Source organism: Actinomadura roseirufa (genome assembly GCF_900659635.1).
GTDB classification, from domain to species: domain Bacteria; phylum Actinomycetota; class Actinomycetes; order Streptosporangiales; family Streptosporangiaceae; genus Spirillospora; species Spirillospora roseirufa.
Window position 1 is genome coordinate 1 of sequence record NZ_CAACVB010000016.1, and the last position, 56,189, is coordinate 56,189.

The following is a 56,189-nucleotide window of genomic DNA, read 5'->3' on the forward strand; positions in this document are numbered from 1 at the left end:
CACCGGGCAGGATCTCCGCGGTCGCCTCGCGCTGGACGACCTCATACCGGTCGATGCCACCCGAGGTGCCGACCGGCCGCGTACTCCAGCGCGCCGTCCGCCGCCGGCATCGCGGGCGGCGGCGGCGTCGACGCCGGCCAGTTCGAGGACGGTGCCGGTGTCCTGTCCGGTGCCGGCCGTCAGGCCGGCGGCCAGGTCGACCGAGCGGGTGAACGCGCCGCCGAGGCCGGTCCGCCGCAGCGGGGTCGCCGTCATGGCCTGGGGCGGGACGAGCAGGGCGCGATCGTCGCCGTCCAGCACGAGGAGGTACGGCGACTCCGCGGCGGCGTCGATCCGGTCGACCGACCCGGCGAGCACGCCGTCCCGCCAGGAGAGCCGGACGCGGGCCGTGCCGGCGTCGACGACCGCCACCGCCGCCCGCGCCTCGTGCAGCGACGCGACGAGATCGGAGGCGCGCCCGTCACCGGAGAGCAGGTCGACGGCGGCGTGGGCTTGGACGGCGGCCCACCCGAGGGCGGGCCAGCTTCGGCCGAGACGTTCGAGGGCCACGGCGGTGGTGATCCGGTCGGCGCCTCCGCCGCCGGACGCCTCCGAGGTTCCGAGGGTCCACACGCCCAGGTCCGCCAGCTCGGCCGTGAGCCCGGCGACGATCGCGGGATCGGGATCGCCGCCGTCGAGTACGGTGCCGCGACCGGCGGCGAGGGCGTCCAGCATCGACGCCAGATCGCGCTGGTCGTCGTCGAGAACAGGGCCGAGCCAGCTCATGACCAGAAGCTCTCCGTCTTGGGCGGGCGCCGTTCGCCGAAGGCGGCCCCCACTTCGTGCGCCTCGTTCGTCCGCAGGTAGAGGCTCAGCTGCTGGTCGTGGGCCATCCGCGCCTGGCCGGAGACCCCGTTGTGGCGCGCGGAGAAGGCGCCCTTGAGGGCGCCGATGGCCAGCGGGCTGCGGTCGGCGATCTCGCGGGCGACCTCGGTGGCCCGCCCGAGCAGTTCCTCGGCCGGGACGACCTCGTTGACCAGCCCCATCTCCAGGGCCTGCGCGGCGGTGTACTTCCTGTTGAGGTACCACATCTCCTTGGCCCGCTTCCGGCCGATGGCGTCCTCCAGGTACCAGGTGCCGTACCCCGCGTCGAAGCTGCCGACCATCGGCCCGACCTGGCGGAAGACGGCGTTCTCCGCCGCGATGGTCAGGTCGCAGACGGTGTGGAGCACCTGGCCGCCGCCGACCGCGAAGCCGTTGACGGCGGCGATGACGGGCTTGGGGACGGTGTCGATCGCCTGGTAGACGTCGATGATCGGCAGCACCTGCGACGGGTCGAGCGAGGTGACCGGGTCGTGCTCGCCGCCGATGCAGAAGAACTTGTCCCCGCTGCCGGTGAGGACCGCCGCCCGCAGGGACGGGTCGAGCCGGAACCGCCCCAGCGCGTCGAAGAGCTCCAGGCAGGTCTGGTGGCGGAACTTGTTGCCCGCCTCCGGCCGGTCGATGGTCAGGGTGAGGATCGGGCCGTCCGCCGAGACGCGGATGTCGTCGTAGGTCATGTGGATCGTTCCCATCAGTGGTCCGAAGGGAGCTCGCCGGTGCGGAAGCCCTGGCCGTTCTTGGCGCCGAGCCGGCCCGCCGCGACCATCTGGCGCAGCAGCGGCGGCGGGGCGTAGCGGTCGTCGAGCGTCGCGGCGTACGCCGACTCGGTGGCGTGCAGGTGGACGTCGAGGCCGATCATGTCGAGCAGTTCGAGCGGGCCCACCTTGTAACCGAGCCCCAGACGGAGCGCGGTGTCGATGTCCTCGGCGGTGGCGAGCCCGTCATCGTACTCCTGAACGACGTCGTTCAGATAGGGCATGAGCAGGGCGTTCACGAGGAAGCCCGGCCGGTCCTTGACCACCACGGCGTCCTTGCCGCCCAGCGAGCCGACGAGCGCCACGAGCCGCTCGACGAGTCCGGCGCCGGTCTGCAGCGCGCGGACGATCTCGATGGTGCGCATCAGCGGCGCCGGGTTGAAGAAGTGCAGCCCCGCGACGCGGGCCGGGTTCGGCAGCGCGGCGGCGAGGGCGGTGACCGAGAGCGCCGAGGTGTTGGTGACGATCGGGGTGTCCTCCCCGACGACCGCGGCGATCCGGGTCAGCGCGGCCATCTTCACCTCGGCGTTCTCGGTGACCGACTCCACGACGAGGTCGGCCTCGGCGAGGTCCCCGGCCGCGAGGGTCCCGGTGATCCGGGCGAGGATCGCGGCCTTGCCGTCCTCGGTCGTCTTGCCGCGGGCGATGCCGCCGTCGAGGAACGCGGCGACGGCCGCCGTCCCGGCCGCCAGGCGATCCTCGCCGGCCTCCAGGGCGATCACCCGCCGGCCGGACGCGGCGAAGACCTGGGCGATGCCGGCGCCCATCGTCCCGAAGCCGAGCAGGCCGATCGTGGCGAACGGGGTGGACTCGCTCATGCTGGACTCCTCACGACCCGAACAGCCGGGTGTCGTCGTACTCGTAGAAACCGCGGCCGGTCTTGCGGCCGAGGTCGCCGGCGGCGACCATCCGCTCCACCATCGGCGGCGGGAAGAACCGCTCGTCGCGCAGCTGCTCGTAGAGGCGGGTGGCGACCTGCTGGTGGATGTCCATCCCGACGATGTCGAGGAGCCGGAACGGGCCCATCGGATGCCCGAGCGCCCCCGGCACCGCCGCGTCGATCGCCTCCTTGGAGGCGAGCCCGGACTCCAGCGCCCGGATGCAGGAGTTCTCCCAGGGGATCAGGAACCGGTTCACGATGAATCCCGGGCGGTCCTTGGTGACCACGCTCGTCTTGCCCAGGGAGCCGAGGAAACCGATCGTCGCCTCGTGCGCCCAGCCCGCGGTGTGCCGTCCGTCGGCGACCTCGACCAGCGTCATCAGCGGCGCGGGGTTGCAGTAGTGCGTGCCCACGACGCGCTCCGGGCGACGGGACCCCGAGGCGATGGCGGTCACCGACAGCGTGGAGGTGTTGGTGTGGAAGAGGGTGCGCTCAGGGACGATCTCGTCGAGCCGGGCGAAGGTGTCCTTCTTCAGCGCGAGGTCCTCGAAGACCGCCTCGATCACGACGTCGCAGGCCGCGAGGTCGGCGAGGTCGGTGGTGCCGGTCAGGGCGGCCTTGGCGGCGCGGGCGGCGTCGTCGCCGAGCTTGCCGCGCCGGACGCTCTCGTCGAAGAACCCGTGCACGGTGGCGACGCCGCGGCGCAGGTTGGCCTCGCTGACGTCGTAGAGGAGCGTCCGGTGCCCGGCGCGGGCCGTGACGACCGCGATCCCCGAGCCCATCGTGCCCGCGCCGAGGACCGCGACGGTCCTGCTCTCATCGTTCAATGATCTCTCCTGGTCGGTCTCAGCGGACGCTCTGGCCGCCGTCGATGACGATGACCTCGCCGGTCATGAAGTCCGAGGCGCTCCCGGCGAGGAGCAGCAGCCACGGCGCCAGCTCGCCGGGCTCGCCCATCCGCCGCGCGGGGATCGCGCGGACCACCCGGGCGAGCGCCTCGGCGTCCTCGCGCAGGCCCGCGTTGAGCGGGGTCGCGAAGTAGCCCGGCGCGATGGCGTTGACCTGGACGCCGTGGCGGCTCCACTCGATCGCCATGGCCCGGGTGAAGGCGATCACGCCCGCCTTCGAGGCGGAGTAGGCCGCGTGGCCCGCGACGCCCTGGAGCGCGAAGTTCGAGGCGATGTTGACGACCTTGCCCGAGCCCTGGGCGATCAGGTGCCGGCCGACGGCGCGCGTGGCCAGGTAGGTACCGCGCAGGTTCGTCGCGATGACGCGGTCCCACTCCTGCGGCGGCTGGTCGACCAGGGGCGTGGACGCCACGATCCCCGAGTTGTTGACCAGCACGTCCACCCGGCCGAAGGTCGCGATCGTCGCCTCCACCATGCGGTCCACCGACGCCTCGTCGGTGACGTCGGTGGGGCAGGCCAGCGCCCGGCCGCCGGACGCCGCCGCCTCCGCGGCGAACCGGTCGAGCTCGGCGCCGGTGCGCGCGGCGACCGTGACCGCCGCCCCGGCGTCGACCAGTGCCCGCGCCATCGAGCGCCCGAGCCCCCGGCCCGCGCCGGTCACGATGGCGACCCTGCCCTCCAGCTCGCCTTCCGGTCTCGTGGCCGTCATGCCCGGCCCTCCCAAGCGCGCGTGGTCTCGCGGCCGATGAGCAGCCGCTGGATCTCGTTGGTGCCGTCGTAGATCTGGGTGACCTTGGCGTCGCGCAGGCAGCGCTCGACGCCGAGGACCGCCAGGTCACCGTACGGGCCGAGGATGCGCGCGGCCTCGACCGACACCTCGAAGCCGAGGTCGGTGCACGCCTGCTTCATCATCCCGATCTCCCCCGGCGAGACGCCCGGGTCGGTGTCGACGCGCCGGGCGACCGAGTGGAGCAGGAGCCGGCCGCGCAGGATCCTGCCGCGCAGCCCGGCGAGCGCGAACGTCTCCTCGTCCGGCAGCCGGGGCCCGTGCAGGCGGATGAGGAAGGCGAGCGCGCGGGCGTAGGCCGCCCGCGCGAGGCCGACGCCCTGGGCGGCGGCGCTGACGCGGGACTTCACCACCGAGCTCATGACCAGGGACCAACCGCCGCCCTCGGTGCCGAGGAGGTTCGCCCGCGGGACGGCGACCCGCTCGAAGAACAGCTCGGCGGTGCTGGAGCCGTGCATGCCCATCTTGCGGAACGGCCGCCCGCGCGCGACGCCGGGCCAGCCGCCCTCGACGACGAAGGCGGTGATGCCCCCGCGGCCCAGGGAACGGTCCACCGTCGCGAAGCAGACGATCACGTCGGCCCGGTCGCCGGTGGTGATGAAGGTCTTCTGCCCGCTCAGCGACCAGCCGTCGGCGGCCCCGTCACCGGCGGGCGTCGCGGTCGTGGTGAGGGCGGACACGTCGGAGCCCGCGTCGGGTTCGGTGATGCCGAGCGAGCCGTAGCGCGAGCCGTCCAGCAGGCCGGGAATGTAGGCGCGCTGAAGCTCCTCGGTCCCGGCGAGGAGGATGGGGTAGGCCGTGTGCGTCTGGGTCATGAAGACCAGGCTGGTCGCGGCGCACCCCGCGGTGATCTCCTCCATCGCGACGGCGTAGGCGACGTTGGTGTCGCCCGTCCCGCCGAGGTGCTCGGGGAAGATCAGCCCGCCCAGCCCGGCCCGCGCCAGCGCCTGGACGCCGTCGTGCGCGAAGCCGCCGCCGGCGTCCAGCTCGGCGGCCCGCGGCGCGACCTCCCGCGCGACGACGTCGCGGGCGAGGGCCCGGATCTCCAGCTCCCGCCCGGTCAGCGCGGCGTCGGCGGCGGGCTCGTCGAGCAGCCCGTGGACGGTGGCGTAGGCCGCCGGGTCGACGTCGATGTCGAGCGGCTCGATGACCGGCCCGGTGCCACCGCTCATCGCGCCGGCTCCGGGTCGGCGAAGTCGGCGGGGCGGCGCTCCAGGAAGGCGCCGATGCCCTCGCCCGACTCCTCGCGCGCGATGGCCAGCGCCGCGAGCGCCGTCTCGGCGGTGAGCCCGGCGTCGAGCGAGGTGTCCCGGCCCGCCTCCAGGGCGTGCAGGATGGAGCGGACGGCCAGCGGCCCCTGCGCGGCGACCTCCCCGGCCACCGCCAGCGCCGTCCGGAGCAGGTCGTCGGGGTCGACCACGGGCAGCGGCGTGAGCCGCAGCTCGTGAGCGCGCGCAGCGTCCAGGCGCGCGCCGGTGAGCATCAGGTGCGCGGCGACGGCGGGTCCGACCAGGCGCGGCAGCCGCTGCGTGCCGCCGTACCCGGGGATCAGCCCGAGGCTCGCCTCGGGCAGCCCCAGCGACGCGCGCGTGGACAGGACCGCGAAGCTCGCGGCCAGGACCAGCTCGAAGCCGCCGCCCAAGGCCGGTCCGCCGACGGCCGCGATGACCGGGATCGGTGCCCGCTCGATGGCGCGGAACACCCGCTGGCCGAGGCTCATCGTCGCGTGGGCCCGCTCGGGGCCCATCGCTGCGATCTCCTTCAGGTCGGCGCCGGCGCTGAACGCCTTGCCCGCACCCGTGATCACGATCGCGCGCACCGCCGGGTCGGCCGCGGCCGTCTCGACGGCCTCGGCCAGCGCCGTCAGGACGGCGGTGTTCAGCGCGTTGTACGCCTCGGGACGGTTGATCGTGAGCGTCACGATCCGGCCCGTCCGCTCGTTCAGCAGCACGCTCATGAGACGACCTCCCTTCCGGTCGCGACGTCGGCCTCCGCGATCGCTCCCGCGGCGGCCAGCCGGCGCATCTCCTCGGTCGTGTAGCCCACCCCGCGCAGCACCTCCGCGGTGCCCTCGCCCAGGTCGGGGAACCGCTCGTTGCGCGGCTCGATGGAGGCGAGCCGGAACGGGCTGCGGACGGTGACCAGCCCGCCGTCCGAACCGGGGACCGGCATCAGCGAACCGCGGGCCACGACCTGCGGATCCCCGACCACCTCCGACAGGGTCTGCACCAGGGCCACCGGCACCTCGACCTCGCCGAGGACGCGCAGCCAGTGCGACGCCGGGCGGGTCGCGAGCCGTTCGGCGACCGTCCGGGCGATCCGCGTGCGGTGCTCGCGGCGGCCCGCGTTGTCGGCCAGCTCCGGGTCGTCGGCCAGCTCGGGGACGCCGACGGCGGCACAGAAGCGCCGCCACATCGCGTCGTTGCCGATCGCCACCACGATCACGCGGTCGGCGGCCTCGAAGGGCTGGTAGACGGCGAGCACCGAGTCGGTGCCCCCGCTCGGCGCGGGCTCGGGCTCCCCGGCGTGGTAGGCCGCGATCCGCGGCGCCATCAGCGCCAGGTCGGTGTCGAGCAGCGAGACGTCGATGGTCTCGCCCTCACCGCGCGTCCGCTGCCGGACGAGCGCCGCGCTGATCGCGATGGCGGCGCACATCCCGGTGGCCACGTCGGACAGGGCGGTCGAGACCCGCTGCGGGCCGCGGCCCTGCTCGCCGGTGACCGACATCAGGCCCGACCGCGCCTGGGCGACCAGGTCGTAGCCGGGCAGGTCGCGGTCGGGGCCGTCCAGCCCGAAGCCGGACATCGCGCAGTAGACCAGCCGCGGGTTGCGCGCCCGCACGCTCGCGCCGTCGATGCCCAGGCGCTCCAGCTTGCCCGGGTTCATGTTCTGCAGGAACACGTCGGCGCTGTCGAGCAGCCGCAGCAGCGCCTCGCGGCCCTCGCCGCCGCGCAGGTTCAGCGCCACCGACCTCTTGTTGCGGTTGGCGGAGGCGAACCAGGCCGACGTGCCGCCGGCGAACGGAGGGCCCCAGCCGCGGGCGTCGTCCCCCGACCCCGGGCGCTCCACCTTGATGACGGTGGCGCCGAGGTCGGCCAGGTACATCGCCGCGGTGGGACCGGCGTACGACGTCGTCATGTCGACGACGCGCACGCCGTCGAGCGGCCCGCGTCCACTGGGCATCGGGGTCACTCCTTCGGGTCCCGGTCGTGGCCGGTGATCGTCACCACGGAGTCCTCCACGGCGGTTCCGGTCCGCCCGGCCGGGTGGCCGGGGCGGGTGGCGGCTCGCACGGAAACGTGCGAGTGATTCGGACAGTACCGACATAAGACAGACTGTGCAAGGTCCAACATTTAACTCGAACAGGTCCCGGGCGGGCTGCAAGCCCCTGTCCGGGCGCGGTACTGTGGAGTAGACGTAAATATTGGACATCAGTCAGACGGACCACCACGATCCGGTGGGCGACGAGCGAGGGTGCGACGTGACGGCAGGGGACAACGACCGCGAGTTGCAGCGCAAGGTGATCGGCCGGAAGGTGCTGCGGCCGCGGGAGCAGGTCGAGCAGACGATCAAGACCGCGATCCTGTCCGGCGAGCTCAAGTCCAACGAGATGCTCCCGCCGGAGGCCGAGCTCGCCCGGCAGTTCAACGTCAGCCGCACCACCGTGCGCGAGGCGCTGCGCAGCCTGTCGACCCAGAACCTGATCTCCAAGGTGCCCGGCGCCCGCGGCGGCAACTTCGTGCGGTCGGTCGACCACCGGTCGCTCAGCGAGGCCGTCATCGAGTCCGTCGACAACCTCCTGACCCTGGGCAGCATCGAGTTCGAGGAGGTCGCGGAGGTACGCCAGCAGCTGGAGGTCCCGTCGGTCCGGCTGGCCGCCGCGAACCGCGAGGACGAGTCCCTGCGCAAGCTCAAGTCGATCGTCGAGAAGCAGAAGACCGCCTCCGTCGACGACCCGGCGATACCGGACCTGGACCGGCAGTTCCACACGCTCATCGCCGAGGCGTCGGGGAACCGCGTCCTGGCGTCGCTGGTCGCGGCGCTCCACAGCGCGACCGAGCCGGTCCACTACCTCGATCTGTCGCCCGAGGTCGGCCGGGAGACCGTCAAGCAGCACCAGGCGATCGTGCGGGCCATCGAGGCCCAGGACTCCGACACCGCCGAGAAGGCCATCATCGAGCACCTCACCTACCTGCGGCTCCACCTCGCCGCCCACCGTCAGGGCTGAGACGAGGCGCCCCGGCCATGCGTTCGGCCCGCGGGCGGCCGTGCTCGATGGCCGCCCACGGGCCGGGGCTGAGGAGGAGGCGGCTCAGGCCGCCGCTCGCGCGCGCGCCCAGATCCGGACGATCTCGTCCACGGGCACGACGTCGTGGCGGGCCTTGAGCACCTCCATCGTCAGCTCGTGCAGACGGCGGTCGTGAGCCGCCACGCAGTCCTCGACCAGGACGTTGTAGTAGTCGTGATAGGACGCGTCGCGCAGCGTCGCCTCCACGCACCCGGGCGTCTGCTCACCGATGATCACGACGGTCCGCACGCCGGCGGACCTCAGCAGCAGGTCCAGGTTCGTGCCGGTGAAGCCGCTCGAACGGTGCTTGGTGACGACGAGCTCGGCGCCGACCGGCCCGCACTCGGCGTAGAACTCGGCGCCCCACGTGCCCTCGACGACGAACTCGTCGACCCCGGCGATCAGCCGCTTGGACCGGAGCCACGCCGGGGAGTCGCTGGCGCCGTGCGGCAGGTCGACGAGCCGCACGTGGTACACCGGGACGCCGAGGTCGCGCGCCTCGGCGACGAACCGCTTCCACGAGGTCACGAGATCGCCCATCGCCGAGAGGTCCTTGCCCGCCTGGGCCACCTTCCCGGCGGGATGCAGGAAGTCGTTCTGCATGTCGATGCTCAGGATCGCGCAGTGAGCCGGGTCCAGGACCTCGTCCAGGCGGTCGAACACCTGCTTGCCGAACAGCTCGATCATTCGCGCTCCCTCCGTTCCTTCATGGATACCCGCTACGACCAGTCGGCGCTGTGGTCGATCCACCAGTTGGCGATGGCATCGCGCCGCGCGAACCACACATCGCCCTTGTCCAACGCGTATTCGATGAACTCGCGCACCGCGTTCGCCCTGGCCGCCTGCCCCGCCAGGCGCGCGTGGAGCCCGACCGTCATCATCTTCGGGAAACCGGCCTCGCCCTCGCGGTGCAGCTCGTCCAGCCCGCGGCGCATGTAGTCGTAGAAGTCGGTGGGCGACCCGAACCCGCCCTCGGCGACCGCGAACCGCGTGTCGTTGTACGTCTGCGTGTACGGGATGACCAGGTGCCGGTGCCCGGAGACGTCCGTGAAGTAGGGAAGATCGTCGTTATAGGTCTCCGAGTCGTACAGGAAGCCGCCGTCGTCCACCAGGAGCTGCCGGGTCCACGGCGTCGAGCTGTAGCGCCAGTACCAGCCCACGGGGCGGGTGCCCGTCGTCTCGCGGATCGACTCGATCGCGCGCTGGATCTGCTCCGCCTCCTCCTCGCGCGACATGTGCCACGGCTCGCTCCACCGGTATCCGTGGGAGCACGGCTCGTGGCCCAGCTCGCCGATCGCGGCCGCGACCTCCCGGTTCCGCTCCAGGGCCATGCCGGTCGCGAAGAACGTGACCGGGACGGAGTAGTCGCCGAAGATGTTCAGGAGCCGCCAGATCCCCGCGCGGCTCCCGTACTCGTAGACCGCCTCCATCGCGAAGTCGCGGTGCGGCGAGGGGAGGTACCAGTTCAGCTCGGCCATGCGGTCGGTGCTCCGGTCTCCCAGCCGCTCGTAGTGCTCGGAGCCCTCCTCGTAGTTGATGACGAAGTTGACCGCGACCTTCGCGTCGTCAGGCCAGACCACCCGCGGGACGCGCCGTCCGTACCCGATCAGGTCTCTGGGACGGGTGACGTCCGTGTTCGCCTCGTCGCCGCTCATTCTGTCTCCTGTCGTGAGAAGGACCCGGACGTGCCCTGGCCGGGCTCGGCCGCCGTGCGCAGGCTGTCGCTCGCGATGCGCGACCGGTTCATCGTCCGCCCTGAGAGCTCACTGACGACTTTTCCCTCGCGGAAGACGAGCACGCGGTCACAGATGTGCGGAAGATGGTCGTACTCCGCCGAGGCGAGGACGACGCCCATGCCCGCCTGCGCCGCGTCGCGGATCCGCTGGTAGATCTGCGACTGGGCGCCGACGTCCACGCCCTGGGTCGGCTCGTGCAGCAGGAGCAGGCTCGGTCTGGTCTCGAACCACTTCGCGATCAGGACCTTCTGCTGGTTCCCGCCGCTGAGCGTGGACAGGGCCCGCTCCGTCCCGGACGGCCTGACGTCGTACTCCTCCAGGAGGCGCTGCACCCGCTCGGTCTCGGCGCTCCGCCTGATCACGCCCCGCGTGAAGTAGGAGCCGATCGTCGCGATGCTCAGGTTCTCGCGGACGCTCGCCGCCTGGACCGACGCCTCGACCAGCCGGTCCCCGGGCAGCAGCGCGAACCCCAGACCGATGGCCCGCCTGGGGCTCAGCCCCTTGAGATCCACCTGCTCGCCCCCGGCAGTGTGGATCACGCCGCCGGTCGCGCGCCGGGCGCCGAACAGGAGGTAGGGCAGCTCGTCCCAGCCCATGCCGACGAGCCCGGTCACGCCGACCACCTCGCCGCGGTGGACGGTGAACGAGGTCGGGCGCACGTCCGCGCCCTCGACGCCGGTGAACTCGGCGATCACCTGATCCTGCGGCTGGTGCGGGGCCGGATAGAACTCGCCGAGCGGGCGGCCGAGGATCAGCTCGGTCAGCTTCTCCTCGTCCAGCGACTCCGTCGCGTCGCAGGCGACCCTGGTGCCGTTGCGCAGCACCGTGACCCGCTGGGTGTTCTCCAGGATCTCGTCCAGCCGGTGGGTCACGAGGAGGATCCCCACGCCGGCCGCCGCGACCTGCCGCACCGTGGCGAAGAGCTGCTCGACGCCGTCGCGGGGGAGCGAGGCCGTCGGCTCGTCGAGGATGAGCAGGCCGCGGGCGGCGTCGCCGAGCTGGTCGAACGCCCGCACGATCGCCACCTGCGCCCGCTGCACCTGGCTCAGCTCGCCGACGAGCTGCGTGGGCCCCACCTGAAGCCCGAACCGCTTGAGCAGCGCGGCCACGTGGCGGCTCTCCTCGCGCCAGGAGACCCGCCATCCGAACCGGACCCCGCGCGTGCGAAGGCGGATGTTCTCGGTGACGGTCGCGCTCTCGACCAGCCCGAGATCCTGGTGGACGAAGACGACACCGCGCTGCATCTGCCGGTTGGGATCGACGGGAAGCGCCACGGGCTCGCCGTGGACGGTGAGGGCGGCCCCCGGGACGTCGTCGGGCGCGTGGTATCCGGAGAGGATCTTGATGAAGGTCGACTTCCCGGACCCGTTCTCACCGACCAGTCCGTGCACCTCGCCCGCGGCTATGTCGAGATCGACGCCCTTCAGCACCGTCTGACCCGAGAAGGTCTTGGTGATCCGTGCGGCCACCAGCGCCGGCGGTCGTGCCCCGGGATCGGACGACCTCGTGCCGTCGGCCTGAGCGCGCGCCGCGGTCATCCCAGACCCCACAGCCTTTTGTACTCGTTCACGTAGCTTCCGCCGTAGATGGCGGTCTCGGCTCCCTTGAAGTCGATGCCCTTGGCGTTCGCCTTGTCGAACACCCGGAGCGGGATCTTCTCGTCGTTCACCGGGGCCGCGCCCGTGAGGATCCGAAGGCTCTGGTCCGCGACGGCCCAGCCGGCCCAGCCGAGCGGTGCGCCGATGTCGACGGTGAACGGGCTGCCGCTCGTCTTCAGGTCGTCGACGATGCCCGGGGAGGCGTTGAAGCTGGCGATCTTGGCCGTCGAGTTCGCCTGGCGGACGGCGGGCGTGACGAACTGGACCATGCCGTCGTACACGGGAAGAAGCCAGTTCACCTTCCGGTCGGCGACCGCGTTCTGGGTCAGCGGCCCGACCTTGGTCGACCAGTCGGCGATCAGCGCGTCGCGCACGTCCAGCTTGCACGTGCTGGGACACAGCTCCCGGAATCCGGCCTTGATCCCGTCCATCTCCGGCACGGACACCGGGACGTCGCTGGAGTTGATGGCCACCGCGGTGGCGTTGCATCCCGAGCCGGCGGCCACGTTCGCGGCGAGCAGCCCGCCCACCTGGGAGTAGGCGAAGGAGACCGAGGCGGTCGCGCCCGCGCTCTTGGGCGCCGTCGAGTCGACGTTGAACGCCTCGACGATGGGGATTCCCGCGCTCTTGGCGGCGCTGACGGCCGCGCCCATGAGCCCGACGGGAATCGCCTGAAGGACGATGAGGTCGGCCTTGGCCGCGATGGCCTGCTGCATTCCGCGGAGCTGCTCAGAGGTCTGGCCGCGCCCGTCGAAGAAGTTCACCTTGACGCCGGCCGCCTTCGCCGCGGCCTCGAAGCCGCCGTACACGGCCTTGGTGAACGGGATGTCGCCGGTGGTCGCGATCCAGTAGATGGTCTTGCCGCGCGCCGCCGAGGCGTTGAACGAGGGCCCGCCGAAGGTGAACGTCACCGGGGCCTTGGCGGCGTCGACCTTGGCCTTGGCCGCCGCGACGCACTTGTCGTCGGCCGGTGCCGCGCTCTTCACCCCGCCGGCCGGCCCGCAGCCCGCGACGAGCAGGGAGGCGACGACGGGGACGAGCGCGGCCAGCGGTGAGCGGACGACCCGGCGCGACGGCCGCATCTTCGATTCCATCGATCTCTTCCTTCTCTGTGTTCGGCAGTGCGATGCCGGAAAATGCCGGAGGCCATCGGGTGCGGCCGTTATGCGGCGCTCTTGCGCGCGAAACCCCGGGAGAGGGCGACGGCGGCGACGAGCGAGCCGCCATAGAACACGTCGACCACCCATCCCGAGAAGCCGTACAACTGCAGCCCGGTGATGCCCGTGATGAGGAAGTAGACGGCCACGAAGGTGCCCCAGGGATTGAACTTCCCCACCTGGATCGTCGTCGTCCCGAGGAACACGGCGGCGAACGCGGGCAGGAGGTAGGTGGACGAGGCGCTCGGCGTCGAGGAGCCGAGCATGCCGGCCAGCACGATCCCGGCGAACGACGCGAGCGTGGCCGAGACGACCAGGGATCCGCCGCGGATGAGATCCACGCGGATGCCGGACAGCTGGGACACGGTCCGGTTGGCCCCGACGAAGTACAGGTACCGTCCGAGCGGCGTGAGGGCGACCACGTACCAGAAGGCGACGGTCAGGGCGGCGGCGTAGTAGAAGCCGAGCGGAAGCCCGAGCAGGCGGCCGTTCATGACCGAGCTCAGCCGCGGGTCGATGCCGGGGATCGTCGTCGCGTACAGGCCGTAGCCGACCCCGGACCAGAAGGTGCCGGCCCCGAGCGTCACGACGATCGAGGCGATTCCGAGCCGGACCACCAGCAGCGCGTTGATCGCGCCGATGACGACCCCCGAGCCGAGCGCGGCGAGCACCGCGAGCCAGATCGGCCAGCCGTGCAGCACGTTGAGCACGCCCACGAGCATTACCGAGATGCTCATGGCACCGACGATCGACAGGTCGAACTCTCCGACCAGGAGCGCGAGCAGCAGCCCCAGCGACAGGATGAGCAGCACCGCCTGGGTACCGAAGATCGTCTGGAAGGTGCTGACCGCCAGGAAGGACGAGCCCAGCAGCACACCGAACAGGGCGATCAGCAGGGCCCACGCCATGACGACGCCGTAGCGCCCGGCGAAGGCGAAGAACGTCTGACGCGTCCGACCGCGGGATTCCATCTGCACTCCCGTTTCTCCGAGAACGACTGCCTCGCGACCGACCGTGGAGCAGGTCCCGGGCGTCCGAGCTGAAGTAATGTCGAACAATGTGCTACGTGTCCTGCGGATGTCAAGAGGCCGACGTCGGCGTGCGCGGAGTTCTCGCATCGTGAGACGGGTCGTGCGGGTGCCGTGCGGTGACCTGGCCGTGCGCGCCGACGCGCTCCGTCCGGCCACCGTTCGCCTTGGCGCATAACCGACATCGCCGAGATCCCCCCTAGAGGGGCCGCATCGCGATCGTGTTCCCGTTGACCTTGGCATTCTCATAGAGTGAGACACCTAAAAGACCTTGGGGCCGCCAGGGGGGAGGGCGGCTCCAGAGTCGGCGACCTGTTGGCCGTCTCGCCAGGAACGTTAATGTTGGACAATCGCGCGACCGTCGTACTAGGCTCGTGAAGGCGGCTGATCGCCGCCCGTCACGAGAGGTTCGAAACGATGGGACATCGTCTGGTTGTCGTCGGAGGCGGTCTCGCCGGGCTCGTGGCCGCGCTGCGGGCCGCGGAGAACGGGGTCTCGGTCACCGTCCTCGAACGCGGCGCCGCGGAGGGCGGCGACGGGAGCGCGCGGCTCAGCGGCGGGCTGCTCCACGTCGCGTGGCGGCCCATGGACGACCCCCCGGACGTCCTCTTCCAGGCCATCATGAACGAGACCGACCGCGACGCGGATCCGGTCCTCGCGCGCACCCTGGCCGACACGTCCCTCGAGGCGCTGGAATGGCTCAAGGAGCAGGGCGTCGACATCAGGCCGAAGTCGGCCGAGGTCCCCTACATGAAGCAGGCCATCCACCCGCACACCATCGGGATCGGGGCCCGGCACATCGAGGAGCGGGGGCCCGACCGGGCCATGCGGCTGCTCTACAAGGTCGCGGACGAGCGGGGCGTCGCGATCGTGCACTCGGCGGTCGCGGGCGAGCTGCGGCGGTCCGGCGAGGGCTGGACGGTCGGCGCGGCCGTCGCCGGGGCGTGGCGGAGCTTCGCCGCCGACTCCGTCCTCATCGCCGACGGCGGGTTCCAGAACAACGCCGAGCTGCTGACCAGGTACGTCGGCCACGCGGCCGATCGCGCGTTCCTGCGCGCGTCCGCCGCGTCGGCGGGCGCCGGTCTGCGGCTGGCGCTGGAGAACGGCGCGGGCGCGGTCGGCCTCGGGCGGGTCTACGGGCACATGGTGTCCTCCGGGGCCTTCGAGAACGACATGCTCTGGCCCTACCCTCCGGTCGACAAGCTGTGTCTCAACGGCCTGCTCGTCGATCGCCAGGGGCGGCGCGTCGCCACGCGCGCGGACAACGGGGTCCAGCTCGTCAACGAGCTCGTCCGGCACGAGGATCCGCGCGGCCTGAGCGTGGTCTTCGACGACGCCCTCTGGTACACGGCCGGGACCGACGACCCGTACGGCACGCCCGTCCCCAACCCCGACCTGGTCGATCGCGGCGGCCCGTACGTCCGGGCGGAGAACCCGGACGACCTTTGCGCCGCCACCGGAATGGACGCCGCGGAGCTGCGGGCGGCCATCGACGCCCACAACGACGCCCCGGGGAAGCCGGCGATCACCGGCCGGCTCCACAGCCTCCGCGTGGTCCCGGGGATCACCTTCACGATGGGCGGCATCGCGACCGACGACGCGGCGCGGGTCCTCGACCCGGCGGGCGCGCCGCTGCGCGGCCTCTACGCCGCCGGGAGCTGCACCGGCGGGATCCAGGGCGGCCCGCGCGGGGGATACGTCGGCGGGCTCGCCGTCGCCCTCGTCTTCGGGTTCCGCGCCGGCTCGTCGATCCCGGCCGACCTTGACAGCGACCCCCGTGCCACCGAGGAGGAAGCGTGAGCACCGTCTACGCCGTCGGCTGCAACTTCAAGAGCTCCGAGCTGGAGCGGGAGTGGAACGACTGGTACAACGGCCCGAAGATGGCCCAGATGCTGGCGCTTCCGATGTTCAACGGTGTTCAGCGCTTCACGGCGTGCGCGCTGGACACCGGCGTCGCCTACCTCGCCGTCTGGCTCCTCGAATCCCCGGACGCCCTCACGACCCCCGAGTACGTGAGCACCTGGGGCTTCGACCGCTGGGCCGGTGAGATCACCGACTGGACCCGCGACCTGATCACCCCGCTGCGCGCGCCGCTCCCGCCCGTCCCGCTCGCCGAGGAGGACGGTCTCCTGCACGTCGCCTGGTTCGACGGCTCGTCGAACGTCGAGCGGGCGATGAAGGAGGCGGAGGACGCGGGCGGCGGCCCGTGGTGGTGGGGCGAGAACTCGGGCCTCGACGAGTCGTTCTCCCACATCGCCATCGCGGCGGCCGGCCCGGAGGCCGTGACCTCCCCGGCGCGGACCTTCACGGACGCGACCAGGGAGACGATCCTGCGTCCGATCAGCCGTCCCGGCCGAGCCGGGGGCGAACCGCGATGACGCTGCGGGACCAGGTCGAGCTGTTCGGGGCGTCGCTCGCCGGGGACGCCGAGGCGGAGTGGCCGCGCCTGCTGGTGCTGGACGCGCTCGGGGCCGGGCTCGCGGGCCGGGCGCACCCGGCCCCGGCGGCGCTGCGACGCCTGGCTCCCGCCCCGCCGCCGCTCTCGTCCGGCGACGCACAGCTGATCGGCGGCGGACGGTGCGACGCGGTCACGGCCGGGGCGGCCAACGCGGCGGCGGTCCACGCCCTCGACTTCGACGACACGCACCGGCCCTCGCTCGTCCACGTCTCCAGCGTCCTCGTGCCCGTCTGCCTCGCGCTGGCGGAGCGGGAGGACCTCGATCTCGGGCGGTTCCTCCGGGCCTATGCCCTCGGCCTGCGCTTCACCGCGTTCGCCCAGCGGATCGGCCCGATGCTCAACGCCGCGGGCTACCACACGACCGCGGTCCTGGGGGCGGTGGTCGCGGCCGCGGCGGGCGCGTGGGTCCTGGACGAGGACCCGCGGCGCGCCGCCGTGGCCGCGGAACTGGCCGCGACGTCCGCGATGGGCCTGACGGCGAGCTTCGGCACCGACGCCAAGCCGATCCAGGTCGGCTTCGCCGCCGCGAACGCCGCGCGGGCCGCGCTCCTGTCGGGTTCGGACGTCACCGTCCCCCGCGGTTTCACCGGCCCGGACGGGCTCGTCGCGCGGCTCCTGGGCGCGGACGCCCCGCACCTGCTGCGCTGGGGCGATCGGTGTGACGACGGGGCGGTGGGCGTCGTGCCGAAGCCGTACCCGTGCTGCTATCTCATCCATGGGGCCGTCCGCTGTGCCCTCGATCTCCGCGAGCGGATCGCCGGCGGCGACCGGATCGAGACCGCGCGGGTGACGATCGGCCCGCTGGCGGCCGACCTCGCGCTCAAGGCCCCCGTGCCGGGCGACGCGCAGACCGCGAAGTTCAGCACGGCCTACTGCGTCGCCCACGTGCTGGCGACGGGGCACCTGGGGGTCTCGGACTTCGACGACCCGCTGGGTCCCGGCGACGCCGAGACCCGGCGGATCCTCGGCGGGCTGACCACCGAGATCGACCCGTCCCTCGGGCCGGTCGCCGCGACGGTGACGGTCCGCCTCCGGTCCGGGCCGGAGCACGAGGCGTCCTTCGACCCGGCCGCCGCCACCGCCATGTCACGCGACGACCTGGTCGGCAAGTTCCGCTCGAACGCGTCCCGGACGATCACGGCCGGCCGCGCGGAGCGCCTGGAGCAGGACCTCCTGACCCGGGATCCAGCGTTCTCCGTCCGCGCGCTCGCCGAGCACCTCGCGGCCGGCTGACCCGCGCGGGGCGGTGCGGGTCAGCGCGCCACGACCTCCGCACGGCGTGCGCGGCGTGACTTGATCTCGTAGGCCAGGAGCGTCCCGCCGACGGCGGCGGCGACCCCGGCGACGACCGGCAGCGCCCCGCCCGACGTGGCGACCGCGGCGAACGCCAGGACCAGCAGCGCCACCACGACGCGGCTCAGCCAGGGGAAGCCCCACATCCGCAGCCGGAGCAGCTCCGGCGACTCGGCCTCCATGCGGCGGCGCAGCCGCAGCTGGCTGAGCGCGACGAAGACGTAGAGCAGCAGCACCAGCAGCCCGGCCGTGTTGATCAGCAGGTCGAAGGCGTCGTCGCCGGCCGCGAACGCGGCGGTCATCAGGACCAGGGCGAGCGCGGCGCCGCCGAGCAGGGCGGGCGCGGGCACCCCGGAGCCGCGCACCCGGGCCGCCGCCGCCGGGGCGTCGCCGCGCGCGGCCATCGCGCCGAGGACGCGGGACGCCGCGTACAGCGCCGCGTTCATCACCGACAGGACCGCGACCAGGACGACCCAGGTCATCAGGGTCGCCGCGCCGGGCACGCCGAGCTCGGCGATGGCGGTCGCGAACGGGCTGTCGGTGCCGTTGGACGGGACGCGGTTCCACGGCACGACCGCCAGGATGACCAGCACCGAGCCGACGTAGAAGATCAGGACCCGCCAGACGACCCGCAGGGTGGCCCGCGCGACCTCCTTGGCGGGCTCGGCCGACTCGGCCGCCGCGATCGTGACGATCTCCGCGCCGAAGTAGGAGAACAGCACGGTGACCAGGGCGGTGAGCACCGCGCCCCAGCCCTTGGGGGCGAACCCGCCGTGCTCGGTCAGTGCGGCCAGGCCGTTCCCGGCGCCGCTCGACGGCCACAGCCCGAGGGCGTACAGCGTCCCGGCGCCGAGGAACGCCACGATCACCGCGACCTTGGCCGAGGCCAGCCAGAACTCGGTCTCGCCGAACAGCCGCACCGAGACGAGGTTGGCCGCGGTGAGCGCCACCAGCAGCGCGGCCGCCACCGGCAGCACCGGCACGCTCGCCGACAGGGAGTGCAGCAGCTTGGCGCCCGCCACGCCCTCGAACGCGACCGCGACGATCGCGAACAGCCAGTAGCACCAGCCCACCAGGAACCCGGCGCGCGGGCCGAGCGCGGCGCGGGCGTAGTCGGCGAACGAGCCCGCCGAGGGCCGCGCGGCGGCCATCTCGCCGAGCATCCGCATCACCAGGATGACGATCAGGCCGCCCAGGACGTAGGCGACCAGTGCCGCCGGGCCGGTGTCGGCGATCACCTTGCCGCTGCTGACGAACAGGCCGGCGCTGATGACGCCGCCGAGCCCGATCATGGTCATGTGCCGTCGTTTGAGTCCGCGGTGGAGCGTTCCCTCGCTGTCGTGCCGGGTCATGGCGTTCGGCTCCCTGCTGTTCTCGGGGTGGGGAGGTCGGGGCCCCGGCCCAGGGCGGGCCGGGTCCCTGCGTAGCGGGGGGCGGATCGGGCGGCGGGCCGCGCACGCGGCCCGCCGCGGGGCGGTCAGTCGCCGCGGTAGACCGCGGGGCGCCGCTCGGCGAAGGACCGGACGCCTTCGAGGACGTCCTGACCGCGCAGGCAGGCCAGCAGCCCCTCGGTCTCCAGGGCGAGCACCTCCTCCAGGTCCAGTTCCCAGACCCGGTGCATGGCCTTCTTGATCATGCGGACGGGGGTCGGGGCGGCGCCGGTGACGCGTCCGGCCAGCTCCAGCGCCGCGTCGAGCAGCCCGGCGTCGGGGACCAGCCGGCTGACGAGCCCGGCGCGGTACGCCTCGGCCGCGTCGATGGTCTCGCCGGACAGCAGCAGGTCCACCGCGCGGCCGTGGCCGATCAGGCGGGGCAGCGAGTACAGCACCCCGTTGCTCGGGAACAGGCCGCGATGCACCTCCTTGAACGCGAACGAGGCGGAGTGCCCGGCGAGCCGCAGGTCACTGGCGATGGCCAGCTCCACCCCGACCCCGACCGCGATCCCGTTGACCGCCGAGATGATCACCTTGGGGTGGCCGGTGAACAGGCGCGTGAGGTCCTGGAGGGCGTTGGTCCGCTCGACCAGGTCGGCGTCGGTCCCCGCGGCCAGCTGGGCGCCGGCCTCCTTCAGGTCGGTCCCGGCCGAGAAGGCGCGGCCCCTCCCGGTGAGCACCACGGCGCCCACCGCGTCGTCGCGCGCCGCCTCGTCCAGCGCGGCGACCAGCTCGCCGTAGGTGCGCTGCCGGAAGGCGTTCAGCACCTCCGGCCGGTCGAAGGTGACCACCAGGGCCGAGCCGGCGCGGCGCACGTGCAGATCGGTGCTCATCGGGCCTCCTCCAAGGCGTCGTAGGCGCCGCCCGTCCCGGCGGGCAGCAGGTGCTTGGCGATGCGTTCGGACGGCGTCATAGGGAACGCCTCGACGAACTCCACGAACCGCGGCGCCTTGAAACCGGCCAGCCGCGCGCGGACGAAGGCGACCAGCTCGCGCGGCTCGACGGGCTCCGCGAGTTGCACGAACGCCTTGACCTCCTCGCCGAGCAGCGCGTCGGGCTCCGGCACGACGGCGGCGGCGCGGACGGCCGGATGGCCGGTCAGGACCGCCTCCACCTCGGCGGCGGCGATGTTCTCCCCGCCCCGCCGGATCATCTCCTTCAGCCGTCCGACCAGGTGGAAGTGGCCGCGCGGGTCCCGGTAGCCGAGGTCGCCCATGGGATACCAGCCGTCGCGCAGCAGCGGCTCGTCCCGGTTCCAGTACCCGGTCAGCATCGGCTCGCCGCGCACGACGATCTCGCCGACCTCGCCGTCGGCGGCGTCCGTCCCGTCCTCCCGGACGACCCTGGCCTCCTTGCCCGGCACGGGTGCTCCCATCGAGCCGGTGCCGACGCACGCGGTGTCCTCCGGCCGGACGGTCAGCACGACCCCCGCCTCGGTGCTCCCGTACGCCTCCCGCCACGGCGCGCCCCAGCGCTCCTCGATCGCGGCGTGCAGCGCGGGCGTGATCCCCGAGCACAGGACGAGCCGGACGCGGTGGTCCCGGTCCAGGTCGGGGTCGGGCGGCTGCTTGAGCAGCAGCAGCGGCATCGTTCCGAGCACGTAGAAGAACGTGACGCCGTGCTCGCGGACCGACGGCCAGAAACCCGAGGCGGAGAAACGCGGAAGGATCACCAGGGGGACGCCGGTGAGCAGGCACAGCACCGTGTTCCACTGCGGGTCCATGTAGTAGAAGGGCTGCGCGGTGAGGTCCACGTCGTCCGGCGTGACGGCGGCGACCTCGGCGGCGAGCTCGGCCAGGTGGAGCCAGTAGCGGTGAGTGAGCATGCAGCCCTTGGGGAAACCGGTCGTCCCCGAGGTGTACTGGAGGTTCAGCAGGTCGTCCCAGCCGACGCCGGGCAGGTCGCGGACGCCGGACGCGGCGGCGAGCTCCCTCCCCGCGTCGAAGGCGCCGGCGGCGGCCTCGCGCGCGGGACCCGCGTCGGCGGGGTCGAGCAGCCCGACCTCGCCGAAGCCCAGCGCCAGCAGCGCCCCGGCGGCGTCGGCCGAGCCCGCCAGGCCCAGCACCGCGCCCGAGTCCCCGACCACGTGGGCCAGGTCAGCGCTGCGGTAGCCGGGGTTCACCGGGACGATCACCGCGCCGAGCTTGGCGATCGCCAGCCAGGCGACCGGGAAGCCGACGCCGTTCCCCATCATCACCGCGACCCGGTCGCCCCGGCGGGCACCGTGCGCGGCCAGCACGTTCGCCAGCCGGTTGGTCCGGTCCTCCACCTGCGCGACCGTGGTGTCCGTACCGGCGAAGCGGAACAGGACCCGGTCGCCGTCGGTGGCGGCGCGCTCGCGCAGCAGCCCGCCGAGACCGCCCGCCACCCGCGCCGCCGTCCCTCCCGCCGCGTCCCGCGACGCGGCGCTCACGCCCGCCGCCGGGTGGCCAGGTCGAACATCGTCACCAGCTCGGCGACGCAGTCGGCCAGGTCGACGGCCTCCTCGTCGAAGACCCACTGGAGCATCACGCCGTCGATCGCGCCCTGGACCGTGGCCGCCAGCGTCCCCGGCGAGAAGCCGCGGAAGTCGCCGCTCTCCTGCCCCCGCCGCAGGATGCCCTCCAGGTGGTGGCGGCACGGGTCGTACATGTCGGCATTGAAACGGCGCTTCGCCTCCGGTGACCCGAAACTGCCCCAGATATCCACCAGTGCCACGAAGTTGGCACGGTTGGCGGCCATGAACTCGAAGCTGGCCTCGATGAAGGCGCGCAGCCGGCGCGGAGCGTCCGGCGCCCGGTCCACCCGGGCCTTGATGAACCGGTTGGTCTCGGTGAACAGCGCGTTGACGACCTGCTCGATCAGCTCGTCCTTGCCGGCGAAATGGTAGGAGATCACTCCCTTGCTGACGCCGACGTCCTGGGCGATCCGGGCCAGCGACGCCTGCGGCAGCCCGGCGCTCGCGATGGTGGCGATGGCGCCCTCCACGATCTGCCGCCGCCGCGCCTCCTCGATGAACGAGGTCTTCTTCTGGCCGTCCTGATCAATTTTTGACCGCATGGCCAGAATTCAATCCCGGTGGAGGTCAGCGAGGCAAGCCCCGCCCGCCGACCGTACGGATTCCCCCACCCCGCCCGTCCGCCGCGAGGTAGACCAGCACCGCCAGCACCCGGCGGTTCCCGGCCGCCGACGCCGTCAGCCCGAGCTTGCCGAATACCGCCGTGACGTGCTTCTCGACCGCGCTCAGCGACACGTACATCTGGTCGGCGATGCCGGAGTTGGACCATCCCTCCGCCATCAGGGCGAGCACCTCCCGCTCCCGGGGGAGCAGTGAGTCGTTCCAGCCGGAGTCGGGCATGGCGGCACCTCCTCGGTGCGGGAAACCGCAGGATTCAGGCGGACCTCTTGTCTCACTCATACCACCCGGATTGGATTCTGGCCATGCGGTCAAAAATGAGACATCGCGGCCAGATGATCATCGGCGTCCTGGCGGCCACGGCCCTCGCCGGCACCCTCACCGTCCCGGCGCACGCCCAGGCGAGGCCCGTGGACCAGCGGTTCCGCTGCCTCCTCGACGGCGTCGTCACGCCTCCCATCCCGGGGGCGATCCTCACCGTCACCGGCCCCGCCCTGACCTTCGACGGCGCCGCCGGTTCCTACGTCCTCGGCGGCCGTGCCCTGCGCACCACCGACGCCTTCCGCACGGCGAGCGTCACCAAGACGATGACCGCGGCCGTCGCCCTCCGCCTCGCCGAACGCGGCGACCTGCGCCTGGACGCCCCGATCGGCCGCTACCTGGACGCGAAACTCGTGGCGCGCATCCCCTACGGCTCGCGCATCACCGTCCGGCAGCTCCTGAACCACACCGCCGGTCTCTACGACTACGTGGAGAACGACGAGTGGTTCCAGTACGTCCTCGACCACCCGTACAAGATGTGGAAGCCCAGGGAACTGGTGGACTGGGCACTGCGCAAGGGCAAGCCCTACTTCGCGCCCACCCAGGGCTACCACTACTCCGACACCGGCTACGTCCTGGCCGGCCTCGTCATCGAGAAGGCCGCACGTGAACCGCTGCACCGCCTGTACCGCTCGATGCTCCTGCGCCCTTTGAAGATGGACCGCACCTACCTCGAATGGTGGGAGAAGCCCCGCGGCCCCCGCGCCCACAACTATCTCGGTGACCGCGACACCTACGACTACAACCCGACGTTCGACACGTTCGGCGGGGGCGGCCTGGTCTCCACGGGCACCGACCTCAACCGCTTCATGCGCGGCCTGTTCGAGGGCAAGGTGTTCAAGCGCCCGTCGACCCTCCGCACGATGCTGCAGATCACCCCGCAGAGCATCAAGGCCGGGGGACCCTACGGCCTGGGCATCAGCCGCGTGAGCGTCGGTGGCGAGACCGGCTACGGCCACAGCGGCTTCTTCGGCGCCTTCCAGGTCTACATCCCGAAGAAGCGCCTGGCGGTCACCGGCACCTTCACCCAGGCGCAGATGGTGGCCAAGGAGAAGGAGAACCAGTTCATCGAGAACGCCCTCCTGGCCGCCCTCCGCAAGGCCACCCCGGCCCCCTGCGATCGCCGGTCCTGAGGATCCGGCACCTCACCGGCGGGGACGCACCAGCCCGACCGGGCCGGAGCGTCCCCGCCGCGCGTCCATCCGCCTTATATGGCATTCCACATCAAATCCCTTAAAGCGGGCATTTTGCGCAGGGGTGACGACATATCGCCTGTGTCGTTTGACGGGAATGATGGTTTCTGGTGGGCACGAGTCGGGCATGCGTGCATTGCGGGGCCGAGTGATGCGATGACCCTCTTGTGTGGACGCCGGCAGGTCGGTCGATGTGCCGTCCGTGAAGCGGGTGGGTGCTGCACGCCATGACGAATACACCGGAGAACGGCGATGGGTCCGACGAGCCGGCAGAGCAGGGGACGCCGCACAGGCCCATGAGAGGCATGATCCCGACGCCCAAGTCGGAAATCGACAGGGCAAAACCATACATCCCTGACATCGGCGAGAAGGATGACGAGGAAGCCGATGACGAGGAACCCGATTCGCCACCGGAGACGGACGGCGAAAGGGACGAGTGACTCAGCTTTCAGGCAAGGAGAAGTCTTATGGCCAACCAAACACTGAAGCGCGGCGCGCTCCCGTCGCCACGGAGCACCCTCGCGGCCGCGGTGCCCCATGGCGCCCGCATCGGAGCGCCCACGAACTTCCTCATGTATCCCCAGAAGATCTCGTGGTGGGGCAACTACGACAAGGGCGACTGTGTCAGCGCCGAAGAGGCGTTCGCGAAGGCCTGCAACGATCCGGAGATCTTCATCTCGGACGACGAGGTGATCAGGTGGGCGACGGCGCACGGTGTCCTGAACGGCGCCACCCTCGTCCAGGTCCTGGACTTCATGCAGGACGACGGATTCGTCGGGCCCGGCGTGCTCTATAACGACGGCCCCTACTACACCGTTGACTGGACGAAACCCCAAGTCCTGCAGAGCGCCATCTCCACCGGCCCCGTCAAGATCGGCATCGCGGCGGATCAGATCGAGGTCGCCTACCGGACCACGGGCGGCGCGACGGGCTGGTTCGCCACGGACTTCCACGATGACCCGAACCTCGACCACTGCGTCTCGCTGTGCGGCTACGGCACCATCTCCTGGCTGGCGGAACAGTTCAAGGTCGACGTTCCCCCGCACATCGACGGGACGAAGCCGGGCTACGCCATGTTCACCTGGGACTCGATCGGGATCATCGACGTGCCGTCCTTGATCGCCATCACCGGCGAGGCCTGGCTCCGCCAGCCCACCACCGTGATCAAGTCCACCACCACCTGAACCGGCCGGTCGTGGCGGACGCCGGGCGGGCCGTGGTGCGGTCCGCCCGGCGTCGTGGTCGCTCAGGTCAGCGGGTTCCGAGGAGGATGGACGGCGGCACCCGCGTCGCCACCGGCGGCAGCTTCGTGCCGTTCCCGGCGGCGTTCGCTTGGGTCGCCATCGCGCTCGCGTCCGCTACTCCCTTGGTCGCGGGCGGGGGGCCGGGGTTGGGTTCGAAGGGTTGGACGTCGCCGACGCAGACCTTGCCGGCGGGCGGCAGTGTCCCGGCGACGAGGTAGGCGTCGACCGCTTCCGTCACGCACTTGGAGGTGCCGTAGGCGGTGTGGCCCCAGCTGTTGCTGGACAGCAGGCGGCTGTTGGGCAGGAGCTTGCTGGAGGAGACCGCCTCGTTGTAGTTCGTGGCCGGGTCGTAGTAGTTCCCCACGAACAGGACCGGAACGCTCGTCCGGCGGTTGAAGGGGCCGGTGTAGGCGTCCTCGTCGCGGACCGTCCAGGCGTCACCGGCGCACTGGACGCTCGTCCATCCCCACGCGCGCCCGAAGTAGGGTGCGCGCTTGTCGGCGGCCGCCGTCAGCGCGGGCCAGCTTCCCGCCTTCTTCGGGTGCAGGCCGTCGGTGCAGATGACACTGCTCTGCGCATCTTGCTCGTTGTTGTACGGAAAGTCCTTAGCCAGGACCTTCGCCGCGGCTTCCTTCTGCCGCTTGACCTCGGTGCGGCGCTCGGCGATGCGGGCGGCGAGGGCCTTGCGCGCCGCGGCCGCCTGCGCCGCCGTCGACTTGGGCGAGGTCGCCTTCCAGAGGGTGGAGGCGATCCCGTCGACGATCGCGAAGCCGTCGGGGTAGTACAGCGCGCCGAGCACACCGCCGATGAAGTCGGCGTAGGTGACCTTCTCGCCCTCGACGTCGGCGGGCTTGGCCTTCAGCCGCTTGGCGAGGACGTCGAAGTTCTTGACGGGATCTCCGTATCCCGCGAACTCGCACTTCGGCTTGCCCGCCTTGGCGCAGCGCGCGAGGATCTCCCGCAGCGCCTTGGAGGCCCCGTCGGCGGACCGCATCCGGTCGTCCAGGATCTGGCTCGCGGTCTTTCGGGTGCCGGCCCAGGAGACGGGGTCGATGACACCGTCCGCGGCCACGGCGCGCAGCCGGTCGGGGAACATGTTCGCGTAGTACTGGCCGAGCGCGGTCCCGTAACTGAAGCCGACGTAGGTCAGTTTCTTGTCGCCGACCGCGCGGCGCAGGACGTCCATGTCACGCGCCGCCTCGGCGGTGGACATCGCGCCCGCCAGCTTCTTACCGCTCGTCGAGCAGCCCTTACCGAGGGCCTTGGCCGACTTGATGTAGGCGGCCTCCTGCTTGGAGCCGACCGGGAAGGCCACGTTCATTCCCGCCATCGCGAGAGTCTGGTCCTTCGTCGACTTGAAGCACTTCACATTGGCGCTGAACCCGATGCCGCGAGGGTCGAAGCCGACGACGTCGAAGCGGTCGAGGACGTCCGGGCCGAAGATCTCGCGTGCCTGGTAGGCCAGCGCCGTGCCCTGGCCGCCGGGCCCGCCCGGGTTGACGAACAGGCTCCCGATCCGCTGCTTGGCCTTCCGCGCCTTCACCCGGAGAACGGCGACCTCGGTCGTCGGGCCCTTCGGGTCGTCGTAGTCCAAGGGCAGCCGTACGGTCGCGCATTCGGCGTAGTCATAGCACTTGTACCAGCCGAGCTTCGGGACGGGCACCCGGTCGACCCGGTTCTTCTCGACCGCGCTCGTCGTGTCGCCGGTCCGGACGCCGGCGCCGCCCGGATCGGCCAGGGCGGCGCCGGCGAACGCGGGCACGAGCAGCGCACCGGCCACGCCGGCCGCGAGCATCCTGTGTCTGAGGGGCATGTGGTTCCCTTCGGGGGATCGATGCCTATCCCGCGCGAGGCGCGGATCGGTGCACCGATTCTCATGCGCACCACCCCGTCCCGTGATCCACCGTCTGGTCCCACATTCATCTCAGGAGATCATTCGGAAGGTGGATTGACGCGCCCACGGTCGGCACGACAAACGATGGCGATACAATGGCGCCCGCCTCGTCCCTTTCGGCATGCCCGGCCGCGGTCACCGCCCGCATTCCCGTCGTTGCCATTTGCGCAACGGAACTGTCATCGTCGAGGTGGCAGGCGCTGAACTCGAACCCGATGACGAGACCGCCCCGCCGTTGCTTCGCTTGAGATATTTCGCCTGGTCGAAGCCGGTTCCGCGCGTTCGGGACGGCGAACGCCGGGCGGGCCCCGTCGCGGCCCGCCCGGCGTCATGGTCGCTCAGTTCACCGCGTCCCGAGGAGGATGGAGGGCGGTACGCGCGTCGCCACCGGCGGGAGCTTGGTGCCATTCCCGGTGGCGTTGGCTTGGTTCGCCATCGCGCTCGCGTCCGCAGGTCCCTTGGTCGTGGGAGCCGGTCTGGGGTGCGGCTCGAAGGGCTGGGTGTCGCCGACGCAGACCTTGCCGGCGGGCGGCAGTGTCCCGGCGACGAGGTAGGCGTCGACCGCTTCCGTCACGCACTTGGAGGTGCCGTAGGCGGTGTGGCCCCAGCTGTTGCTGGACAGCAGGCGGCTGTTGGGCAGCAGTTTGCTGGAGGAGACCGCCTCGTTGTAGTTGGTGGCCGGGTCGTAGTAGTTCCCCACGAACAGGACGGGAGCGCTGGTCCGGCGGTTGAAGGGGCCGGTGTAGGCGTCCTCGTCGCGGACCGTCCAGGCGTCACCGGCGCACTGGACGCTCGTCCATCCCCACGCGCGCCCGAAGTAGGGTGCGCGCTTGTCGGCGGCCGCCGTCGCCGCAGGCCAGCTTCCCGCCTTCTTCGGGTGCAGGCCGTCGGTGCAGGTGACACCGCTGAACGCGTCTAGGCCGTTGTCGTAGGGGAAGTCGTAGGCCAGGACTTTCTCCGCGGCTTCCTTCTGCCGCTTGACCTCGGCCCGCCGCTCGGCGATGCGGGTGGCGAGGGCCCGGCGTGCAGCGCCCGCCTGCGCCGCCGTCGACGTGGGTGAGGTCTCCCTCCAGAGTTCGGAGGAGAACTCGTCGATGAACGTGTAGCCGCCCGGGGCGTACAGCCAGGTCTGCACGGCGCTGATGAAGTCGGAGTAGAAGACCCTCGCGCCTTCGGCGCCGGCGGGCTTGGCCTTCAGTCGCTTGGCGAGGACGTCGAAGTTCTTGACGGGGTCTCCGTATCCCGCGAACTCGCATTTCGGCTTGCCCGCCTTGGCGCACCGGACGAGGAGTTCGTGCAGCGCCTTGGCCGTGCCGTCGGCGGTCCGCAGCCGATCGTCGAGAATCCGCCCCGCGGTCGCGGGAGTGCCGGTCCAGGAGACGGGGTTGACGACGCCGTCCGCGGCCACGGCGCGCAGCCGGTCGGGGAACATGTTCGCGTAGTACTGGCCGAGCACCGTGCCATAGCTGAAGCCGAGATAGGTCAGTTTCTTGTCGCCGACCGCGCGGCGCAGGACGTCCATGTCGCGCGCCGCCTCGGCGGTGGACATCGCGCCCGCCAGCGTCTTCCCGCTCGTCGAGCAGCCCTTACCGAGCGCCCTCGACGACGCGATGAAAGCCGACTCCTGCTTCCCGCCGACCGGGAACGCCACGCCACTTCCCTGCAGCGCGAGTGTCTGGTCCCTCGTGGACTTGAAGCACTTCACATTGACGCTGAACCCGATGCCGCGCGGGTCGAAGCCGATGACGTCGAAGCGGTCGAGGACGTCAGGGCTGAGGAAGGAGGGCGCCTGGTAGGCCATCGCGGTCCCCTGGCCGCCGGGCCCGCCGGGATTGACGAACAGGCTCCCGATGCGCTGCTCGGCCTTCCGCGCCTTCATCCTCAGAACGGCGACCTCGGTCGTCGGGCCCTTCGGGTCGTCGTAGTCCAGGGGCAGCCGGACGGTCGCGCATTCGGCCCTGTCGTAGCACTCGTACCAGTGGAGCTTCGGTGCCGGCACGCGGTCGACCCGGTTCTTCTCCGCCGCGCTCGTCGTGTCGCCGGCCCGGACGCCGGCGCCGCCCGGATCGGCCAGGGCGGCGCCGGCGAACGCGGGCACGAGCAGCGCACCGGCCACGCCGGCCGCGAGCATGCTGTATCTGAGGGGCATGGGTTTCCTTTGGGGGGATCGATGCCTTTCCCGCGCGAGGCGCGGATCGGTGCGCCGATTCTCGTGCGCCCCGGGCCGCACCGTGATCGACTTACCGGCCACACATCCGCCTCAGAGATCATTCTGGAGGCTGATTGACGGTCGCTCCGGTGAGTGACGAACCCGCGAACCGGGTGGCCGTTGACCGATCCGGCTCATTGGCGGCCGCTCTCTTCTCGCGGCCTGGCGCCGACGTTCGTCCCGCCTTAGCCTGGTGCGCCGGTGTCCAACGGGGGTGACGGGCGATGGGCGAGTGGCGGATCGAGGGATTCCGCGAAGTCCGCGAACTCGGCTCGGGTGCCCAGGGACGGGTCGTCCTGGCGCGCCGTGAGAAGACCGGTACCCCGGTGGCGATCAAGTATCTGCTCGATCGCGCGGAGGACGAGAAGACGCGCCTGCGTGATGAGGCGGTGATGCTGGGCCGTGTCGATGCCCCGCACGTGGCCCGGCTCTACAGTTTCGTGGAGAGCGAGCACGGCGTGGCGATCGTGATGGAGGCGGTCGACGGCGTCTCGCTGAAGCGCATTCTGGCCGAACACGGCGTGCTCGCACCCGAGGCAGCTCTCATTGTTCTCAAGGGCTCGCTGCTCGGGCTGGCCGCCGCGCACGGCGCCGGTGTCATCCACCGTGACTACAAACCCGCGAACATCGTCGTCCAGGCGGACGGGCTCAGTAAACTCATCGACTTCGGAGTGGCGACTCCGGTGGGGCGGCGGTCCCGCTCCGGCACACCCTTTTACATGGCGCCCGAGCAATGGCGCGGAGAACCGGCGACCCCCGCCACCGATGTGTACGCCGCCACCTGCGTGTTCTTCGAGTGCGTCACCGGCCGCCGCCCTTTCGGGGAGACCGCCGCGCCGGCGCTCATGGCACAGCACCTCACCGCTCCCATTCCGCTCAAGGACGTGCCCGAGGCACTGCACCCTCTCCTCGTACGAGGAATGGCCAAAAGCGCCGGCCACCGTCCGCCGAGCGCCCAGGACCTGGTGACCGAGCTGGAAAGCATCGCGGCGGCGGCTTACGGCACGGACTGGGAGCAACGCGGCGTCCGCGCGCTGGCGGGCGCGGCCGTCGCACTCGCGGCGCTCTTCCCGCTGGTCGCCGCCGGGATCTCCGGAACGACCGCGATCGGTGTGACGAGCGTCCTGGGGACCAAGCTCACCGCGGCCGCCGTGGGCGCCGCCGTGGCCGTCACCGTGGGCGGCGCCTACGTCGCCGCCGGCCGGGACAAGGCGCCCGAGCGCACCGCCGCATCGGTGACGCTCAGGGTCGCCTCCCTGACCCAGAGGACCCGCGTGACGGAGGCGACCGCCCAGTACGTCATCGTGGACGGTATCCGCGACCCCGCCGTCGCAGCCGAGATCAACACTGTTCTCAAGGGCACCGCCGACGGTCTGGTCCGCCGATGGGCGGACGAGCGCTCGAAGTTCGGCCTGCTCCGCGACGAGACACCGTGGCGGGCGAGCGCGACCGTGACCTTCGGCGCACGGGGCCCCAGGCTCCTGTCCGTCTATGACACGCTGGGCAGCCCGCAGACGACCAGCGGCTACATCAGCGGCCTGACCGTCTCGGTGGACCTGGCCGACGGCCGGCGCCTCGGTCCCCGGGACCTGTTGTCGTCCTCCGCGTTCACCGCGGCCGGGCTCCGCCGTCTCGCCCGGGAGATCACGCGAGGCGACCCCGACGGGCGGATCCCCGACGGCTCCATCTGCTACAACGGCCCGCCCCTCGCGGCCACGGACCTGACCCGCGGATGGCTCGGGCTGCTGCCGACCGCCCAGGGAATGACGTTCATCCTCACCGAGGCTCTCGAAATGGGCTGCGTCGGAGCCGACCGGGGGAAGGAGTACAAGGTGCCCTACTCGCGTCTACGGCCGTTCGTGCGACCGGAAATCATCGAACGCGCCACGGCCACCCGCCCTTGACGCCGGAACGCGGCCACCCGCCGAGACGGTGCCCGCCGGTTCCGCCAGACCGGGGCGGAGCCGCGGACACCGCGGCTCCGCCCCGGTCTGAAGGCCGAACACGTCGACGGACCGGTGACCTTTTCCCCGGTCAGCGCTGGATGGCGGCGAGGACGTCGTTGGCGATGGCCTCGTCGATCCTGCCGTCGGGCGCGCCACCGACGCCGATGCCCGCGACGGGGAAGCCCTTGTAGAAGACGGGGACGCCGCCGGGCAGCACGAGCGTGCCCGGGATCTGCTTGATCGTTTCGTTTCCGGCCAGGGCGCTGGTGGGCTGGCCGAATGCCACGGCGGTGTAGGCCTTGCGCCTGGCGGACTCGAAGGTCTGCGGGCCCGACTTGCGGAGGCGGACCACGAGCCGGATGGTGCCGGCACGTTCCATGATGACCAGCGTGACGCGCTGGTTCCCGTGCCGCCGCGCCGAGCGCACGAACGCCTTGGTCGCCCGGACGAGCGCGCTGTTGGTCAGGACCCGTTCCGGTGCCGTGGCCTTGCCGTGCCCCTTGCCGTGCCCACCGTCCCCGCCGCGGACGGTGATGACGGCGGACGGCGCCGCGGCGGACGCCGTCCCCGCGACCCCGCAGGTGCCGGCCGCGACGGCGCCCACCACGAGGGCGCCGCCGATGACATGCCTGATCGACATGGTTCTCCCCGAATCTCCGACATGCGATTACATAGAGTAATCGTTCAGATATGCACGGTAATGGAATCGGGATCTGGGGACAACCTGCCGGGCGCAGCGCGCCGAGCAACTCTCGGAAAACGAATCACCATGGGTTCCACAAGGCGGCGTGGCCCCGGCTAGTACCGTCCCAGGCCGAGGGCGGTGCCGTCTCCGTTGGTGACGACGGAGACGTGCGCGGTGCCGTCCGAAGCGAGCGCGGCCTGGCCGTGGCCGACGGCGAGGCCGTACTCGATCGCCGTGGCGAACGCGAGGAGGGCGGGAAACAGTGCGCCCACTGCCAGCACCCGCACCCTGCGCTGCCTGGGGCCGCGTTCAGATCGGCGATCGCCGGTCAGCGTGCTCGCCGTGGTCGTCACGGGAAAGCGCATCTTCATCGGGACTCTCCTCTTTCCGACGTGAGAACCGTCCACAACTAGATAGGCGCGGGGGTTACACCCCACGTCCACAGGGAGCGCTGAACGCGCGTCGGCCCCAGCGTCTGCTGGGGCCGAGCGGGGACGGTCGGGGCCGAGATCAGGCGGTTCCCGCCGCGGCGGCGCCGCCCCGGTGGGTGAGCTTGGGCAGAACCTCGGCGGCGGGGGCGGTGCGGCGCAGGTGCCGCAGGCCCAGGGCCGACAGGATGAGCATGATGGCGGCGCCGGCGAAGGCGGTGTAGGCGGCGATGAGGGCGATGCGGCCCATCTCCCAGAAGGCGTAGGCGTTCAGGAGCATGCCGCGCAGCGTGGTGCCCTTGAAGACGGTGTTGACCTGCGCGGCCAGCGCCGCGTTGTTCGGCTCGGCCATGGCCTTGGCCGACAGTTGCGAGTAGGTCTGGCCGCCGCTCATCTCCTTGAGGTGGACGGCGATGTAGTGGTCGGCGTACGCCTTGGCCTGCGGGCCGGTGGTGAGCTGCTGCCCCGCGTACTGGTCGAGGTGGGGGCCGACCTCCTTGGAGGCCAGCTCGGGGCTGCCCTTGGCCGGGAAGTAGATCTTCTGTGCGGCCAGCTGGTCGCGGACGCTGTCGGTGGCGAACTGGTGTCCCCACATCGCCAGCGCGCCGGCCACGATCAGGACCACGGCGACGACGAGTCCGGCGCCGGCCAACAGGGCATCGAAAGTACGGCGGTTCACAGGGTGCCTCCCCAGGCGAGGAACCGGCCCTGGGGCCGGCGGTGATCTCCGGTGGCTGTCGCTCATTACTCTCGCCCGTGGGGGACGCCCGGGCGAAGGGACGATCGGCCTCCCCGAAGTCCCTTCCCGGCGGGACCTTCGGCCCACGAGTCCGTCACGCGAAGCGCCGGCGCCTTCTCCGCCGTCACGCGGTCATGGTGTTCGCGCCCTGCGGCCTTCCAGCGCCAAGAAGCCCGCGAGGACCACGACGGCGGCGGATTCGAGGCCGAGTGCGAGCCAGACGGTGGCCCGGTAGCCGTACTCGTGGAAGCCGAACAGCGTCGCCTGCTCGCTGATGATCAGGCCGATGATCGTGCCGAGCAGGAACCCGATCCCGCCGAGCGCGACGAAGGCGTGCGGCGCCCGGCCTACGAGCGGCAGCGACCGGACGAGCCGCAGCGACCCGAGCGGCGCGGCCAGGGCGAGCCCCAGCGCGACCGAACCGGCGAAGTTGGCCAGGAAGAGATTTCCGATGACCGGGATGACGCGGTAGTGGTCGGCGAAGTACTCGTACAGGTGGACGGCGCCGACGCCGAACAACAGCAGCGCGGCCAGGTAGCGCAGAAGGGCCGCCGGAAGCGGCGCCGAAACGCTCGCGGTGAGGTCGGGGCTAGAAGCCGCCATGTGCGCTCCCGGTGGCCTGGATCTGTCCCTGAGTGGTGATGGCGAACCACGGCGCGCCGAACTGGGTGATGCCCTGGCCCTTGGCGTCGCCGGGGCCGGTGTCGCCCTGGTAGTAGTACAGCGGGTGCCCGGCGTAGACGATCTGGGGAGGCCCGTCCGAGCGGCCGATCGTGATCATCATGCCCGGCCGGGCTCCGCCGGCCGCCGTCGGCCGTCCCTGCGTGGTGACCGGGGGCCAGAGGCTCGCGCACGCGCCGAAGCAGGTGGAGAGGTTCGGTGGGTCGGCGGCGAACAGGTACAGCGTGCGCCCGTGGTCGTCGACCAGGACGCGGCCGAGTCCCGCCGGAGCGGCCGAGGTGATCTGCTGGCGACCGGGGCTCTGCGAGTTCGTCGCGAGCGCGCAGCCGGAGGCCAGCAGAACCGCCGCCGCGACCGCGCACCACCGCCGCGGGGACGGGACGATCCGCGCGATGTCAGGAGCCACTCTTTTCGACCTTCTTACCGGCCGGGGACACCACGTACCACTCGGCGCCGAACTGGTTGAGCGCTTGGCCCTTGGCACTGCCCTTGACGTTGCCGTCGGGCGCGTAGTTGTAGAGCGGGTGCCCGCCGTAGGTGACCTGGGTGGTTCCGTCGTTCCTCTTGGTGGTGCCGAGCATCGACGCCTTCGCGCCGGTGCCCGCCTGCGGTTTGCCCGAGGAGATGACCGGTGGCCACACGCCCGCGCAGGCTCCGAAGCACGAGGACGTGCCGCCCGTGTCCTTCTCGAACAGGTAGACCGTGCGGCCCTGAGCGTCCACCAGCACCTGGCCCAGGTTCCCGACCGTCGCCGTGGCGATCGTCGAGCCCGCGCCGGCAGGGGCACTGGGGCTGGGACTGGGGCTGGGACTGGACGTGCCGTACCCGCCGCCGCCGGTGTTGGCCGCGCTGGTGGGCGCGCTGGTAGGCGTGCTGGTAGGCCCGCTGGACCCGTTGTCGGACCCGCCGCACGAGGCGGCCGCCATCGCCAGCGCCGCCAAGGGGACCGCCACCCGCAGCCGACGGGTCCGCCTCGGCGGGGACGCCGGGGCATGCGCGTCCATCATGTTCTCCAGGTTCGTCCGCGTCATCGTGGAAAGCCCTCCCCACGGAGAGATCGGTACGGCTTGCCCTAGCCCGTCCTCGCTGGGCGGCCCGTACCCGGGGAATCGGCGGACGAACGGACTTGCCAGGACGCTGACCGGGACTTTCTCAGACCTTGCTCACAACTCGAAGACGGATGACCAACCCGGCCGCGACGGGCCGCACCGGCGAGAACCCTGTCCGGTCGGGGTCGGTCAGCCGTCGCGGGACAGGACGGCGCGGGCGACGGCGTCGCGTTCGGCCGCCTCGTGTTCGGCGGCCTCCTGCTCCGCGGCGGCGCGGCGGTCGTAGGCGGCGCGGGCCGCGGCGATGGAGTTCTGGTGTTCCTCGGTCCAGACGACCAGGGCGCGGATCGTGCTGTGCAGGGTCGAGCCCATCGGCGTCAGCGCGTAGTCCACGCGCGGTGGGACGGTCGGGTGCACCGTCCGGCTCACCAGCCCGTCGCGCTCCAGATGCCGCAGGGTGCGGGTCAGCATGCGCTGGCTGACCCCGTCGATCGCGCGGCGCAGTTCGGTGAAGCGCAGGCTGTGCCTGTCCAGCAGCGCGATCACCAGCAGCGACCACTTGTCGGCGATGCGGTCGAGGATCTGCCGTACCTCGCAGTCGGCGCGCTGGTCCCACTGGACAACGTCGTCGTCGACGCCGGTATCACAGCAGTAACCGAGGGACTCGAAAGTGCCGTCTTCCATGGTCACCGATAGTGCCCGACGATGCTGTCGGTTACAAGAGGGAACCGGCGGGCCTACGGGGAACCGCCCCGGGCGACCGGTTCCCGCGACGAGAGGGAGCCGGGTACCGATGTCCAATTCCGTCACTGGAGCCGCCGACGGGGCGGCCCGCCCGGGGCGTGCCTGGGGTGTGCTGCTGGTGCTGTGCGGCGCGATCTTCCTGGAGGGGATCGACGTGGCGATGGTGAACGTGGCGCTGCCGTCGATCCGCGCCGATCTGGGCCTGTCCACCGGGATGCTCAGCGGGGTCGTCAGCGCCTACGTGCTGGGCTACGGCGGGTTCATGCTGCTGGGCGGACGCGCCGGCGATCTGCTGGGCCACCGCCGGATGTTCGTGCTGTGGCTGGCGGTCTTCCTGGTCTTCTCCGGGCTCGGCGGGTTCGCCACCGAGGGCTGGGTGCTGCTGCTCGCCCGGTTCGCCACGGGGGCCGCGGCCGCGTTCATGGCCCCCGCCGGGCTGGCGCTGGTCACCTCCGGCTTTCCGGAGGGGCCCGCGCGCACCAAGGCGCTCGGCGTGTACGCCGGGACGGCGGCGGGCGGGTTCTCCCTCGGCGTGGTCGCGGGCGGCGTGCTCGTCTCGTTCGGCTGGCGATGGGTGTTCTTCGCACCGGTGATCCTGTCGGCGCTGATCCTGGTGACGGCCCTGGCCCTCGTCCGCGACGCTCCCCGCGAGCGCCTCTCGGGCGGCTTCGACCTGGCCGGGGCGTTCACCGGGACCGGCGCGATGCTGCTGCTGGTGTACGGGGTGGTCCGGCTGGAGCACGCCGGAGACCGTCCCGGCCTGACCGCCGGGGTGTTCGCCGCGGGCCTGGCGCTGCTGGGACTGTTCACCGCCGTCGAGCGGCGGTCGTCGTCCCCGCTGCTGCGGCTGGGCATCCTGCGGACGGCGCCGCTGGTGCGCGTGAACGTGGCCGCGCTGCTCTTCCTGGCCGCTTTCGCGGGCTTCCAGTTCCTGGCCACTCTGTACCTCCAGGAGCTGCGCGGCTGGAGCACGATGCAGACCGGCCTGGCCATGGTGGTCCTCGGCATCGACACCGTCCTGGCGCCCGTCCTGACACCTCGCCTGGTGGAGCGTTTCGGTAACACTCGCGTGCTGTTCGGCGGCATCTTGCTCGCCGTGGTCGCGTACGCGCTGTTCCTCCCCGTCGGCCTGGACTGGACCTACGTCACCATGCTCCCGACGCTGCTCCTGCTCGGGCTGGCCTTCTCCCTGGCGTACGGGCCGCTGACCATGGCCGCCACCGAAGGCGTCGCCGATGACGAGCACGGCCTGGCGGGCGGCCTGCTCTACACGTCCATCCAGTTCGGCACGGCGCTCGGGCTGTCGGCCGTCACCGCCGTCAGCGTCGCCTCCGGGTCGGGCCTGGACGCCCTGCGCACCGCGCTGATCGTCCCCGTCGCGGCGGCGGCGCTCGCCGCGATCGTCGTCGCGTTCGGTCTCCGCTCCCGCGCCGAACCGGCCGACACGCCACCGAACGGGACCAAGCCGGCCGAGCCCAGCACGATCGTGGCCTGAGAAGGGAAGGGCACGACCAGTGGCCCATGAACGATGACGCCCCCGGCGCACCGGCCGGGGGCGTCGTGCCTCTGGGGGAGCGGTCACATGGGCAGGTCGTCCGCGGGTGCGGCGCGTCCGGCGGCATCGGCTACGGCCGGGGCGAGGAGTTCAACGTCGCGAGGATGCGCGTGAGGGCAGCCAGGTCGTCGGTGCCGAGGGCGGTGAGCGCCGGGGGCGGGTCGGTGAGGATCCGCCGGGCCGTATCGGCCACCCGCAGTCCGGCTTCGGTGAGATGGACGAGCTTGCGGCGGTTGTCATCGGGGTGCGGATCCCGCCGGACGAGGCCGCGTCGCTGGAACTGGTTCACGGCGATGGTGGCGGCCGAGGGATCGACGTCGGCGGTCTCCGCGATCTCGCGCAGTGTCATCGGGCCGTGGGTGAGCCGGATCAGGACCCCCGCCCTTTTCGGGCCGAGGTCCAGTTCGGCCCGCAGGGAACGATGGCGTTCCTCGCTGGTGACGAAGGTCTGCATTTCCGCCCAGGCCCGTGTCGCCAGCGCCGGGGCCCCGTCGTCGGCGGTGGTCCTGCCGTGGCCCGCTGGATCGGGGTTCATCGGGTCGCCTCCATGGTGTGCGTGTTCTGCCGCCGGCCGCCGCGTCCTGCCTGTGCTCGGGCCCAGCGCCCGGTCGAGATCAGGCCGATCAGCACGGTCGCGATGCCGCAACCGGTCAGAACGACCCAGGCGATACGGCTTGAGGCGATGAACCCGGCCGAGCCGCCCGCGACGATCGAACCGCACACCGCCACGCCGATCGCGGCTCCGGTCTGACGGCATGTCGAGGCGACCGCTCCGGCGACCCCGGCCTGGTCGCGTGGCAATCCTGCCAGCGCGGTGGTGGTCATCGGGGTGCCGACCAGCCCGAAACCGGCACCGAACAGCAGATAGGCGAGCACGAGGTACCAGGCCCCGGTCTCGCGCCCGGTCCCGGCGAGCAGGCCGGTTCCCGCCGTCAGCAGCAGCCCGGCCAGGACGAGCGCGGGCCTGGGGCCCCGGGCTGCCACGACGCGTCCCGAGATCATCGCGCACGCCGCCGTCGCGGCGGCCATCGGGAGGGTGAGCAGCCCCGCGTGCAGCGCGCTGTAGCCTCGGACGTCCTGTAGGTAGAGGGTGTTGAGGAACAGGAACCCGCCCAGCGTCATCAAGGCGGCCAGCGCGATGATCGCCGCCCCCGCGAACGCCGGGCTACGGAAGAGCCGGACGTCCACCAGCGGCTCGGCGCGCCGGGACTCGGTCACGACCAGCCCGGACACCGAGACGGCGGCCACGGCGAACAGCGTGATGACGAACGGTGAGCTCCAGCCGTGCCGGGGCCCTTCGATGACGGCGGCGGTGAGCGGGCCGAGGAAGGTGACGACGAGCAGCTGGCCGAGGGGATCGAACCGCCTGCCGCGCGCCGCCTTGGACTCGGGGACGAACCTTCGGGTCAGGTAGACGGCCAGGACGCCGAGCGGCACGTTGACCCAGAAGATCGACCGCCACCCCAGGCCGCTGACCAGCAGGCCGCCGAGCACCGGGCCGCCGGCCCCGCTCAGGCCCGCCACCGCTCCCCACGCGCCCACCGCGCGAGCGCGCTCCCCGGGGCTGGCGAAGGTGGTGGCGATGATCGACATCGCGACGGGGTTCAGCATCGCGCCGCCTACCGCCTGGAGCGCGCGGGAGGCGACGAGGGCCTCCAGGGAGGGCGCGAGGCCGCACAGTAGTGAACCGAGCGAGAACAACCCCAGCCCGACCTGGAACATCCGGCGCCGGCCGAACCGGTCGGCCACCGAACCCGCGAACAGCAGCAGGCACGCGATGACCAGCGTGTAGGCGTCGACCACCCATTGCAGGCCGCTGACCGGCGCGTGCAGTGCCCGCTGGATCGAGGGCAGCGCCACATTGGCGATCGTCGTGTCCAGCCCCGCCACGACCACGCTCAGGCAGCAGGTCACCAGCACGACGGTCCGCCCGCGCGGCGACAACGAGTGCGGCGACGGCGTGTGCGGAGACTCGGCGGAAGGACTCATGACCATGGTTATGCCACAATTGTTGTGCCACAACAATCTTTTTGGGAGGTCCCGCCGCCCGCTCCGCGCACGAACGTGATCGCGCTGATGGGCGCCACCCTTCTCGCCTGGCCGGATCTGCCGCGCGCTCGTATCGCACCGGCCGATGCAAACGGGTGACGTGATGCTCGACCGCGACACCGAGCGGCGGGCCGCGGACCTGAGCGCTCGTCATCGAGAGAGGGCAGCGCGACGGCGACATCGGTTCCGGCCGCGATGCCGCCGAGCTCGCCAGGTTCGTCAACGCCGTGATCGCCGGGACCCGGGTGGCCGCCCAGGGCGGCGACGCTGATCGGCGGGCAGCTCGGCTGGCGCGCCGCCTTCTGGGCCGTCGGCGTCCTGACCGTCATCGCCTCCTTCATCACCCTCGGGGTGATCATCGGTTCCTCGGTCGGCGGGCTGGTCATCGACGGCTTCGGACCGCGGGCTCCGCTCTGGCCGGGCGTCGGCCTGGCCGCACTCGGGGTGGTGACCGTCCTGCCACCACGCGCGAACCCCGTGCGCGGGCCCGACCGCGCACCGGACGGTTCACTCGTCCCGGAGGACTTCCTCCGAGAGCCGCTTCAAGCGCTCCAGCTGGTCCCAGTGGTGGGCGATGCGCTCCCCGCCGAGCGCCGTCAGGGCGACGTTCGTGTTCGGCTTCTTGCGGATGAACCTCTTCTCGATCTCCACCAGCCCGGCCTCCTCCAGCTTGGCGAGATGACTGGACAGGTTCCCCTTGGTCAGACCCGTCGCCCGCTGCAGGAAGACGAAGTCGGCGGAGGCCACCGAGGACAGCACCGTCAGGATCGCCAGCCGTCCCGGCTCGTGGATCAGCCGGTCGAGGAACGGCGCGGACTCAGCCATCGCACAGGTCCGCCTCGTCCATGCCGGCGGCCGGCCCGAACCGGCGCCTCAGGGCGAGGTGGTCGAAGACCCCGGTCACCATCGTCGCCACCCCCATGGTCACGATACCCGCGTTGATCTTCACGTCGGGGTCCACGCCGCCCCAGAGCGGCAGGAGGGCGGCGGTCAGGACGAAGCCCCAGATGACCAGCTGGTGCGTCCTGAACTCACGGCCCACGGCGTAGTTCCCCAGGACGAGCAGCGCGAACGCGGCCGCGGTGCCGTCGATCGGAAGATCGAGCGACCAGTCGCCCTGCACGCCCGCGACCACGAGAACGCTGCTGACCACGGCGGTGATGGAAAGCCTCACCTGCGTCCGCCGGGACGGGCTCACCCGCCCGTAGTGCTCGTTGTAGTAGCGGGCGAGGCGCAGGTAGACCAGCGCGGCCACCAGGACGACCCCGACGAACACCCAGCCGTGAGCCGACGTCACCCAGTCCATGTTCGTCAGCCCCGAGGCGACGAACACGGCCCCCGCCGGGATCAGGAGCAGCCCTCGCAAGGAGAGGTAGCTCATCCCCGCCGACTTCAGGCTCCCACGCTTCATAGCGGCCCCCCTAACTAGTCTGTGCCGCAAACCTAACCCACTATCGGCAGGTTGCCAACTGGTCTGTGCCACAAACCACGAGCCGAGCCCGCCGGTCGTCGCGTCGGGCGACATCGAGGACGCCGCAGGTCACCTGCCCCTCATGCGCACGGGCTCCACCAGGCCACGTCGCGGTACCGGTGGGCGTCGTCGTGCCAGCCGAGGCGAGCGCCGTCGCAGGTAGAAGGCGCCATTCTTGGCGGCCGCGACCGCGGCGTAGTTCCCGCCGGGAACGGAGACGACTGGACGGCCGCTCGACGCGTCCTGAACCTCTGCGGCGCCGTCATCCCGCACGGTCACCAGGTACCGGGGAGCATCCCCCACCGACAGGGCGTGATGCGGGCCCGAACCGTTCATGATTCCTCCCAGGGCGGCGCCGGTCACGACTACCAGCACGACGATGGACGCGGCGAGAGGCACCGCCCAGCGCGGCCTCCGCCCGCGGGCGGGCAGGACGAGGGGTGCCAGCGAGTCGGGGTCGACGGTGCGGACGCGGGCGTCAAAGGCCGCACGCAGCCGGTCGTCGCTGGTCACGAACCATCCGCCATCTGAGCCGGCGGCGTCGCAGGACCGTCCGGCACCGGTTGACCACGGCGGCCCGGATGTAGGGGAGGGGCCGGGCGTGGTCGATGATCGCGTCCGCTTTCCGGTACACGTCGGCGAGGGCGTCCTGCACCACGTCCTCGGCCGTGGCCTGGTCGTTCAGTATCAGCAGCGCGAGGTGCACCAGCCCGGCGTGGTGCCGGCGGAACAGCTCCGCCAATGCGGCGGCCTCCTTACACGATCGACGGGGCGCCGTGTTGCTCGAACGCGGTTCCCGGACCCTCAGCACACGACCCGGCGCCCCGGCGGCGCGGACGCGACGAACGCGTCAGCGCCCGCGCCGCGGTGTCTGGCGAGTGGAATCGCTATTCCCAGCGAACGGCGACGCCCGGACCGGACGCGGTGGACGCTTCACCGACCACCTCGCCGCCATTATTGATCGCCGTCGCCTCGCTGTAGTCGCGACCCGGAAGCCGCGGCAGGGAGACGATGCGCCAACCGTTCTTCCCTCGTCTCCACAGGACGGCGTCGCGGTTGCCGGGATCCTTCGTCGCCGAGGCGCCGACGACGACACCCGCGGCATTGACACCGTTCGCGAAGCTGTCGTCGCCACCGCCGGGGAGCGTACCGAGGTCGGTGGGCGCGGAGGCGCCGGGGCCCCACAGAACCGCGTGGACGGGATAGTTGGTGGGAGCGCCGGGGCCGGACTGCGAATAGCCGACGATCACTCCCTTGTCGTTGATGCTCTGGGCGCTGCTGCGCGGGCCACCGCCGGGCAGCGGCGGAAGCACCGTGGGCTTGTCGCCTGCCGCGCTCCAGGTGACGGCCTCGTGGTAATGCCCCGGCGACACCTCGTAGGTGATGCCGACCGCGACACCATGGTTGTTGATCGCGGCGGCGGAGGTCGATCCCAGTGGGGATTCCGCCCCGATGTCGGAAACGGTGCCGTCCGGCTGCCATTTCGCCGCATGGTAAGTCTTGGACTGGATCGGTATGTAGCCGACCACGGCCCCCACGTCGTTGATTCCGTAGGCGTAGCCACTGGTGCGGCCGGGAAGGCTACCGAGATCGGTAATGGTTCCATTCGGAGCCCAGCGGACGGCCCGCTCATTACCGCCGGAATTATTCGCGTAGCCGACGATGTCGCCACGGTTGTTGATTCCGTAGGCATAGCTGTAGGTACCGCCGGGAAGGGTACCGAGGTCAGTGATATGCCCGTCGGGGTTCCAGCGGATGGCGTGGTTTCCGCCGCCGGCCGTGTCGCCGTATCCAACGATGACCCCTTGATCGTTGACGGCGGTGGCGCGGCTGGTCGTGCCCCCCGGCAGCAGGCCGAGGCTGACGATGACCCGCCCGGGTAAGACGACCGCGTTCGCGTTCGCCGGTGGTTCGATCGCCGTCAACGTGACCGCGGCGAGTCCGGCCAGGAACGCACTTTTCGATCTTGAAAGACCTCTCATGCGGTCATTACACCCCTGACCGAACCACTTCACAACCAGCCGATCTCCGCCAGATTCGGCCTCGATTAAGGCCGTTGTCAGGAACCCGATTTTGGGGCTTTCCACGACCATCCGTCGCGCTCGCCGGGGCCGCGGACAGCGAGGTCCCGGCTCGGGCAGGTGAGCGGCGGCCGATCAGGCGAGGACCGACGCGACGAAGGTGTCCAGATTCGCCCTTATGCGCGCAACCTTCTCCTCAAGGGGGACGCCGTCGTTGTGGGCGTCGCCCAGAAGGGTCTGCTTCTTACCCCGTACGTAGAGGGAGCAGGCCAGGTCGGCGCACAGGTATTGTCCGACGCTGTCGCCCCGCTTGCCTGCATCGCCGCTGCGCCTCGCGCTCATCAACGCGACGCCGCCGCCGGTGTGCACGGTCTGGCAGAACGAGCACAGGCTGGTCGAGTTGAACCCGCGCGCCTTGCCGGGCGCGGACGCGAACCGCAGGGCGATCCCGGTGAGCCGGTCGCCCGTCTCAGCGACCAGGAAGGCACGGTCGGGGGCCTTGTGGTCCCGCCAGCCGAGGAAGTCAAGGTCGTCCCAGGGCGCCTGTGTGAAGTCCTTGGGAAGGTTGAGGCGTTTTGCGTCGCCCTTGGAGCAGTTGACGAAGCAGGACCGCAGGTCACGTTCGGTAATCGCTCTCATGAAGTGCGAGCCTAGGTACGCCTTTGCGGCACGGGCAAAGGGTTATCCCAGGCAGGGACTCATCGGAGCCCAAGGACCCGCCGCCGCGTTCATGGAGAACATCGAGCGGCATCTCGACGGCACGCACATCGCCTGGATCGGCGGGAGCGGCGACGATGACGCCTTCTACTACCGCGTCCACAGCCCCGTCGTCCTGATCGAATACGACTGCCACCGAGGCGTCTTCCTCGACAACGACGAGCCCGAACCGTTCCACGTCCACACCCTCGTGCGGACCCCAACGGGGGCGACTACGGACGCGACCTGCTGCGCCGCCACCTCGCCCGCCACCATCGACGGCAACGCGCCGGACGCTGACCGAGGAGCGCCCGGCGCATTCCGGCCGAAGTCCGGCGACCCACGGTCGCCGGACCTGGCGCGATCACGTGCCTCACGGTCCCGATCTCGACTCGCCGGCATCCCGGTGGAGGATAACTCCAGGTCGTCATGGAAGCGTGCGGCCGCATAGCCCGCCGAGTCCGCGCGCACCGCCACACCCGCAGCGCGCCCCGGCCAGGCTTGTATGTCCATCACGCGAACGGCCGCACGTCAACGGCGTGCCGTGGCGGTGGCGCCGCCGCGTGTCAGATGGTGCCGTACGTCAGTGCTTTTGTGCCTTTTCGCGAGCCTTGCACGTCGCCACCGAGACGCATCCGGTCCGCTTCGCGGGCAGTTGCGGACGCTCGCTGGTCCATCCCATCGACTCGTAGGCCGTGTAGGTGACGAGTTGCCGGCTCCCGCCGATCGTGGAGTACGTCCTGGCCAGCAGCCGTCCGGACGCCGTGTCGATGATCAGGCGCTGCTCGATCCGGCTCGTCTCGCTGTCCTCGCCGCTGCTCCCGGTGACCGCGAGGCCCCCACGCAGGGCGACGGCCACGCCGACGCGACCCAGCGGATCGCGAACCCGGCCCTGGACCTGAAGCTCGGGCGTGGAGGCGAGCAGCCGGTATGCCGCGGCGCGCACCCGCGGCGGCACGGGGAGCGTGGTCATGGAATCGACGGTCATGTAGATGGTCTCCACCTCGCTGAAGCCGTTCTTGGGTGCGAGACCACGGCCGATGTCCCGGGTTCGCTGCTCCAGGATGAGCGCCTTGAGCGCCCCAGGGTCGGTGGGCAACTGCTTCAACTCGTTCAGGCTCAGCGTCCTGCTCCCGAGACTGAGCCCGCTGCCGCTGCCCGGGGGCTGGAAGTTCGCGGCTCGCTCTCCGGCGGACGCCTTGACCCGCATCCCGTTGCCGATCGGCCAGTCGGCCGGAGAGCCGGCGCGACGCCACGCCTCCCGGTCGGCGGGCGTCGCCGGGCTGGTGCCGAGGCCCTGCGAGATGGAGACCGGATTACCGGTGTTCGCCGCGGGCTGCCACATGTCGTTCGTGGCGCGCTGGTCGATGACGTACTTCTCCTTCCCCTTTCCATGGGCCCAGTACTGCTGGCTTTCCTTGGAGCGCACGCGCCAATACGTTCCTGACCCGGCCGGCTCCCGTTCGAGCTTCTCCGCCGCGGCGATCAGGCTGATTCGCGGTGATGACTGCCCCGCGGCCGTGTGCTGTGGTCCCGGCGTCCCGCCGCCGACGGCCGACAGGATGACGGCGACCGCCGTTCCGGTGGCCGCCAAGGCGCCGAGGCCCAACGAGAGCCGCAGGGGCGTCAGCCTGAACCGGCCCCGCAGGGCCGGGCGCGCGGGCGTCGCCGCACGCCCGGACCCCAGCTCGGCCATGACCCGCATCGTCTGCTCCGCCGCGACCGGCTCGGCGGGGACGGCGGACCGGAACTGCCGCAGTTCGGTGATCTCATTCATGTTCGGCCTCCTCGTCAATGCCGGTCACTCCGGCGTCCCTCAGTTCCTGGCGCAGCTTCTTGCGGGCCCGGTTCATCCGCGACCGGACCGTCCCGATCGGCACGTCCAGAGCCGTCGCGACCTCCTCGTAGGCGAGGTCGGCCCAGGCGATCAGCAGCAGCACGTCACGCTGGCCCGCCGGGAGCCGCATCAGCGCCGCGCCGAGCCGCGCCTGGGCGGACTGGGCGCTCACCCGGGCGTCCACGCGGTCGGTGAACGGCTGCATGACCGGGTCGACGCCCGTGCGGAGCAACCGCTGGTAGAGACGTTTCTCGGCGCGCTTGTGCATGCCGACCAGGTTCGTCGCGATGCCGTACAGCCAGGGCCGGGCGTTCGCACGCCCGGTGTCGTACCGCTCGCGCTGCCGGAACGCGGCCAGGAACGTCTCGGCGGCGATGTCGTCGGCGACGTCGGGGCCGAGACGGCGGGCGACATATCGCTTGATCTCCGACGAGTACCGATGGAACAGCGTCCCGAAACGTTCGGGTTCATCCAGGGATCGCCGGATGATCCCGGCGTCGTCCTCCTCGACGTCGCCGGGCGGCGACAGCATCTGGGGCAAAGCGGCGTGGGCCTGCTCGGTCACCGTGTTCCTCTCTGAGTGCCGGTAGGGAATCCACACCTTGTTTGCCGAGCCCGGTCCCCGAGTTCCCCTCGTCCGCGCATTCTGCGTCATGAAGGTGGACGCGGAGACTTCGGCAACGACCTGCGACACTGGCACTACTGATGGCGACGATCGCCCACCCCGGATCACGACGCGGCTCGCCTTGCGAAGCAAGAGCGCGACCGGATCCTGACCATCGACCCGGCGGTGACCTGGTGGGACGACTCGGGCGACCACGACAGGAGTCCGCCGCGACCCTCGTCCGGCACATGGACGGCAGTACTCCCCGAGGAAGCCCGCCGACACGAACGTCCGCCCCTACTGGCACATCAACCACCGACGAACCTCGCACCCGGTGGAGTGCTCTGGGCTCAGATGGCGGACAGAGCGACGCTGGTACGCGCCCAAATCATGCAGTCATGCCCGCCCGCCCACCCCATCCAGGCCACGACAAACTAAGAGCGTGTCTCATGTGGACTGTTTGGCGAGCTTCTTGTAGCAGGTGATGGTGGCGGCGAGGACGAGGAAGGCGTTGAACAAGTGGCCGTGGCGTTCGTAGCGGATGGTCAGGCGCCGGTAGCCGAATAGCCAGGCCAGCGTCCGTCCGATCACCCAGCGGTGGCGGCCCAGGCGTTCACCGGACTCGATGCCGGGCCGGGCGATACGCGGCACGATTCCACGTCGCCGCAGCCAGGCCCGGTGCTCGGCGGAGCGGTACGCCTTGTCGGCGCGCAACTTCACCGGACGCCGCCGACGCCGCCCACGACGTGATCGGATCGCCGGCAATGCCATTCAGCAGCGGCTTGAGCGCCTGGCCGTCGTGGACGTTGGCCGCCGACACCGCGACCACCAGCGGCAGCCCGGCGGCATCGGACAGTACGTGGATTTTGCTGCCCTTCTTGCCCCGATCGACCGGATTGGGGCCGGTCAGCGCGCCCCCCTTTTCGCGCGGACGGCCGCGGCGTCCACGATCGCCGACGCCCAGTCCACCTGCCCGCGCGCACCCAGCTCATCCAGCACCGCGCGGTGCAGCCACGGCCACAGACCCGCCCTTGTCCAGGCGGTGAACCGGCGATGCGCGGTCGGCACACTGACGCCGAACTCCGCGGGCAGATGCCGCCACGCACATCCGCTGGTCAGCACGTACACGATCGCGGTGAACACCGCCCGATCGCTCACCGCCGCCGTCCCGCCACCTTGGCGACGCGGTTTGAACGCCGGGATCAGCGGCCCGGCAAGCTCCCACAACTCATCCGGCACCAAACGCAACGCAAGATCCGACGACACGATCCCGCATTATCCCGCAGAAGACCCACAACCCACGCGAGACACGCTCTAAGTCCGGAAGACAAGTTGCGCATTAAGAAATGCCTGAAATCAAATAATGTCATCTTGCGCAATTTCATGGCCCTCAAGGGGGCCAAGCCTGAGTGGTTTTCGGAGATGGTGTCGTATCTTGTTAATTGATTCCGCGTGTCGTTGAAGGTGAAAATAGGGTCGCGAACCCTCGTAGGGCATCGACGCGTTGTTGGCCCAGTGCAGATCGTCCAGGATCAACCCGCGCGGGTCGGCCAGCTCCTCCAGCGCGTGCCGGACGGTCCGGTGCGACCGGTAGCGGGCACTCGGGAGTCGAACGACGCGACGGGCGGGTCTTTTGGCTTGTCGCTGGGTGTCTGGTTGGGCTTGGAGGGGCTGATCGGTGGTGGGGGGAGGTGAGCGGTTTCTGGTCTGTTTTAGCGGGGTGGGGCTGTGAGTAGGGCGGCGGCTTCGTCCCAGCGGGTTGTGGTGCCGGATGGGGTGAAGTGGCGTAGTGGTTGCGTTGCGGCTATCAGTGCTCGTGATTCCGCGAGGCCGCCCGCCGTGCCGTGCGCGCGGGCCTGGGCCAGGACGTTGCCGAGGGCGGTCGCCTCGACCGGGCCGGCCACGACGGGGAGGCCGCTCGCGTCGGCGGTGAGCCGGCAGAGCAGGTCGTTGCGGCTGCCGCCGCCCACCAGGTGGACGACCTCGATGTCCCGTCCGGACAGTGCCGCGGCCTGCCGGATGGCGGCGCGGTGAGCGAGGGCGAGGCTGTCCAGGACGCATCGGACGGTCGCGGCGCGGCTCTCCGGGGCGGGGAGGCCGCGGCGGCGGCAGTGCGCGGCGATGCGGGCGGGCATGCCGCCCGGCGGCAGGAACTCGGGGTCGCCCGCGTCGATCAGCGAGCGCAGGCCGGGGACGTGCGCGGCCTCGGCGAGCAGCGCGGGGAGGTCGGGGTCGCCCCACCCGCGCAGGCATTCCTGGAGGAGCCACAGGCCCATGACGTTGCGCAGGTAGCGGACCGTCCCGTCGACGCCGCCCTCGTTGGTGAAGTTGGCCTTGCGGCTCGCCTCGGTGAGGACGGGCGCGTCCAGCTCGACGCCGACCAGGGACCACGTGCCGCAGGAGATGTAGGCGAACCGGTCGGTCGTGGCGGGGACGGCGGCGACCGCGGACGCCGTGTCGTGCGACCCGACGGCGACGACCGGCAGGCCGGGGCGGCCGGTCTCGGCGGCGACGTCCGGGCGGAGGACGCCGATCGGTGAGCCCGGGTCGCGCAGCGGCGGCAGGATCCCGGCGGGGAGGCCGAGGCGGGAGAGCAGGTCGTCCGACCAGGCGCCGGTGCGGACGTCGAGGAGCCCCGTCGTGGACGCGTTCGTCCGCTCGGCGCCGGTCTCCCCGGTGAGCCAGTACGCGAGCAGGTCGGGGATGAGGAGAAGGGTGCGCGCCCGCGACAGGTCGTCCGCGGCGAGCTGGTAGATCGTGTTGAACGGGAGGAACTGGAGGCCCGACGCCTGGTAGAGGAGGTCGTCGCCCACCTCGGCGCGGATCCGTTCCATCACGCCGTCGGTGCGCGGGTCGCGGTAGTGGACGGGGTTGCCGAGCAGCGTGCCGTTCTCGTCCAGCAGCCCGTAGTCGACGGCCCAGGAGTCGACGCCGACCGAGGCGAGGCCGGACGGGGCGGAGCGCAGGCCGTCCAGGACGTTCCCGTACAGGCCGAGGACGTCCCAGTGCAGGGTGCCGTTCACCCGCACCGGACGGTTGGGGAAGCGGCGGACCTCGTCCAGTTCCAGGGTGGCGGGCCCGACGCGCGCCGCCATCACCCGCCCGCTGGACGCGCCGAGGTCGACGGCCGCGAAGGTCGCCTCGTTCACGCGACGACCAGCACTTCGAGCGTGCGCGGGCCGTGCACGCCCTCCACCCGGGACAGTTCGATGTCGCTGGTCGCGGACGGTCCGGACACGAACGTCAGCGGCCGGAGCGGGTCGAGCCGCGCCAGCGCGTCCGGCACGTCCGGGACGATCTGCTCCGCCCGCACGACGATGAGGTGGTAGTCGGGCACGAGCGACAGGGCGCGCGGCCCCTGGGCGGTGCCGTGGTCCAGGATGATCGTCCCCGTTTCGGCGATCGCGGCCGCGCAGCCGGTGACCGCGCCCGCGAGGCCGTCCAGCGCGGTGACCGAGGGGTCGCGGACGAGCGGAGCGCCCGCCTCGGCCACCCACTCCGGGGGCAGGTCGGACGGCACCCCGTACGATCCGGGCCGGGCGGCGAGGCGCTCGGCGAGCGTCCCCGGCACACCGGACGGCGTGACGCGCAGCACGGTCGCGCGGTAGTCGGCGACCCGCTCCGCGAACAGGTCGAGGACGTTGCCGTCGTGGTGCCGTCGCCGGTAGGCGCGGTCGATCCGGTCATAGGACGCGGCGACCTCGGCGGCCGGACGCGTCGGCGTGACCCGCTCGATCCGGCGAAGGATCTCCTCGCGCGCGCTCACCGGCCCGTCTCCTTCCGGCCGCCGTCCGTCCGGGCCCACCAGGCGCGGAACGACTCGGGCGGCGGGACGGGCGCGTCCCGCGTCTCGGTCCACGCCGACAGCGGGCCGGGAAGCCGCCGGATCCGCCCGCGGCGCGCCACCCGGCGGGACGCCGACGCCCCGCGCTGGGCGAGGGCGAGCCGGGTGGGGGAGCGCAGCGTCCACCCGGCCGCCGCCATCGCGGCCCTTTCGAGGGGATGGCGCGGCCCCTTCTCCACGGCCCGCGCCCGCAGGTGGACGAGCACCTCCGGGATGTCGATCGCGACCGGGCACGCGTCGAAGCACGCCCCGCACAGCGACGACGCGTACGGGAGGGAGGCGTCGACGTCCGACCCGATGCCCCTGATCTGCGGGGACAGGATCGCGCCGATCGGCCCCGGATACGGCGACCCGTAGGCGTGGCCGCCCGCGCGCTGGTAGACCGGGCACACGTTCAGGCACGCGGAGCAGCGGATGCAGCGCAGCGCCTGCCGGCCCACCTCGTCGGCCAGGGTCGCGGTCCTGCCGTTGTCGAGCAGGACGAGATGGAAGTCGCGGGGCCCGTCGCCCGGGTGGACGCCCGTCCAGGTGGAGGTGTAGGGGTTCATCCGCTCCGCCGTGGACGAGCGCGGCAGCAGTTGCAGGAACACCTCAAGGTCGCGCCAGGACGGGACGATCTTCTCCACGCCCACCACCGAGATCAGGGTCTCGGGGAGGGTGAGGCACATGCGGCCGTTGCCCTCCGACTCCAGGACGACGAGCGTCCCGGTGTCGGCGACGGCGAAGTTCACGCCGGACACCGCGACCTTCGCCGACAGGAACTTGGCGCGCAGATGCCGCCGCGCGGCCTCGGCGAGCGCGGCGGGGGAGTCGGTCAGCCCCTCGGGCGCGTCGTCCATCGCGCGCAGGAAGATGTCGCGGATGTCGGACCGGTTGCGGTGGATCGCCGGGACGAGGATGTGCGACGGGCGGTCGTCCCCCAACTGGACGATCAGCTCCGCCAGGTCGGTCTCGAAGGCGGTGATCCCCTCCCCGGCGAGGAACTCGTTCAGCCCGATCTCCTGCGTCGCCATCGACTTGACCTTGACGACCTCGGTCTCGCCGGTCGCCTTCACCAGGTCCGCGACGACGCGGTTGGCCTCGGCGGCGTCGCGCGCCCAGTGCACCGTTCCACCGGCGGCGGTGACCTTCTCCTCCAGGACGCGCAGGTAGTGGCCGAGGTTCTCCAGGACGTGGTCCTTGATCTGCTTGCCCGCCTCGCGGAGCGCGGGCCAGTCGTCCAGCTCGGCGACCGCGTCCGCGCGCCGCCCCCGGATCGTCGTGGTCGCGTGCGCCAGGTTGGCGCGCAGCCGGGGGTCGGCCACCGCGCGCCGCGCCGCGTCCGGAAACGACGGCATCCCGATGTAGGTCGGCATCGTCACAGCGGATCCTCCTCGGTGGACGCGAGAATCTCGGCCAGGTGGACCGTCCGGATCCCGGCGCGCGTGCGGGTGAGCGCGCCGCCGATGTGCATCAGGCACGAGTTGTCGGCCGCGCACAGCGCCTCGGCCCGCGTCTCCCGGACGGCGGTGACCTTGTCCGCGCACATCGCCGCCGACACCTCGGGGTTCTTCAGCGCGAACGTCCCGCCGAAGCCGCAGCACTCGGCCGCGTCCGGCAGCTCGGCCAGGTCGATGCCGCGGACCTCGCGCAGCAGCCGCAGCGGACGGTCGCCGGCCCGCAGCATCCGCAGCGAGTGGCATGTCGGGTGGTAGGTGACGCGGTGCGGGAAGTAGGCGCCGACGTCGGTGACGCCGAGCACGTCCACCAGGAACTCCGACAGCTCGTACACGCGGGAGGCGACCCCGGCGGCGCGTGTCGCGAGCCGCGGATGCCAGTCGCGGACCATCGCTCCGCACGACGCGGACGGCGTCACGATCGCGTCGTAGGGCTCGAACGTCTCCGCGAACCCCTTCACCAGGGGCAGGGCCTGCCGCCGGTAGCCGGTGTTCAGGTGCATCTGCCCGCAGCACGTCTGCCCGGACGGGAACTCCACGTCGTGGCCGAGCCGCCGCAGCAGCCGGACGACCGCCTTCCCCGTCCCCGGGTAGAGCGTGTCGTTCACGCAGGTCAGGAACAACGCGACTCTCACAACGCCATCCTCACAATGCCACCTTCACGACGCCGCCTCCCGCCTCGGACCGGCTCGACTCGCGGACGATCAGCTCCGGCTGGAACATCACCTGCTGGTGGGCGTGCCCCGCCGGGTCGTCGCACTCCTCCAGCAGGAGTTCGGTCGCGATCCGGCCGAGCTGGTAGGTGGGCTGCCGTACCGAGCTCAGCGGGACGGCGGCCGCCGCCGAGAACTCGATGTCGTCGTACCCGATCAGCGCGATGTCAGCCGGGACCCGGATCCCGGCCTGCAGCAGCACCCGCAGCACGCCGAGCGCGAGCAGGTCGTTCGCGCAGAAGATCGCCTCCGGCAGCGGCGGCCCGGCCTCCAGCATCCGCCGCGCCGCCTCCTGCCCGGCCCGCGCGTTCATCGCCCCGACCGGGATCTCGCGCAGCGCCTCGCGGCCGAGCCCGGCGGCGCGCAGCGCCCGCAGCGCGCCCTTGCGCCGGTCGGCGCACTGCCGCAGCACCGTCGGCCCGGTGACGAACGCGATCGTGCGGGCGCCCGCGGCCAGCAGTTCCGCGGCGGCGAGCTCGCCGCCCGCGACGTCGTCGACGGCGACCGAGCACTGGTTGGCGCGCGGCGTCGGATGGTCGAGCAGCACCACCGGGACGTTCCGCTCGCGCAGCCGCCCGGCCGCCTCGCCGTCGTCGCCGACCGGGGTCAGCAGCACGCCACGGACCTGCTGCTCGGCGAACACCCGCAGGTTGCGCAGCTCCCGCTCGTCCGACTCGCCGGACGAGGACAGGATCACCGCGTAGCCGCGCTCGCTCGCGGTGTCCTCGACGCCGCGGGCCACGTCGGTGAAGAACGGGTTGGCGAGGTCGAGGACCATCAGCCCGATCGTGCTGCTGTGCCCGGCGCGCAGCGTGGACGCCGACCCGTTGCGGACGAACCCGAGCTCGCGGATCGCGTCCTCGACCCGGGCCCGGGTCGCCTCGGCGACCCGCTCCGGCCGGTTGAGCACGTTGGACACGGTGCCCGGCGAGACGCCGGCGTGCGCCGCGACCTGTTTGATCCCGACCGTCCCGCGCGCCGCGCCGGGACGGCCGGTGCCGTCTGTGCTCACTCTGTGTGCCCCCGGTCCGATCGCCGATGTCGGCTCACTCTGGGTCATCGCATTAAAACGTGTCAACCCGTGGGCCGCCCCTCGGAGGCCGAAACGTGGTTGGCCGGTGCCGGTCGCGAACGATTTCGAGGGGCCCGCAGGCCCTTACAGCACCGGGGTTTCCAGCGATCTTGGGCGGTCCCGGCGGAAGATCGGCTCTTGACGAGTGCTCTGGCTCACATCTAGCGTCCTCCGCAACATCTTGTTAAAACGTTTTTCACCGGAACGTCCTGGACCTGCCTCCCGAGGAGGGCCCTGATGACAGCACCCGCGCGATCGGCGCCGCCGACATTGGCGCTGGTCAACGTGAGTAAATCGTTCGGTGCCGTGCGCGCCCTCCAGGACGTGACGCTGGAGCTCCACGCGGGCGAGGTGCACGCCCTGGCCGGGGAGAACGGCGCGGGCAAGTCGACGGTCGTAAAAACGTTCGCAGGCGTGCACCGCCCGGACGCGGGCGAGGTCCGCGCGGACGGCGCCGCCGTGACGTTCGGCGGCCCCGCCGACGCGCAGGCCGCCGGGGTCGCGGTCATCTACCAGGAGCCCACGCTGTTCCCCGACCTGTCAGTCGCCGAGAACATCTTCATGGGCCGCCAGCCCCGCGCCGGACTCGGCCGGATCGACCGCCGCGCCATGCACGCGGAGACGGCGCGGCTGTTCGAGCGGCTCGGGGTCCCGCTCGACCCGCGGCAGCCCGCCCGCGGCCTGTCGATCGCCGACCAGCAGGTCGTCGAGATCGCCAAGGCCATCTCCCGGGACGCCCGGGTGCTGATCATGGACGAGCCCACCGCCGCGCTCACCGGCCAGGAGGTCGCCCGGCTGTTCGCGGTGACCCGCACGCTGCGCGAGCAGGGCTGCGCGGTGCTGTTCATCTCGCACCGGCTGGAGGAGATCTTCGAGCTGTGCCAGCGGGTCACGACGCTCCGCGACGGCGGCTTCGTGGGCACCGACCTCGTCGCCGACCTCACCCCTGACGACCTCGTCCGCCGGATGGTCGGCCGCGACCTCGACGCCCTCTACCCCAAGCAGGACGTGACGCCCGGCGAGATCGCGCTGAAGGTGCGCAGGCTGACCCGCGAGGGCGCGTTCACCGACGTGTCCTTCGACGTCCGCCGCGGCGAGATCGTCGCGCTGGCCGGGCTGGTCGGCGCCGGACGCAGCGAGGTCGCCCGCGCGCTCTTCGGCGTCGACCGGTGGGACGCCGGGACCGTCGAGGTCGACGGCCGCGCCCTCCCGCCCGGCAGCCCCACGGCCGCGATGTCGGCGGGGCTCGCGCTCGTCCCCGAGGACCGGCGCCAGCAGGGCCTCGTCATGGACATGTCCATCGAGCGCAACATGGGGCTCACCCAGCTCAAGGCGCTGCGCCGCGCGACCGGGCGCGGCGGCCTGATCTCCCGCCGGGTCGAGCGGGACCGCGCCGCCGACTGGGGTCTGCGGCTCCAGCTCAAGTACTCCCGCCTCAGCGACGCCGTCGGCGTCCTGTCCGGCGGCAACCAGCAGAAGGTCGTCCTCGCCAAGTGGCTCGCGACCGAGCCCGCCGTCCTGATCGTGGACGAGCCGACCCGCGGCATCGACGTCGGCACCAAGGCCGAGGTGCACCGGCTGCTGTCGGAACTGGCCGCCCGCGACCTGGCGGTGCTGATGATCTCGTCCGACCTGCCGGAGGTGCTCGGCATGGCCGACCGCGTCCTCGTCATGCACGAGGGGCGCCTCACCGCCGAGATCCCGCGCGCGGACGCGACCGAGGAGAGCGTGATGGCCGCCGCTACGGGCCGTCCCGGCAACGGAAAGGCGGCCTGATGACCGTGGTTGCGGAGTCTCCGGCGCGGCCGGGGGCGGATGGTCCGCCGGGCGGCGGGCGGCGGCTGGTCGAGATGGCGCTGCGCGCCCGGGAACTGAGCATCCTCGGTGCGCTCGCCGTCCTCGTCGTCGGGACGACGATCGCGAACCCGCGCTTCCTGTCCGGGCAGGGCGTGAAGGACATCTTCCTCAACGCCTCGATCCTGGTGCTGCTCGCCGTCGGGCAGAGCATGGTGGTCGTCACCCGCAACATCGACCTGTCGGTCGGGTCCGTCGTCGGGCTCGTCGCGTTCAGCGCCGGGAGGTTCGCGGCCGGCGGCGACCGGAACATCGTGCTCGTGCTGCTGGTCGGCGTCGCGATCGGGCTGGTGTGCGGGCTGGTGAACGGGCTGCTCGTCAGCTTCTGCCGGGTACCCGCCCTCGTCGTCACCCTCGGCACCCTGTACGTGATCCAGGGGCTCGACTACCGGATCGCGCACGGCGACCAGATCGGCGCGGCGGAGCTGCCGTCGGCGGTGCTGAAGCTCGGCACCGACGGCGTGCTCGGCGTCCCGTATCTGCCCCTCATCACCGTGGTCGTGATGTTGGCCGTCGGGTACTACCTGAGGTCCTACTCGTCCGGGCGCGAGTTCTACGCGATCGGGTCCAGCCCGGAGGCGGCGCTGCTCGCGGGCGTCCCGATCCGCCGCCGCGTCCTCACCGCCTACCTGGTCAGCGGCGCGCTCGCGGGCCTCGCCGGGGTGCTGTGGCTCGCCCGGTTCGGCACCGTCGTCGCGGACGCCGCGCACGGCTGGGAGCTCAAGGTCGTCAGCGCGGTCGTCGTCGGCGGCATCGCCATCACCGGCGGCGTCGGCACCGTGTACGGCGCGGCGCTCGGCGCGCTGCTGCTCACCACCATCGGCAGCGTGCTGGTCGTGCTCAAGGTCGACTCGTTCTGGCAGGACGCGATCACCGGCGTCCTGCTGCTGCTCGCCATCAGCGTCGACCGGCTGCTGGCGCTGCGCGTCACACGGGCGCTGAAACAGCGCTCCCTGGAGTCCACCGTGCACAGGGAGGGACGGTCATGAGCCGCCTCGGAGGCAGGCTGCGCTGGGAGACCGCCGTCACCGCCCTGCTGGTCGCGGTGTTCGCGGGCGGCGCGGGGTTCTCGCCCGACTTCGCCAACGGCGACAACCTCTCGTTCGCCCTGGACGACCTCAGCGAGATCGCGCTGATCGCGCTGCCGATGACGCTGCTCGTCGTCTGCGGCCAGGTGGACCTGTCGGTCGCCTCGATCCTCGGCCTGTGCAGCGCCCTCACCGGCAGGCTGTGGGACGCGGGCCTGGCCATCGAGATGATCATCCCGCTGGTGCTGCTCGTCGGCGTCGGCTGCGGCCTCGTCAACGGGCTGCTCGTCACGCGGCTCGGGCTGCCGTCCCTCGCCGTCACGATCGGCACGATGACCCTCTACCGGGGCCTCGCGTACGTGACGCTGGGGACGGGCGCGATCTCCGAGTTCCCGGTCGCCTACACCGACCTCGCGACGTCGTCCGTCCCGGGCACGCCGATCCCGTACCCGATCGCGCTGTTCGCCGTGCTCGCCGTCGTGACGGCGATCGTCCTGCACGCCACCGGCGTCGGACGGTCGCTGTTCGCGATCGGCGCGCAGGAGGACGCCGCCTACTTCGCCGGCATCCGCGTGAAGC

General features: G+C 71.6%; 55 protein-coding genes and 1 pseudogene (1 of these 56 running past the window's edge). 13 read left to right on the top strand and 43 right to left on the bottom strand.

Annotated elements, in window-relative coordinates; translation table 11 throughout:
* From E1291_RS05580 to E1291_RS05615, 8 genes are all read right to left on the bottom strand, one after another.
* Positions 1-765 (bottom strand): acyl-CoA dehydrogenase family protein (locus E1291_RS05580; RefSeq protein ID WP_131736565.1); only part of this gene is annotated, 765 nt, incomplete at its 3' end.
* Entirely contained in the window at positions 762-1,553 is a 792-nt protein-coding gene (locus E1291_RS05585) for an enoyl-CoA hydratase-related protein (RefSeq protein ID WP_207400578.1), read from the bottom strand. The genes E1291_RS05585 and E1291_RS05580, both read right to left, overlap by 4 nt.
* Positions 1,553-2,434 carry a 3-hydroxyacyl-CoA dehydrogenase family protein gene (locus tag E1291_RS05590; protein WP_131736567.1) on the bottom strand — a complete coding sequence of 294 codons (882 nt, stop codon included), beginning with the start codon at positions 2,432-2,434 and terminating at the stop codon, positions 1,553-1,555. The genes E1291_RS05585 and E1291_RS05590 overlap by 1 nt, the downstream gene beginning before the upstream one ends.
* 10 nt (positions 2,435-2,444) lie before the next feature.
* Positions 2,445-3,323 carry a 3-hydroxyacyl-CoA dehydrogenase family protein gene (locus E1291_RS05595; RefSeq protein WP_131736569.1) on the bottom strand — a complete coding sequence of 293 codons (879 nt, stop codon included), beginning with the start codon at positions 3,321-3,323 and terminating at the stop codon, positions 2,445-2,447.
* Positions 3,324-3,342: 19 nt separating this feature from the next.
* Positions 3,343-4,113, bottom strand: a complete 771-nt coding sequence (locus E1291_RS05600; RefSeq protein WP_131736571.1) for an SDR family NAD(P)-dependent oxidoreductase — start codon at positions 4,111-4,113, stop codon at positions 3,343-3,345.
* The gene (locus E1291_RS05605; RefSeq protein ID WP_131736573.1) at positions 4,110-5,363 is read right to left on the bottom strand and encodes an acyl-CoA dehydrogenase family protein; all 1,254 of its coding nucleotides are present in this window, start codon (positions 5,361-5,363) and stop codon (positions 4,110-4,112) included. Before E1291_RS05605 ends, E1291_RS05600 begins: the two co-directional genes overlap by 4 nt.
* Positions 5,360-6,148: an enoyl-CoA hydratase/isomerase family protein gene (locus E1291_RS05610; protein WP_131736575.1), complete on the bottom strand. Its 789-nt coding sequence runs from the start codon at positions 6,146-6,148 to the stop codon at positions 5,360-5,362. Before E1291_RS05610 ends, E1291_RS05605 begins: the two co-directional genes overlap by 4 nt.
* Positions 6,145-7,374 (bottom strand): CaiB/BaiF CoA transferase family protein, encoded by a 1,230-nt coding sequence (locus E1291_RS05615; protein WP_131736577.1) that lies wholly within the window; start codon positions 7,372-7,374, stop codon positions 6,145-6,147. The genes E1291_RS05610 and E1291_RS05615 overlap by 4 nt, the downstream gene beginning before the upstream one ends.
* A gap of 298 nt (positions 7,375-7,672) precedes the next feature.
* Between E1291_RS05615 and E1291_RS05620 the strand changes: the two genes are divergently transcribed.
* A complete protein-coding gene (locus tag E1291_RS05620; protein ID WP_207400579.1) occupies positions 7,673-8,419 on the top strand; it encodes a FadR/GntR family transcriptional regulator in 747 nt (248 codons plus the stop codon).
* Between the two features lie 84 nt (positions 8,420-8,503).
* Here E1291_RS05620 and E1291_RS05625 read toward each other — a convergent pair whose 3' ends face one another.
* The 5 genes from E1291_RS05625 to E1291_RS05645 all read right to left on the bottom strand — a co-directional run bounded on the left by E1291_RS05625 (position 8,504) and on the right by E1291_RS05645 (position 13,941).
* Positions 8,504-9,166 (bottom strand): cysteine hydrolase family protein, encoded by a 663-nt coding sequence (locus E1291_RS05625; RefSeq protein WP_131736579.1) that lies wholly within the window; start codon positions 9,164-9,166, stop codon positions 8,504-8,506.
* A 32-nt stretch (positions 9,167-9,198) separates the two neighbouring features.
* Positions 9,199-10,134: a polysaccharide deacetylase family protein gene (locus E1291_RS05630; RefSeq protein WP_131736581.1), complete on the bottom strand. Its 936-nt coding sequence runs from the start codon at positions 10,132-10,134 to the stop codon at positions 9,199-9,201.
* Positions 10,131-11,753, bottom strand: a complete 1,623-nt coding sequence (locus E1291_RS05635) for a sugar ABC transporter ATP-binding protein (protein WP_131736584.1) — start codon at positions 11,751-11,753, stop codon at positions 10,131-10,133. The genes E1291_RS05630 and E1291_RS05635 overlap by 4 nt, the downstream gene beginning before the upstream one ends.
* Positions 11,750-12,907 carry a sugar ABC transporter substrate-binding protein gene (locus tag E1291_RS05640; RefSeq protein WP_165494972.1) on the bottom strand — a complete coding sequence of 386 codons (1,158 nt, stop codon included), beginning with the start codon at positions 12,905-12,907 and terminating at the stop codon, positions 11,750-11,752. Before E1291_RS05640 ends, E1291_RS05635 begins: the two co-directional genes overlap by 4 nt.
* A gap of 68 nt (positions 12,908-12,975) precedes the next feature.
* Positions 12,976-13,941, bottom strand: a complete 966-nt coding sequence (locus E1291_RS05645; RefSeq protein WP_165494973.1) for an ABC transporter permease — start codon at positions 13,939-13,941, stop codon at positions 12,976-12,978.
* Positions 13,942-14,415: 474 nt separating this feature from the next.
* Here E1291_RS05645 and E1291_RS05650 point away from each other — a divergent pair, with 474 nt between their 5' ends.
* Genes E1291_RS05650 through E1291_RS05660 form a run of 3 tightly spaced genes read left to right on the top strand, consistent with a single transcriptional unit; the run spans position 14,416 to position 17,689 of the window.
* Positions 14,416-15,798, top strand: coding sequence for an FAD-dependent oxidoreductase (locus tag E1291_RS05650; RefSeq protein ID WP_131736590.1), 1,383 nt, complete (start codon positions 14,416-14,418; stop codon positions 15,796-15,798).
* A complete protein-coding gene (locus E1291_RS05655) occupies positions 15,795-16,376 on the top strand; it encodes a hypothetical protein (protein ID WP_131736592.1) in 582 nt (193 codons plus the stop codon). The genes E1291_RS05650 and E1291_RS05655 overlap by 4 nt, the downstream gene beginning before the upstream one ends.
* Positions 16,373-17,689 carry an MmgE/PrpD family protein gene (locus tag E1291_RS05660; protein WP_131736594.1) on the top strand — a complete coding sequence of 439 codons (1,317 nt, stop codon included), beginning with the start codon at positions 16,373-16,375 and terminating at the stop codon, positions 17,687-17,689. Before E1291_RS05655 ends, E1291_RS05660 begins: the two co-directional genes overlap by 4 nt.
* 20 nt (positions 17,690-17,709) lie before the next feature.
* Here E1291_RS05660 and E1291_RS05665 read toward each other — a convergent pair whose 3' ends face one another.
* From E1291_RS05665 to E1291_RS05685, 5 genes are all read right to left on the bottom strand, one after another.
* Positions 17,710-19,101 carry an amino acid permease gene (locus tag E1291_RS05665; RefSeq protein WP_131736596.1) on the bottom strand — a complete coding sequence of 464 codons (1,392 nt, stop codon included), beginning with the start codon at positions 19,099-19,101 and terminating at the stop codon, positions 17,710-17,712.
* 125 nt (positions 19,102-19,226) lie between these two features.
* Complete coding sequence (locus tag E1291_RS05670) at positions 19,227-20,015, bottom strand: enoyl-CoA hydratase/isomerase family protein (RefSeq protein WP_131736598.1); 789 nt, start codon at positions 20,013-20,015, stop codon at positions 19,227-19,229.
* Positions 20,012-21,595 (bottom strand): AMP-binding protein, encoded by a 1,584-nt coding sequence (locus tag E1291_RS05675; protein ID WP_207400580.1) that lies wholly within the window; start codon positions 21,593-21,595, stop codon positions 20,012-20,014. Before E1291_RS05675 ends, E1291_RS05670 begins: the two co-directional genes overlap by 4 nt.
* Positions 21,592-22,221 (bottom strand): TetR/AcrR family transcriptional regulator, encoded by a 630-nt coding sequence (locus tag E1291_RS05680; protein ID WP_131736600.1) that lies wholly within the window; start codon positions 22,219-22,221, stop codon positions 21,592-21,594. Before E1291_RS05680 ends, E1291_RS05675 begins: the two co-directional genes overlap by 4 nt.
* Positions 22,222-22,246: 25 nt before the next feature.
* Entirely contained in the window at positions 22,247-22,519 is a 273-nt protein-coding gene (locus E1291_RS05685) for a helix-turn-helix domain-containing protein (RefSeq protein ID WP_306434445.1), read from the bottom strand.
* Positions 22,520-22,614: 95 nt separating this feature from the next.
* Between E1291_RS05685 and E1291_RS05690 the strand changes: the two genes are divergently transcribed.
* The 3 genes from E1291_RS05690 (at position 22,615) to E1291_RS05700 (ending at position 24,995) form a co-directional block, all read left to right on the top strand.
* On the top strand, positions 22,615-23,751 hold the full coding sequence (locus E1291_RS05690) for a serine hydrolase domain-containing protein (protein ID WP_165494974.1): 1,137 nt from the start codon (positions 22,615-22,617) through the stop codon (positions 23,749-23,751).
* Positions 23,752-24,026: 275 nt separating this feature from the next.
* A complete protein-coding gene (locus tag E1291_RS05695; protein WP_131736606.1) occupies positions 24,027-24,251 on the top strand; it encodes a hypothetical protein in 225 nt (74 codons plus the stop codon).
* Between the two features lie 27 nt (positions 24,252-24,278).
* Positions 24,279-24,995, top strand: coding sequence for a hypothetical protein (locus tag E1291_RS05700; RefSeq protein WP_131736608.1), 717 nt, complete (start codon positions 24,279-24,281; stop codon positions 24,993-24,995).
* A gap of 67 nt (positions 24,996-25,062) precedes the next feature.
* On the opposite strand, the gene E1291_RS05705 is transcribed toward E1291_RS05700, so the two are convergent.
* Together E1291_RS05705 and E1291_RS05710 are read right to left on the bottom strand one after the other, a co-directional pair.
* On the bottom strand, positions 25,063-26,868 hold the full coding sequence (locus E1291_RS05705) for an alpha/beta hydrolase (RefSeq protein ID WP_131736610.1): 1,806 nt from the start codon (positions 26,866-26,868) through the stop codon (positions 25,063-25,065).
* A gap of 424 nt (positions 26,869-27,292) precedes the next feature.
* Positions 27,293-29,098: an alpha/beta hydrolase gene (locus E1291_RS05710; RefSeq protein ID WP_131736612.1), complete on the bottom strand. Its 1,806-nt coding sequence runs from the start codon at positions 29,096-29,098 to the stop codon at positions 27,293-27,295.
* Positions 29,099-29,382: 284 nt separating this feature from the next.
* Here E1291_RS05710 and E1291_RS05715 point away from each other — a divergent pair, with 284 nt between their 5' ends.
* Positions 29,383-31,062 (top strand): serine/threonine-protein kinase, encoded by a 1,680-nt coding sequence (locus E1291_RS05715; RefSeq protein WP_131736614.1) that lies wholly within the window; start codon positions 29,383-29,385, stop codon positions 31,060-31,062.
* Positions 31,063-31,192: 130 nt separating this feature from the next.
* On the opposite strand, the gene E1291_RS05720 is transcribed toward E1291_RS05715, so the two are convergent.
* From E1291_RS05720 to E1291_RS05750, 7 genes are all read right to left on the bottom strand, one after another.
* Positions 31,193-31,744 (bottom strand): GlcG/HbpS family heme-binding protein, encoded by a 552-nt coding sequence (locus tag E1291_RS05720; RefSeq protein WP_131736616.1) that lies wholly within the window; start codon positions 31,742-31,744, stop codon positions 31,193-31,195.
* A 158-nt stretch (positions 31,745-31,902) separates the two neighbouring features.
* Positions 31,903-32,160 (bottom strand): hypothetical protein, encoded by a 258-nt coding sequence (locus E1291_RS05725; protein ID WP_131736617.1) that lies wholly within the window; start codon positions 32,158-32,160, stop codon positions 31,903-31,905.
* A 139-nt stretch (positions 32,161-32,299) separates the two neighbouring features.
* Complete coding sequence (locus E1291_RS05730) at positions 32,300-32,896, bottom strand: hypothetical protein (protein WP_131736619.1); 597 nt, start codon at positions 32,894-32,896, stop codon at positions 32,300-32,302.
* Positions 32,897-33,088: 192 nt separating this feature from the next.
* On the bottom strand, positions 33,089-33,559 hold the full coding sequence (locus E1291_RS05735; RefSeq protein WP_131736621.1) for a hypothetical protein: 471 nt from the start codon (positions 33,557-33,559) through the stop codon (positions 33,089-33,091).
* Positions 33,546-34,043: a COG4315 family predicted lipoprotein gene (locus tag E1291_RS05740; protein WP_165494975.1), complete on the bottom strand. Its 498-nt coding sequence runs from the start codon at positions 34,041-34,043 to the stop codon at positions 33,546-33,548. The genes E1291_RS05735 and E1291_RS05740 overlap by 14 nt, the downstream gene beginning before the upstream one ends.
* Positions 34,033-34,668 carry a COG4315 family predicted lipoprotein gene (locus E1291_RS05745; protein WP_242613965.1) on the bottom strand — a complete coding sequence of 212 codons (636 nt, stop codon included), beginning with the start codon at positions 34,666-34,668 and terminating at the stop codon, positions 34,033-34,035. The genes E1291_RS05740 and E1291_RS05745 overlap by 11 nt, the downstream gene beginning before the upstream one ends.
* A 207-nt stretch (positions 34,669-34,875) precedes the next feature.
* Entirely contained in the window at positions 34,876-35,370 is a 495-nt protein-coding gene (locus E1291_RS05750; protein ID WP_131736625.1) for a winged helix-turn-helix transcriptional regulator, read from the bottom strand.
* 109 nt (positions 35,371-35,479) lie between these two features.
* On the opposite strand from E1291_RS05750, the gene E1291_RS05755 reads away from it, so the two are divergent.
* On the top strand, positions 35,480-36,925 hold the full coding sequence (locus E1291_RS05755) for an MFS transporter (RefSeq protein ID WP_131736627.1): 1,446 nt from the start codon (positions 35,480-35,482) through the stop codon (positions 36,923-36,925).
* A gap of 130 nt (positions 36,926-37,055) precedes the next feature.
* On the opposite strand, the gene E1291_RS05760 is transcribed toward E1291_RS05755, so the two are convergent.
* The 8 genes from E1291_RS05760 to E1291_RS05805 form a co-directional block, all read right to left on the bottom strand.
* A complete protein-coding gene (locus tag E1291_RS05760) occupies positions 37,056-37,520 on the bottom strand; it encodes a MarR family winged helix-turn-helix transcriptional regulator (RefSeq protein ID WP_131736629.1) in 465 nt (154 codons plus the stop codon).
* Positions 37,517-38,974 (bottom strand): MFS transporter, encoded by a 1,458-nt coding sequence (locus tag E1291_RS05765; protein WP_131736631.1) that lies wholly within the window; start codon positions 38,972-38,974, stop codon positions 37,517-37,519. Before E1291_RS05765 ends, E1291_RS05760 begins: the two co-directional genes overlap by 4 nt.
* A 567-nt stretch (positions 38,975-39,541) precedes the next feature.
* Positions 39,542-39,859, bottom strand: a complete 318-nt coding sequence (locus E1291_RS05780; protein WP_131736633.1) for a transcriptional regulator — start codon at positions 39,857-39,859, stop codon at positions 39,542-39,544.
* Positions 39,852-40,445, bottom strand: a complete 594-nt coding sequence (locus tag E1291_RS05785) for a hypothetical protein (protein WP_131736635.1) — start codon at positions 40,443-40,445, stop codon at positions 39,852-39,854. Before E1291_RS05785 ends, E1291_RS05780 begins: the two co-directional genes overlap by 8 nt.
* Positions 40,446-40,574: 129 nt before the next feature.
* A complete protein-coding gene (locus E1291_RS05790) occupies positions 40,575-41,018 on the bottom strand; it encodes a hypothetical protein (RefSeq protein WP_131736637.1) in 444 nt (147 codons plus the stop codon).
* A complete protein-coding gene (locus tag E1291_RS05795) occupies positions 40,984-41,247 on the bottom strand; it encodes a sigma factor (protein ID WP_165494976.1) in 264 nt (87 codons plus the stop codon). The genes E1291_RS05790 and E1291_RS05795 overlap by 35 nt, the downstream gene beginning before the upstream one ends.
* A 145-nt stretch (positions 41,248-41,392) precedes the next feature.
* Entirely contained in the window at positions 41,393-42,598 is a 1,206-nt protein-coding gene (locus E1291_RS05800) for a hypothetical protein (protein ID WP_131736641.1), read from the bottom strand.
* A 63-nt stretch (positions 42,599-42,661) separates the two neighbouring features.
* On the bottom strand, positions 42,662-43,165 hold the full coding sequence (locus tag E1291_RS05805; protein ID WP_131736643.1) for an FBP domain-containing protein: 504 nt from the start codon (positions 43,163-43,165) through the stop codon (positions 42,662-42,664).
* Between E1291_RS05805 and E1291_RS43120 the strand changes: the two genes are divergently transcribed.
* Positions 43,164-43,673, top strand: a complete 510-nt coding sequence (locus E1291_RS43120; RefSeq protein WP_370770952.1) for a DUF3500 domain-containing protein — start codon at positions 43,164-43,166, stop codon at positions 43,671-43,673. The genes E1291_RS05805 and E1291_RS43120 overlap by 2 nt on opposite strands.
* A 132-nt stretch (positions 43,674-43,805) precedes the next feature.
* On the opposite strand, the gene E1291_RS05815 is transcribed toward E1291_RS43120, so the two are convergent.
* From E1291_RS05815 to E1291_RS05850, 8 genes and pseudogenes are all read right to left on the bottom strand, one after another.
* A complete protein-coding gene (locus E1291_RS05815) occupies positions 43,806-44,999 on the bottom strand; it encodes a CU044_5270 family protein (protein WP_131736645.1) in 1,194 nt (397 codons plus the stop codon).
* On the bottom strand, positions 44,992-45,624 hold the full coding sequence (locus tag E1291_RS05820) for an RNA polymerase sigma factor (protein ID WP_306434446.1): 633 nt from the start codon (positions 45,622-45,624) through the stop codon (positions 44,992-44,994). Before E1291_RS05820 ends, E1291_RS05815 begins: the two co-directional genes overlap by 8 nt.
* Before the next feature lie 486 nt (positions 45,625-46,110).
* Positions 46,111-46,929, bottom strand: a pseudogene (locus E1291_RS05825) (IS5 family transposase).
* Positions 46,930-47,375: 446 nt separating this feature from the next.
* Positions 47,376-48,758, bottom strand: coding sequence for a rhamnulokinase (locus tag E1291_RS05830; RefSeq protein WP_131736677.1), 1,383 nt, complete (start codon positions 48,756-48,758; stop codon positions 47,376-47,378).
* 50 nt (positions 48,759-48,808) lie between these two features.
* Positions 48,809-49,429, bottom strand: coding sequence for a LutC/YkgG family protein (locus E1291_RS05835; protein WP_131736647.1), 621 nt, complete (start codon positions 49,427-49,429; stop codon positions 48,809-48,811).
* Positions 49,426-50,844: a LutB/LldF family L-lactate oxidation iron-sulfur protein gene (locus E1291_RS05840; protein WP_207400582.1), complete on the bottom strand. Its 1,419-nt coding sequence runs from the start codon at positions 50,842-50,844 to the stop codon at positions 49,426-49,428. The genes E1291_RS05835 and E1291_RS05840 overlap by 4 nt, the downstream gene beginning before the upstream one ends.
* Before the next feature lie 20 nt (positions 50,845-50,864).
* Entirely contained in the window at positions 50,865-51,578 is a 714-nt protein-coding gene (locus E1291_RS05845; protein ID WP_131736649.1) for a (Fe-S)-binding protein, read from the bottom strand.
* 10 nt (positions 51,579-51,588) lie between these two features.
* Entirely contained in the window at positions 51,589-52,668 is a 1,080-nt protein-coding gene (locus tag E1291_RS05850) for a LacI family DNA-binding transcriptional regulator (RefSeq protein ID WP_242613966.1), read from the bottom strand.
* Between the two features lie 297 nt (positions 52,669-52,965).
* Here E1291_RS05850 and E1291_RS05855 point away from each other — a divergent pair, with 297 nt between their 5' ends.
* The 3 genes in view from E1291_RS05855 to E1291_RS05865 are tightly spaced (each overlapping or abutting the next) and all read left to right on the top strand, a layout consistent with a single transcriptional unit that may run on beyond the window.
* Positions 52,966-54,504, top strand: coding sequence for a sugar ABC transporter ATP-binding protein (locus E1291_RS05855; protein ID WP_131736653.1), 1,539 nt, complete (start codon positions 52,966-52,968; stop codon positions 54,502-54,504).
* Positions 54,504-55,571, top strand: coding sequence for an ABC transporter permease (locus E1291_RS05860; protein WP_131736655.1), 1,068 nt, complete (start codon positions 54,504-54,506; stop codon positions 55,569-55,571). Before E1291_RS05855 ends, E1291_RS05860 begins: the two co-directional genes overlap by 1 nt.
* Positions 55,568-56,189 carry the 5' portion of an ABC transporter permease gene (locus tag E1291_RS05865; RefSeq protein WP_131736658.1) on the top strand. 377 nt of this gene lie beyond the right edge of the window, so the window shows 622 of its 999 coding nt (coding positions 1-622); it begins with the start codon at positions 55,568-55,570; its stop codon lies beyond the right edge, outside the window. The genes E1291_RS05860 and E1291_RS05865 overlap by 4 nt, the downstream gene beginning before the upstream one ends.

Coding starts and splice junctions, on each gene's coding strand:
- E1291_RS05585 (WP_207400578.1), bottom strand. CDS start 1,553: ATGGGAACGATCCACATGACCTACGACGACATCCGCGTCTCGGCGGAC.
- E1291_RS05590 (WP_131736567.1), bottom strand. CDS start 2,434: ATGAGCGAGTCCACCCCGTTCGCCACGATCGGCCTGCTCGGCTTCGGG.
- E1291_RS05600 (WP_131736571.1), bottom strand. CDS start 4,113: ATGACGGCCACGAGACCGGAAGGCGAGCTGGAGGGCAGGGTCGCCATC.
- E1291_RS05605 (WP_131736573.1), bottom strand. CDS start 5,363: ATGAGCGGTGGCACCGGGCCGGTCATCGAGCCGCTCGACATCGACGTC.
- E1291_RS05610 (WP_131736575.1), bottom strand. CDS start 6,148: ATGAGCGTGCTGCTGAACGAGCGGACGGGCCGGATCGTGACGCTCACG.
- E1291_RS05615 (WP_131736577.1), bottom strand. CDS start 7,374: ATGCCCAGTGGACGCGGGCCGCTCGACGGCGTGCGCGTCGTCGACATG.
- E1291_RS05625 (WP_131736579.1), bottom strand. CDS start 9,166: ATGATCGAGCTGTTCGGCAAGCAGGTGTTCGACCGCCTGGACGAGGTC.
- E1291_RS05630 (WP_131736581.1), bottom strand. CDS start 10,134: ATGAGCGGCGACGAGGCGAACACGGACGTCACCCGTCCCAGAGACCTG.
- E1291_RS05635 (WP_131736584.1), bottom strand. CDS start 11,753: ATGACCGCGGCGCGCGCTCAGGCCGACGGCACGAGGTCGTCCGATCCC.
- E1291_RS05640 (WP_165494972.1), bottom strand. CDS start 12,907: ATGGAATCGAAGATGCGGCCGTCGCGCCGGGTCGTCCGCTCACCGCTG.
- E1291_RS05645 (WP_165494973.1), bottom strand. CDS start 13,941: ATGGAATCCCGCGGTCGGACGCGTCAGACGTTCTTCGCCTTCGCCGGG.
- E1291_RS05650 (WP_131736590.1), top strand. CDS start 14,416: ATGGGACATCGTCTGGTTGTCGTCGGAGGCGGTCTCGCCGGGCTCGTG.
- E1291_RS05660 (WP_131736594.1), top strand. CDS start 16,373: ATGACGCTGCGGGACCAGGTCGAGCTGTTCGGGGCGTCGCTCGCCGGG.
- E1291_RS05665 (WP_131736596.1), bottom strand. CDS start 19,101: ATGACCCGGCACGACAGCGAGGGAACGCTCCACCGCGGACTCAAACGA.
- E1291_RS05670 (WP_131736598.1), bottom strand. CDS start 20,015: ATGAGCACCGATCTGCACGTGCGCCGCGCCGGCTCGGCCCTGGTGGTC.
- E1291_RS05680 (WP_131736600.1), bottom strand. CDS start 22,221: ATGCGGTCAAAAATTGATCAGGACGGCCAGAAGAAGACCTCGTTCATC.
- E1291_RS05685 (WP_306434445.1), bottom strand. CDS start 22,519: ATGCCCGACTCCGGCTGGAACGACTCACTGCTCCCCCGGGAGCGGGAG.
- E1291_RS05690 (WP_165494974.1), top strand. CDS start 22,615: ATGAGACATCGCGGCCAGATGATCATCGGCGTCCTGGCGGCCACGGCC.
- E1291_RS05700 (WP_131736608.1), top strand. CDS start 24,279: ATGGCCAACCAAACACTGAAGCGCGGCGCGCTCCCGTCGCCACGGAGC.
- E1291_RS05705 (WP_131736610.1), bottom strand. CDS start 26,868: ATGCCCCTCAGACACAGGATGCTCGCGGCCGGCGTGGCCGGTGCGCTG.
- E1291_RS05710 (WP_131736612.1), bottom strand. CDS start 29,098: ATGCCCCTCAGATACAGCATGCTCGCGGCCGGCGTGGCCGGTGCGCTG.
- E1291_RS05715 (WP_131736614.1), top strand. CDS start 29,383: ATGGGCGAGTGGCGGATCGAGGGATTCCGCGAAGTCCGCGAACTCGGC.
- E1291_RS05720 (WP_131736616.1), bottom strand. CDS start 31,744: ATGTCGATCAGGCATGTCATCGGCGGCGCCCTCGTGGTGGGCGCCGTC.
- E1291_RS05725 (WP_131736617.1), bottom strand. CDS start 32,160: ATGAAGATGCGCTTTCCCGTGACGACCACGGCGAGCACGCTGACCGGC.
- E1291_RS05735 (WP_131736621.1), bottom strand. CDS start 33,559: ATGGCGGCTTCTAGCCCCGACCTCACCGCGAGCGTTTCGGCGCCGCTT.
- E1291_RS05745 (WP_242613965.1), bottom strand. CDS start 34,668: ATGACGCGGACGAACCTGGAGAACATGATGGACGCGCATGCCCCGGCG.
- E1291_RS05750 (WP_131736625.1), bottom strand. CDS start 35,370: ATGGAAGACGGCACTTTCGAGTCCCTCGGTTACTGCTGTGATACCGGC.
- E1291_RS05755 (WP_131736627.1), top strand. CDS start 35,480: ATGTCCAATTCCGTCACTGGAGCCGCCGACGGGGCGGCCCGCCCGGGG.
- E1291_RS05760 (WP_131736629.1), bottom strand. CDS start 37,520: ATGAACCCCGATCCAGCGGGCCACGGCAGGACCACCGCCGACGACGGG.
- E1291_RS05765 (WP_131736631.1), bottom strand. CDS start 38,974: ATGAGTCCTTCCGCCGAGTCTCCGCACACGCCGTCGCCGCACTCGTTG.
- E1291_RS05780 (WP_131736633.1), bottom strand. CDS start 39,859: ATGGCTGAGTCCGCGCCGTTCCTCGACCGGCTGATCCACGAGCCGGGA.
- E1291_RS05785 (WP_131736635.1), bottom strand. CDS start 40,445: ATGAAGCGTGGGAGCCTGAAGTCGGCGGGGATGAGCTACCTCTCCTTG.
- E1291_RS05800 (WP_131736641.1), bottom strand. CDS start 42,598: ATGGTCGTGGAAAGCCCCAAAATCGGGTTCCTGACAACGGCCTTAATC.
- E1291_RS43120 (WP_370770952.1), top strand. CDS start 43,164: ATGAAGTGCGAGCCTAGGTACGCCTTTGCGGCACGGGCAAAGGGTTAT.
- E1291_RS05805 (WP_131736643.1), bottom strand. CDS start 43,165: ATGAGAGCGATTACCGAACGTGACCTGCGGTCCTGCTTCGTCAACTGC.
- E1291_RS05815 (WP_131736645.1), bottom strand. CDS start 44,999: ATGAATGAGATCACCGAACTGCGGCAGTTCCGGTCCGCCGTCCCCGCC.
- E1291_RS05830 (WP_131736677.1), bottom strand. CDS start 48,758: ATGGCGGCGCGCGTCGGGCCCGCCACCCTGGAACTGGACGAGGTCCGC.
- E1291_RS05840 (WP_207400582.1), bottom strand. CDS start 50,844: ATGCCGTCGTTTCCGGACGCGGCGCGGCGCGCGGTGGCCGACCCCCGG.
- E1291_RS05855 (WP_131736653.1), top strand. CDS start 52,966: ATGACAGCACCCGCGCGATCGGCGCCGCCGACATTGGCGCTGGTCAAC.
- E1291_RS05860 (WP_131736655.1), top strand. CDS start 54,504: ATGACCGTGGTTGCGGAGTCTCCGGCGCGGCCGGGGGCGGATGGTCCG.